Source organism: Roseateles sp. P5_E8 (assembly GCF_054177665.1).
The window spans coordinates 1-57,671 of sequence record NZ_JBGCUM010000031.1 but is presented as its reverse complement, the minus strand read 5'-3'; the positions used below and the strand labels follow the sequence as shown (position 1 = coordinate 57,671).

Here is a 57,671-nt window from a genome sequence, read left to right as displayed (position 1 = left end):
GCTGACAGCGCCCTTGGGGGCACCGCTCCACGTCACCGCGATCCGGTCGCCCTCGGCTGCGACGTCGTACTCGGCGACGGAAGCCGCGTGCGTGATGCCCCCGCCCGTGGCCGATCCCGGCGTGATCTCAACCCAGCTCGCGCCGTTGAACACCCGGCCGTAGATCTGCGCCGAGCCCGACGAGGTGTCTATCCACGTCACCAGGGCGCGGCCTTCGGTCTCGACGATCTGCGCCTGGTTGGCGCGCGCCGTGTTGCTGATGCCGCCCGGCAGCAGCGAGTTGCCCAGCGTGACCCAGGTGTCGCTGGCCTCGTCGTACTGCGCACCCATGATGTCGATGCCGGTGGCGTGGACTTCGCTCCACACCACGGTCGGGCGGCCGTTGATGATGGCCAGTGACGGCAGGCGCGAATGCCCGGCCGTGTCGCTGACGCCGCCGCCCGCGGCCGAACCGCCCAGCATCACCCAGCCGGCGGCCGTCGCCTTGGCCACGTAGATCTCATGGTTGCCGTTGCGGCCGTCGGCCCAGGCGACGTAGCGCTCGCCGGTAAGCGGATCGACGGCCACCGTCGTGTCCAGTGCGTCGCCCACGCCACCGGACAGGCCGAAGTTGGTCGCCGATCCGGCAATCTCGGCCCACCATCCGGCGTAGGCCGGGCCGGCAGGCAGCGTGTTGACCGCCAGCGGATCGTCAGTGCTGACCGCGACCACCGGGTTCGGCGTTGCCGCCGGCAGCACGATGACCGCCGGGTTGTCGCCAGGACCGGCGTTGATGAGGTTGCTGGCGCCGAGGGTGTCGATGATCTCGTCGTCCTCGCCTTCACCGAACAGCACATCGTTGCCGCCCTGGCCGTCGAGCCGGTCGCGGCCGGAGCCGGGCTCGTTGCCGTTGGTGCCGAAGTCGCCGTACAAGTAGTCGACGGCGTTGTCGTCGCCCGCCGTGGTGTCGTCGCCCGACAGCACGTCGTGGTCTGCGCCGCCGAGCAGCACGTCCTTGCCGGCGCCGCCCTGGATGATGTCGTCGCCTGCGCCGCCGTCGACGATGTCGTCACCCGCGCCGCCCAGCAGCACGTCGTTGCCGCCATGGCCGAACACGTAGTCGCGGCCCTCGCCGCCGTCGATGCCGTCGCGGCCCTCGTCGGAGCCGTTGAGCACGTCGTCGCCGGCGCCGCCGAAGATGATGTTGATGCCGCCGGTGCCGGCGTCGATGCGGTCGTCGTCCTCGTCGCCGAACAGGATGTCGTTGTCCCGCCCGCCGTCGATGTCGTCGAAGCCGGTACCGCCGTGGATCAGGTCGTTGCCGAAACCGCCGCGCAGGTCRTCGTCGCCGCCGCCGCCGTCGATGTTGTCGCCGTGCGCACCGCCTTCGATGATGTCGTCGCCGTCGCGGCCGAAGATCATGTCGGCGCCACCCAGGCCGAAGACGCGGTCGTTGCCCGGGCCGGCGTCGATGAAGTCGCCGAAGTAGGTGGTGTCGTTGAGGTCGGGGTCGTCGCTGCCGGCGTCCGAGCCGAAGATCAGGTCGTCGCCGCCGGAGGTGAAGATGAAGCTGTTGAGGATGCTGTTCTCGACGCGCACTTCATCGTCGTCGCGCAGAGTCTGGATGGTGGTGCGGTCGGCAAAGATCGCGCCGCGCAGCACGATGCGCGAGCCGCGGCCCGGGTCGGCATCGCCGAAGTCGCCATTGATCGTGACGGTGCTCGGCGTGAACATCAGGCTTTCCAGCCGGGTGTCGACGTCGTCACCGACATTCAGCGTGATGCCGGCCTCGTTGCTGAAGATGAGGCCGCCCTCCATCAGGTAGAGGTCCTCGTCGGTGGCGATGGTGTCCGGCACCGTCAGCCGGATGATCCCGCCCGGGCTCAGCACCTGCTGCACGTTCATGGAACTGTCGGTCTCGAGCAGGTAGATGCTGCTGGACGCATTGGCGAACAGCCGTCCGGGCCGGGCGGTCGACGAATCGATGTCGAAGTCGTTGGCGCTGTCGCCGATGCGGCCGCTGTTGGCGAAGAAGAACAGGTTCACGCCGATGGAGTCGGCTGCCGCATCGTCGAAGGCATCGAGGATGCTGCCGCGCACGGTCGTCAGCGACACGTCGCCCGACTCCGATCGGATGCGGTCGACGTTCATGTCCAGCTCGGTCTCGATCAGCACGATGTCGGAAGCGGCATCGCCGCGCACCACGCCGCTGCTCGGGTGCGAGGAGTCGATCTCCAGCGCGTTCTCGAAGGTGCCGACGCGGCCCTGCGGCGCCGAGAAGGTGAGGTTGACGCCGAGCACGTCGGCCTCGGGGTCGTCGGGCGCGTCGATGATGTCGGCCAGGCGCCCCGTCAGGTTCACGTTGCGCTGGGTCGATTCGATGCGACCGATGCGCATGTCGCCCAGCTCTTCGGTCAGCGTGATGTGGCCGTTGGTCAGGACGTCGATGTTGCCCGCTGCGAAGGGGCCGCCCTCGCGGATGTCGGTGTAGCCCAGCAGGTTGATGAAGCGCGTCGTGTCCTGCGGCAGGCCGACGATGTCGATGTTGCGGCCACTGCTGATGCGCCGCTGCGCATCCTGCGGCTGGCCGACGACGTAGCGCACGTCGACGGCGTTGAAGCCGGCGCCCCAGACCCCGCGCGGGAAGACCGTGGCCACGGTGCCAGGCGACTGGCGGAAGTGGTCGGTGACGATGGTGGTGCGGGGCGGCGCTCCGGGCGGGCCGGGTGGGTTCGCAGGTGTGTTCACCACCGCGGACTCGAACACCTCGATCTCGTAGGGGCCAGGCACGACGGTGGGTTGCAGCAGGCCGTTCAGCAGTTCGAGGTCGACATTGGACGCACGCGCGTTGCCGGACAGGATGCGCTCGACGTCGACGTTGAAGCCGGTCACGGCCTCAGAACCCGTCAGTGCGCGGCGCAGCAGGCCGCGCAGCTCCATGAAGTTCGCCCCGCCCGCGTCCGACGTGCGATAGCGGTCGGCCGCTGCGGTCGGGCCGTCGTTGCTCTCGACGATCTCGACGCGCAGGCGCTGCGAGTCGCCGCGGCCGACGCTGCCCCTGACGGCGTCGATGCGGAAGCTGTCGGTGCGGATCAGCCCAGGAGGCGTCGGGAACTCGCCGCCGCCCGGCAGGCTGGACAGGATGTCGCCGCGCTGGTTGAAGACGTCGGTCATCCCGATCGGGTTGTTCACCACGCCGTCGAACGTGATGTCGGGCTGTGCCCCGTCCTCCTTGTCGAAGGTGTTGGAGATGGTGATCAGCGTTGGCTTGAAGTCGTGGTTGACGTCGAACTCGAAGTTGTCGACGTGATCGACTTCGATGATCACTTCGTCCTCGGCCGTGGTGAGGAAGGTGTTCACGACCTCGATGTCGCTGATGACCATGTCGTATTCGGACTGGTTCAGGATGTCCACCTTCACGTAGGTTTCCCTGAAGGTGAACAGCGGCCCGTTGGGCAGCACGGTGGTGATGTCGGCGTTGCCCTCGTTGTCGGCCCGGAACAGCGCCTGCCCGCGGTCGTTGTCGTTGATGATGTCGGCGACGACGAACGAGCCGTTGTTGTCGGGGTCGACGAAGGAGCCGATGGCGCTGCCCACGCCCAGCACGCTGGCGTTGATGGCCTTCTGGATGCGGCCGTCGGGGCCGACAATCAGCGTCGGGTTGGGGCCGGGCAGCAGGACGACGTTGGCGTCCCAGTCCATGTCGCGCGTGCCTTCCTCGGCATCGATCTCGACAAACAGCGCCAGCCGGTCGAAGCCACCGGGCTGCTGTAGTGGCGTCACGTCGATGGCTGGCACGCCCGGGCCGGGGAAGAGGCGCGGGCCGGCGGTGACGACCGCGTTCGCGTCGGCATCGATCAGCGTGTCGACTTCGAACACGGCATCCTTGTAGCGGTCCTCGCCGCCGAACAGGCCGGTGGCGTCGGCGGTGCCGGTCTCATCGATGTCAACGTCGTTCGTGATGGCGCGCAGGTCCACGCCCTCGAAGCCGGTGACCTGCGCACCGCTGCGGATCGCGGTGGTCGTGTCCGGCAGCACGCTGCCGTTGGAGGTGGCTTCGGCGTCCGCATACAGGCCGCCAGCGTCGGCATCGGCCTTGTAGGTGTAGTTCAGGTGCAGCCACTGCGAGCGCAGGGACACGCTGCGCGCCGTGACGCGGGCGTTCGAGCCTGCCACCACCTGCGTCTCGTCATCCAAAGTGCCGCGCGACTCGGCATCGACGTCGGCTGCGAAGCCGCCGGCATCGGCGTTTGTCGTCACCTTGGCATCGAGCGTGGACTCCGCCGACACGCGCAGGTGCCCCTGCGCTTCGACGACGACGTTGTCGCCGACGATGTTGCCACTGCCGTCGTCCACACCGATGTAGGCGCGGTTGCTGTGGTTGGTGTCGTTGTTGGCGTCCGCATCGCCGATGGCGACGAAGCCGCCGCCGCCATTGCTGGCATAGGCCGAGGAGTTGACGACGGAGCTGGAGCGCACGTCGACATTGCCCCCCGCCTGGAGCAGCGCCGGGGCGATGAAGGCCTGCACGTTCTGCGTCAGCACCAGGTTGCCGTCGGGGTTGCCCACCGCGACGAAGCCGCCGCCGCCGCCCTTGGCGACCGCCGAGCTCTGGCCATCGCCCGCCGGGGGCGACAGCTCGCGCAGCGACACGCCAGCTTCGCCACGCAGCAGGTGGTTGCCGCCGGGCGCGCTGGTCAGGTCGAGGCGGAGCTGGTGGACGCCGGTTTGCGCGGTCAGGTCCAGGCCCGGCGTCGACAGCCGGTGCGTGCCCACACGGCCGCTGCCGTTCAGCTCGATGGCCGCGCCGCCGGGCGTGGCCGCCAGCTGGAAGGTGCTGCCGGCGATGTTGCGCACGTAGTAGGTGACGCCGTTGCTCAGGCCGCCGATGGTCTGGCGCTCGAGCACATGCTGATCCTGGTTGGCCGGCGAGTTCTTGTCGGGCGACAGTGCGATGGGCGTGGTGTCGACGTCGTCGTCGCCATCGTCCGGGTCGGCCGCGTCCCGCGTGGCCGCGAGTTGGATGTGGTTGGCATCGATGACGATGACGAAGTAGTTCGTGCCCGAGGTCAGGCCACCGATCGCGGTGCCGCCGGGCTCGACCCGGTAGGTCACCCGGTTGCCGACGCTGAAGCCGTGGTTCTGGAAGAAGATCTGGTCGTTGTCGGTCGGCGTGCCCGAGCTGACATCCACCGATTCGCTGGTGAACTGGCGCGCTGGCGGGGCCAGGTAGGTGACGGCCTGGTTCTCGACATAGCCATGGCCGACCGAGGTGATGGTGTCGTCGGCTTCGCTGACGAGGACCGGCGAGAACGTCCGGTCGAAGAAGGCGCCGTTGCCCAGGGCCTCGTCACGGTTGGCGTAGAGCCTGATCGTGAACTCGTCGATGCTGCGCACGAAGAAGGTGTTCGAGCCGTTCAGGCCGGTGCTGACGGACGTTCCGGCCGGCGTGTACTTGACCGCGTCGCCCGAGATGAAGCCGTGCGGCACCGCAAAGCGGATGGTGTCGCGCGCGGCGTCCACGCCGACGTTGGGGTCCAGCGGGTCGGCGGTGCTGCCTGTCGAGGCGTCGAACACCGTTCCGAGCTGCAAAGTGTCCTCGCCGGTGACGATGACGCTGTACTCGCGCCCGGTCTGCAACGTGCTGCCGTCGGCAGTGCCGATGGCTGAATTGCCGTTCGGGTCGTAGGTGACGCGGTCGCCGTTGGACAGCCCGTGCTGCGTGAAGCTGATGCTGTCGGCGTCGATGGTCGCCTGGTCGGGGTTGAAGAAATCGTTCAGGGCTTGCGCGGGCTGTGCGCGCGCAAAGGCCTCCACGGTCACCGACCCGTCCACGTCGAGCGTGGCACCGGTGTCGATGAAGGCGTTGACCGTCGGCTGCACGATCGCGTCGGCGTTGGACGCGCCGACGTCCACCACGCCGCCGCCATAGGCCTTGGCGGTGGAGTCGCCCTCCGCGCGCAGCGACTCGGCGTGCAGCGTCACGCTGCCGCCGATGTTCTGCATGGACACGTTGTTGTCGATGACGGCCTCGACCGAGGGCGTCACGGTGACGGTAGCCTGAGCGCCGCGCACACTGATCGCGCCGCCGGTGCCGGCGGTGGTGTCGGCCTTGGCGGTGTTGATCGCGATGGCATTCAGTTCGAAGTTGCCGGCCTGAAGCACCTGTGCGTTCTCGTGCAGATAGGCCGTCGTGTCGCTGGTCAGCGTGGCACTGGAATCGAGCGTGGCGGCACCGATCACACCGCCCCCGCCGCCGCTGGACTTGGCGGTCGCCCGGTTGTTGGCCACCGCGTGGGCGGCCACGTTGCCGGTGGAGGTGATGCGCGCCGAGGAGCCAAAGGCCACGCGGGTGTCGCCCGTCGTGCTGGCTGTGGAGTCGGCGCCGGAGCTGCCAACGATGCCGATCGACACCACGGTGGTGTCGGCTGTGCTGACACGGCTGGCGTTGGCGTCCAGCTCCAGCGAGCTGACCGAGACGACACCATCGACGAAGGCGCGCACGAGGTCGGTTGCGGAGGCGCTCGGGTTGGTGCTGCCGAYGGCCGCGATGCCGAAGCCTGCGGTGTCGACATCGGCGTCGGCCGTGGAGCCAAGCACGGCGGAGAGAGACACGTCGTCCGCATTGACGGTGGCGCCGCCCGCCACGAAGACGTCCACGTTGTGCTCGGTCGACGCCGTCGGGTTGGCCGTCGTGCTGCTGATGAGGCCGACGCCGACGCTGGTCATGCCGGCATCGGCCGTGTTGCCTTGCGAGCGCGCAAGCATGGACACGTCGTCGGCGTTGAGGATCGCACCGCCGCCGATGTAGGCCTTCGTCGACCCCTGCACCCGTGCCTGGGCGGTGATCTCCTGGATGTCGAGCAGCCCGATGGAGATGCTCAGGTTCTCGGCCGACGCATGGCCTGTCGCTTCGGCCAGCAAGGCCAGCGGCCCGCCGCTCACGCCGATGTTGGCGCCGTCGGCCACATAGGCCGCCGTCTGGTGCGCCACGGTGACCGGGATGTCGCTGCCGCCGAAGTTGCCCAGCCCGACGTTGAGCGCGAACACCTCGCTCGTCGCCCGGTTGTTGGGCGCCCGCGCGGTGACGTTCACGGACCCTGCCTTGATGGCGAAGGCGCCGCCCAGGTGGGCCAGCGTCTGGCCGGCGGCCAGCACATCCGGCTCGACCGTATCGCCATTGCCGAGCGAGATCGAGATCGTCAGCGAATCCAGGCTGGCGACGTTGCCGCTGTCGACCTGGCCGGCGCTCACGTTCAGCGCACCGGCCACGTTGATGCTGCCGGCCAAGCCGCTGGAGCCGACACCGGCGCGCGGGCCGAGGTAGGCATCGACGACGTGCTCGGTGTGCACGACCGGCGCAATCGTCGAGAAGTCGACCAGGCCGATGGTGACGATGTCGGCCGACACGCTGGCGTTGTTGGCTGCGGCCGCGTTCAGGCTCAGGCTGCCGGCGGTCACGTGGGCGCCCTCGACGGCGAAGGCCCGGGTCGCGCCCTGAGTCACAACGGTGGGGCTGAAGGTGCCGACGCTGACCAGAGATGCGCCCAGCTCGAAGCGGCTGAGGCGCGCATCGTTGCGCGAGGTGGCGCCCAGGGTGATGCCGCCACCGCTGAGCACGAAGCCCGCGCCGGCACCGACGATGGCTTCGGTCTCGTGCGTGGTGCGGACGTCGGTGTTGACCTCGGTCACCAGCACCAGGCCCAGCTTGATGGGCACGGTGTCGGAACCGGCGGTGTTGGTGGCGTTGGCCTGGCCGTTGATGCCGGTGGCGTTGATGGTGTAGTTGCCACCCACCGAGACGCGGGTCGTGCCGCCGGTGTTGATGACCGGCTTCACCAGGTCGACGCTGACCAGCGCGAGAGCGATGTTGACCTCGCCGACAGAAGCCTCGTTGACCGAGGTGGCGTTCAGCGTGATGCCGCCGGTCAGCGTGATCGTGCCGGCCAGGCTGGCCTGTGCGGCGGCGCCGGGTGCAGCGCCTATCCACGCGCCGACCTGGTGGCTGGTGATCGCCGTCGGCTCGGCCTTTTGCAGCGAGAACACCGACGCCGCGAACTGGAAGCGGTCGACGCTGGCCTCGTTGTCGGCCGACGCATCGGCGGTGATGGCGGTCGCGCGGATGTCGGCGTCCTCCATCACATAGGCCAYCGTCACGCCGCCGGCGTTCGCCGTGGACTTGACGAAGTTGAGTTCCACCGCGCCCAGGTCCAGCGGCGTGATCTGGTCGATGGTGGCTTCGTTGTCGGAGCTGGCCTTGAGGTTGATCGCGCCGCTGACCGTCAGGTTGGCGCCCTGCCCCACGAAGGCTTCGGTGACGTGGGTCGTGGATGCGGACTTCTCCGACTGGTCGATGTCGAGGAGGTTCAGCTCGAACGCCAATGCCTCGGACTCGGCAGTGTTGATCGACGTTGCGGTGGCATCGGCGTGGGCGGCATTGATGACAAAGGCACCGCCCAGATGGGCGCGCGTCTGCCCGCCCGCGTCCGCGACCGGATTGACCTTCTCCACGGTGACGAGGCTCGCGTCGACGATCACCTGGCCCACGCTGGCGGTGTTCACCGACGTGGCCGTCAGGTTCATGCCGCCGCTGGCGATGGCGAGCGTGGTGGCCGGCTGGCCGGCGAGCGGGGCATTCTTCGCCGGGCCGACGTAGGCCGCGACGAGATGCCCCGTCGTCGCGTTGACGTCGGCGAGCTGCACGTTGACGCCGGACACGCCGGCGTAATCCAGCCCCGCCGTCGCGTCGCTGGTGGCCGACGCGCTGCTGGTCAACGAGCCGACGTCGATGGACGCGCCTTCGTCGATGTGCATCTGCGTCGAGCCCTGCACCTTGGCCAGGCTGGCCGTGTCGGCCACGTTGACGAAGGTCACCGTCAGCGACAGGTTGTTCGCGCTGGCGTCGTTGTCGGACGTGGCCGTGACGGCGAGCGCACCCGTCAGATCGATGTCGGCGCCCTTGGCGAGGAAGGCTTCGGTGGCGCCGTCGATCAGCGCGTCGGCCACCGTGTCGAAGGGCGGCGTGACCGGGATCGGCAGGTCGGCGGGCAGCGCGCTGACGATGCCCGAGAGCGCCACGCCGTTCAGGCTCAGGATGCTCAGGTTGAGGATGTCGGTGGTGGCGTCGGCTTCCTTGTTCGACGTGGCCGAGACGGTCGCGTTGCGGCCGCTGACCTTGCCCGCGACCTTGGCGCGCGTGTTGGACGTGATGACGGCCGACGTGGCCTGCGCGCCGATCATGAAGGCGCCGGCCGCGATGTCGACGATGTGCGGGTCGGCGACGTCATCGGAGGTCGCGGTCACGTTGACGCTGCCGCCACCGGTGACGGTGATATCGGCGCCCTCGCCGATGATCGCCTCGGTGTCGCCGGCCGTCCGTTCGGCCTCGAAGCCGACCTCGCCGGTGAAGGCAGCGATGCCGAAGAAGTTCACGTCGGCTTCACCCGCGCGGGTCGCCTTGGCCGCCACGTCGAGCTGGCCGGTGGTGATGACGCCGGTCGCCTCCGCGCTGGCGCCGTGTCCGGCGACCGTCTCGGCAATCATCACGCCGGCCGCCGCGAAGCCCGCGCCGGCAAGGCCGCCGGCATCGGCGTCGACGCCGGCATCGGCATTCGCCTGGATCGAAACGCTTGCGGCTTCGACGGTGGCCTTGTTCAGGATCGCGGCGCGTGCGCGGCCGCCCGTCTCGGACACGGCCACCGCGCCGCTGGCTGCGGCAAACGCGCCGACCGAGAAGCCGACGGCGCCGGCGCTGACCTCGGGGCTCAGCGTCGCGGTGAGCGTCACCGCACCGACGGCGGTGACCGAAGCCGGCGTCTCGCCCTCGGGCACGGTGCCGTCGATGACGGCTTCAACGGTGTTGATGACCTTGCTGGACGCGAACGACAGGCCTGCGCCGACAAAGCCGCTGGCCGCCAGCCCGCCGGCATCGGCGACGACGAGCGAGTCGTCGAGCGCGGTCAGCTGCACGGCGCCGGCCGAATCCACTTCGGCGCCGGTGTCGATGAAAGCCCGCGTCGTGTTGGCCAGGTCGTTGATCGACGCGGTGCCGACACCGCCGACCAGGCCGGCCAGCGAGAAGCCGAGGGCGCTGGCGTCGACATCGAAACTGGACGTGGCCGTGATGCCGACATTGCCTTCGGACGTCGTGACGTCCGCCCCGCCGATGCCGGCGCTGACCTCGGTGGCCATCTCGTTGCGCGCGAACGACCCGCCTGCGCCGGCGCCGACCGACACGGCCAGGCCGCCCGAATCGGCATCGAGCACGGAGTCGTCGCGTGCGGACAACCGTATGGCCGGCGCGTCGATGGTGCCGCCGGTGCGAATGGACGCATCGGTGGTGGTGGTCACCGTGTTGATCGTGACCGATGCAAAGCCGCCGACGATGCCGCCGGCGCCGAAGGCGATGGCAAGCGCGTCAACGTCGTTGGCCGACGTGGCATCGATGCTGATGTCGCCGTTGGCCTCGATGTCGGCATCGTCGGTGTAGGCCTCGACGGTGTTGTCCAGCGTGTTGAGCGCGGCCGACGCGCCCACGCCGGCGCCGAGGCTGACCGCCAGACCACCCGAGTTCGCCTGGACGGTGCTGTTGTCGTCCGCATCGAGCGAGACAGTGCCGGCCGATTCGATCACCGCGCCGCCGCGGATGGAGGCGCTGGTCGTGTTGGTCAGCATGTTGACGCTGACGCTGCCGACGCCGGCCACGAGGCCGGCCGCCGACAGGCCCAGCGCCAGCGCATCGACGTCGTAGCTCGACGTTGCGCCGACAACGACATTGCCGTCATCGGTCGTCACGGTGGCGCCCGCGATGAAGGCCTCCACCGTGTTGTTCATGATGTTGGCGGCGACCGACGCGCCGGCGGCGCCGACGGTGCTGGCCGCCAGGGCGCCGGTGTCGGTATCGAGCTCGGAGGTGTCGCTCGCGCTGACCCGCACGGCGTTGGCGTTGATGGTGCCGCTGCCGCCGATGCCGGCGCGGGTCGTGTTGTTGATGACGTTGCCTTCGGCCGAGCCGGCAATGGCGATCAGGCCGCCCGCCGCGAGCCCGAGGGCGTCGGGGTCATAGACGACGTCCGTCGTGGCGATGACATCCAGGCTGCCTGAATCGACCTCGACCGAGCCGTCGACCTGCGCGCGCGCTTCGCTGCTGGTGTAGTTGAAGGCCGCGCCCACCGCGGCGGCGAAGACGGCGCTGATGGAGCCGCCGACGGCCGTGTTGTCGAAGTCGTGCAGCGTCTTGGCGCGCACGTTCACGCCATCGGGTGCCGTGACCAGGGCGCCTTCGCCGATGGAGGCCTCGACGAGGTCGCCTTGCAGTGTGATCGTGCCGGCCACCGAGGCTCCGGCCGCTGCCAGGCCACCGAACGCGACCTCGCCAGCCAATGCATCGGAGCGCGCCCGCCCGGCATCGACGAAGCTCAGGCCGTCACGCCGCAGGTTGGCGAGCAGGTCCAACCGGCCATCGACGGTCACCGTCGCGTCGTTGCCGATGCGCACCGCGGTGTGGTTGCGCAGCGCGTTGACCGCCACCGAACCGGCGACATTGCCGCCCAGGCCGGCCGCCGCGCTGGCCGCGTTGGCGTCCAGGTCGAACGGCAGGTCGCCGACGCCGGAGGCGGTCAGCGACAGCGTGTCCGCGGTCACGGTCGCGCCCGCGCCGACTTCGGCGATGTGGCTGCCTTCCGAATAGTTGCCGGCCGCCGCAACGCCCACGCCCAGCGCGCTGCCGATCTGCAACGCGTCGGCATCGGCATCGGCGTCGAAGTCCATCGAGGCGGTGACGACGATGTCGTCGGCGACGAGCGTCGCACCCGCGCCGATACGGGCTTCCGAGACCGGCCGGCCCGCGCCCACGGCGATGGCCGCGGCCGCGCCGACGCTGATGTCGGGCACGTTGTCCTCGGCAGGCGCGTCCACCAGCACGCGTTCGAAGCGGTGCGCGGTGCCGGTGGCGACGGAGGCGTCCAGGTCGACGACCTTGCCGCCGTCGATCAGCACCACGCGGCCGGTGCCGGGCAGCTCGAGCACGTGGTAGACGGTGTCGTCAACCAGCCCGCCGATGCTGGCCCCGCCACCGTTGCGGTAGACCACGGCCTCGCCGCTGTGCACCCGCGCGGCCGAGAGGTCGATGGTGTTCTGGTCGCTGTCGACGACCGCCGCTGGGTCGACGACATAGGCCAGGCGCAGCGTGTGCGCGACGTCGCTGTCGCCTGCCGGCGCGATGTCGATGGCGTTGGCGCCGGACTCTGCATCGGCACGGTTGTTGTGCAAGGACAGCCCGATGGGCAGGTCTTCCTCAACGACGATGTGCACGAAGAAGGTCCCGCCGGCCGCCAGCCCGGCGATGGTCTCGTCGTCGCCGTTGTTCTCGTACACGACCGAGTCGCCGTTCGCGAAGCCCATCGTCGGGATGTTCAGCCGGTTGTTCCCGTCGTCGACACTGGCCACGGGGTCGACCGCGCCGATGCGCGAGTGATAGGCGTCCACCACCTTCACGACCTGGTGCGCCGCGCCGGTGGCAACGGCGCCGTCGAGGTCGATGACGTTCGTGCCGGCCAGCGCATCAGCGCGGGTCTCGAACAGCTGGACGCGCATCGCATTCGGGTCGCTGGCATCGACGTTGACGAAATAGAGCCGGCCGTCGACCAGGCCGCCGACGCTGGTGCCGCCGCCGTTGAAGTACTTCACCGCATCGCCGTCGCTCAGGCCGGCAAGGTTGCCGACATTGATTGTCTCGGCCGTGCTGTCCACGGCCGCAGCGGCGAAGGTGCGCGCGACGACCAGCGTGTGGTGGTCCTCCGCGTCCAGCACCGGCGCGATGTTGATCGCGTTCGTGGCGGCCAGCGCATCGGCGCGCGTGGCGTGCAGGCGCAGTTGCGAGCGGTCGGGCGTGGCGAAGCTGATGAAGTAAGTGGTGCCGTCAGTCAGGCCGCCGAGGCTGGTGTCGTCCTGGTTGTTGCGGTAGACGACGGCGTCGCCGGCATCGAACTCGTGCGGCACCGCAATCTTGATCGTGTTGGCCGCGTCATCGACCTCGGTCTCGGCGTTGAAGTGGGCCTGCAACGGCGGATGCGGGTCGACGAAGGGGAACAGGATGTCATCGACGCCGGCAATCGTCGCCAGGCGCTTGAGCTGGCGCTGCGTCTCTTCGTCGACCGTGAAGCTGCTGACCAGCGCACCGAGCTGGCTGGCCTCGGCGTCCGTGTTGGCGTCGGCGACGGTGTTGGCCAGCACGGTGACGTCGCCCGCCACCGTCATGTTGGGGCCACCTTCGGCGCGCGCGCCGCCCAGCGGGCCGCCCGCGGCCACCGCCACGCCCAGGCCGACGTCGGCGCCGCCCGAGGCGGCATCCGCGGTCGTGTTCGCCGTGGCCGTGTGCGAGGCGGTGACGAGCAGGTCGCCGCCAATCGTGCTCATCGTCTCGCCGGGGCGCACGCGGGCGATGGTGTCGTTCTGCGTGCCGGTCAGCGCGATGGCGGCCGGCAGGCTGCCGTCGCTGTCCGCGCCGGCCACGGCCAGCGTGTCCGCGGTGTAGGTGCCGGTGGCCGTGACGATGACGTCGTCGGCACCGGCGATGAAGGCAGCACCGATCTCGGCGATGGTCGAATGCACGACCGCGTTGACGGCAACCGACGGGCCGATGCCGAGCGTGCCGCCGCCGGTCGCCGCCCGGGCCGTCGCGTTGTAGTCGCCGACATAGGTGGCCGTGACGGTGACGTCGGTGCTTTCGGTCAGTGTCAGGTTGGCACCGTCCAGGATGCGGGCGATGAGTTGGCCGCCGCCGGTGGCGTCGCCTTCGAGGATGTCGCGCGGGTCGCCGGACAGGTTGAGCGCGAAGGCGCCGGCCACGCCCACGTCCTCGGCGCCCGCGCCGGAGATGGYCAGCGCGTTCAGGCGGTGGATGCCGTCGCCGCTGCGCGCGGTCTCAAGCGTGATGGCCGGCGCGGTGATGTCGCCGCCGATGGCGCCTTCGATGCGCTGCGCGTCGACATTGATCGCCACGGCCACGCCGATGCCGGCGGCCGCGTCCACGCTGGCCGCGGTGGCCAGCGCATCGGAATCCATGTCGCCGGTAGCGGCCACCACGGGTGCGTTCGACGTTTCGAGCCGGCTGCCGTCGGCCAAGGCGGCCTCCGAGTAGCCGAAGTCGAGGTTCATCGCCACGGCTGCGGCCGCGCCGATGGGACCGTCCGCCGTTTCGGCGCTGGCGCGCTGGAGGATGCGGATGACGTCTTCCGGGATCTCACCCTGGCCGGCGAGTGCAAGCAGGCCTTCGAACTGCGCTTCCAGCTCCTCGGTGAGGACATCACCCGCCGGGTCGTTGGCGGCACCGCTCTGGCCGGAGACGGCATCGGCGTCGAGCAGGCTCTGGTTGTCGGCCTGGATGGTGACCGTGCCGGAAAGCACGTCGATGTCCATCGCACTGGACGCCTCGGCGCCACCGAGCACATAGCCCAGCGCGAGCGCCGCGCCCACGCTGGCGGTGCCGCCGACGCCGCTGTCGGTGTTCGCGGCATGCGTGCTGAGCGAGTCGTGGTCGGCGCGCACGCGCAGGTTGCCGTTGATCGCCGACGGGCTGCTGGTGTTGGCGATGCGCGCGACCGTGTTCAGGTCGCTGTAGTTGAGCGCCGCGGCCGCGGGCAGGCTGATGGCGCTGGAAGCGCCCGCGGTCGCGGTGGCCGTCGCCGTGTAGTCGCCGGTGGCGATGACGTCGATGTCGCTGCGGAACTCGACGCCGCCACCGGTGCCGGTGACAACGGCATTGCGGATCTCGGCCAGCGACTGCTGCGTCATGGCGTTGGCCGACACCGACGGCCCGACGCCGACAACGGCGGTGGACTGCGGCGTCGCACTGGTCGTGGCGCTGTAGTTGCCGATGAAGTCGGAGCGCACGAGGAGGTCGCGACCGTTCAGCAGCGTCAGGTTGGCACCGTCCAGCACGACGGCGGCCTGCTGGCCACCGGTGGGCACCGGAATGACCGGCAGCGGCGGCAGCGTGGGCAGCGTGATCGGCGGCAGCCCGGGAATGGCGGGCGCGGCCGGTAGCGCCGGGATCGGGATGACGATGGGGTTCAGCGGCAGCAGCGGCGAGCTCAGGTTGACGGCGAACGCGCCGGCCACGCCCAGGTTGGCCTCGCTGCCGCCGCCCGAGATGGCCTCGGCCGTGAAGTCGGAGACGCCGTTGCCGCCCAGCCGCGCACGCACCTCGATGCCCGGTGCGGTGACGCTGCCGCCGACGAAGGCCTGGTTGCCCTGGCTGCTGATGTTGGCCGCCGCGGCGATGCCGAGCGACACCGCCGAGTCCACGGCCTCGGCGGTCGCGAAGGCGTCGGCATCGGCATCCAGCGTGGAGATCACGCTCACCGGCAGGTCGGCCGTGATCTGCGCGCTGGCGGTGATGCCTGCCAGCGCCGAGTTGTAGTCGAGGTTGGCCGCCGCCGCCGCCGCAGCGCCCACCGAGCCGTCGCCGGTGCCGAGCCGGCCGGCGCCGATCAGCTCGGCGACCGCGCCAGGCACACGTGGCTGCAAGGTGTGGAGGTTGTCGAAGTCGGCCGTTGGCGCCAGGTCGACCGCGTTGACGTTGTTCAAGGCATCGTCGCGGCTGTTGTGCAGGCTGATCGTGTCGGCATCGATGACGCGCACGAAGTAGTCGTCGGTGTCGACGAGGGCGCCGACCTGCTCGTCGTCGCCGCCCTTGCTGTAGATCACCGAGTCGCCGGTTGCCAGGCCGTGCCCGGTGACGGTGAGCGTGTCGGCGACACCATCAACGGCCGTCACCGGGTCGAAGGTCAGCGCCGAGCGCAGCGCCCGGAAGGCCTGGTCGAGCAGCAGGTCGAGCTTGAACTCGAGGAACAGGTCGTCGCTGTCGACGCCCTGCGAGCTGGACGTCGCATCGGCGTCCATGAAGGTGTCGGTGAGCGCCGTCACGTTGACGGCGCCGGCCACGTCCATGCGGTTGCCCGCGAACGCACGCGCCCCGCCCTGCATCACGCCGAGYGCGATGGCCGCACCGGCGCTGATGTCGGCCGCGGTGACGCTGGCATCGGCCGCATGCGTGGCACGCGCAAAGTGGTCGGCCGACACCGTCAGGCCGCCGGTGATGGTGGACGAGTTGGTGCTGTTGGTGAGCTGCGCCGTCGTCGTGAAGTCGCTCAGCAGCAGCGCGACCGCCGCACCCACGCCCGCATCGGCGCCGACACCGGCGTTGGCCAGAGCGGTGGTGCGGTAGTCGCCGGTGGCGAGCACGGAGACGTCGTCGGCGCCGACGATGGTCACGTCCTGGATCTCGGCCAGCGTGCGGTAGACGCCGGCGTTGAATTCGATGGATGCGCCCACGCCCAGCGTGTTGCCGGCATCGACGAACGGTGCGGCGTCGGCGGTGCTGACGAGCACCATGTCGGCCTGGACGACGAGGTCGGTGTCGTTGCCCAGCGTCAGCGTGGCGCCGCTGCCGAGGAAGGCATTGCTGCGGCCGAGCGCGAGGGTGGCGCTGAACGCGCCCGCGACGCCGGCGATCTGGATGCCGGTGCCGGAGACGGCGCTGGCTTCCAGCGTCTGCGTGCCGTCGCCCGAGGCGGCGGTGCTCACCGTGATGCCATTGGCCTGCGCGTTGCCAGAGATCGAGGCGACGCGGTCCGACTGCTGCGCGTTGATGGCGATGCCGCCGGCCACGCCCAGCAGGTTGAGTACGGCACTGGCGCTGGCAAGCGCGTTCGAGTCGACGTCGCTGGTCGCCGTGACGCTGAGCGCGCCGCCGGTCGAGGTGGCCGAGCCGGTGGCGGTGATCTCGGCGGTCGACGCCGCGTTGGCCAGGTTGGCGCCCACGGCGGCGGCCTTGCCCTGCGTCTGGTTGTTGGCGAGCGCGAGCAGGTTGCCGGTGTCGACGTCCGGGTCGGTGACGGGCGGCCGCGGCGATGCGCCGAAGACCAGATTGGCGCGGTTGGACAGGAAGGTGATCTCGTCGCCCACCAGGCCGGCCGCGGACGTGGTGGCCGCGTCGGCGCCCTGCGCACCGGCAACGCCTTCGGCCTGGTTCTGCACGGTGGCGTCGGCACTGATGGTGATCGCGCCGGCGGCGGTGATGGTGCCGGCAATGCTGGCCACCGCGGCGTCGTTGGCCAGGTTGACGGCGACTGGCAGCGCCAGCGATTCGGTCGGCGCGGCCGCCTGCGCCGCAGCGGCATTGCTGCTGGCGCGCACGATGCTCGTACCGCGATGGTTGGCCTGAGCCGTGAACGTGCCGCCCAGGCTCAACACGGCGCCGGCACCGACCAACGCACTGGTGGCATTGCCGGTGACCGAGGCCGCAATCGTCTGCGCGGATGCGCCTTCCCCGGCGACGGCACCGGCGAGCGCCGTCACCAGCGCGGTCTGGTCGCCATTGGCCGTCAGGGCCAGGTCGCCTGCGCCGGTGACTGCGGCACCCGCCTCGACGGAGGCGCGCGTGGTGTAGGCCGACACGTTGGCCGCGACCGAGCGGCCGACGCCCTGTTCCTCGGCGATGGAGGCGGCGCCCAGCGGCTCGGCGCTGAGATCGGTGACCGAGGTGTTGGCAGCGGTGATGGTCACGTCCGTGCCGGACAGCCCCACCACCGCGTTGGCGCCGATGTAGGCGTGGCTCAGGTTGCCCTGGATGGGCCCCAGGCTGGGCAGGTTGGAGTTGAGCGCCAGTGAACCGGCGTTGACCAGCGCGGGGTTGGCGTTGTCCAGCCCCGCCGCGCCGGAGCGGGACAGTGCGTTGAAGGTGCTGCCCCCGCCCGTGGTGATCGTCAGCGTGGGCGCCGTGATATCGGGGCTGCCGTCGACGAAGGCTTCGTCGACGATCTGCGTCAGGTTGGTGGCGACCGCAAAGCCGTTGTTGTCGGCGTTCACCGAGGGCGTGGCGTTCGCCGTCGTTTGCAGATTGAAGGCCGAGGACGCGAACAGCGCCACGGCGCCGGTCGACACGATGTCGCCGCTCGTGTCGAGGAAGGCGCGCGTGGTGCTGGTCAGCGTGGTCGCCGCGATGGCGGCGGCCTCGGTCTGCGGGCCGGCCGCCGTAGCAATGCCAAGCGCCGCCAGCGTGTCGGGGCTGACGGCTGCGCCGGCGGGCGTCGAGTTGGCCGTCGTCGTGAGGGTGCCGGCGGCCGTCGCCTGCACGGACAGGCTGCCCGAAGTGGTGACGGCGGCCGCGTCTTCGATGAAGGCCTCGGTGGTGACGAAGATGACCGGCGCGGCCACCGTCGTGCCGATGGTGTTGACGGCGGTGATGCCGTCTGCCACGCTGGTGACGACCGTGTTCGTGGCCGCCGTGATGCTGACCGTGCCACCGGCGTTGACCTGCGCGCTGTCCGACAGGTTGCTGCGCGCCGTGGTGTTGATCACCGGATTGGCCGTGGCGACCTCGCCGACGACGGGGACGACGGTGGGCGTGGCGGTCACGGTGGCGCCGACGTTGGACGTCGCGTTCGCGCTGAAGATGCCGCTGGCGGTGATGGCCGCAGCGCCCGTGACCGCGACCGTGGCGGACACGTTCGCCAGCAACGCGGCATTCGGCAGCGTGGGTAGGTTGACGACCGAGGACACCAGGCTCGCGCTGGCGTTCAGCGCGATGTTGCCGCCGGTGAGCGACGCACCGTCGATGCGGATGAAAGCGGCGACGTTGGCAATCGGCAGCGTGTCAGGCGTCGGCACACTGCCAACGGCGGCGACGGCGTTGAAGGCGATGTTCCCTGCGGCGACCGCGACGCCCGGGCTGACGATGATGCCTTCGGCATTGATGGCCAGCGGGTTGCCGCCCAGCGCGAGATTGCCGCTGATCGTCACCTCGTCCAGGCCGGCCTCGCCGTTGACGATGAGGGCGGCGTTCAGGTTCAGTGCCTGGATCTCCAGGCGGTCGGTGTCGGAGATGACGGGGATGCCGAAGTCGCCGCCCAGGTTGATGGTTAGCGAGTTGGTCGGCTTGGCGAAGGTGATGCTCTCGAACGTGGGAATCGCGTCCGTGCTGGCGAGGGTGAGCAGGCCGCCGAGCTCGGTGAGCCGGGCGTTGTCGGTGTTGTTGCTCGTGCGGATCACGCGGTCGGTGGCCGACGCGTTGTCGAAGATGGGCTCGAGCCCGACGTAGCGGAGCACGTCGTCGTCGCGCGCGATGGTTCCCGAGTCGGGGCCGAAGGCGGCGTAGACGATGGAGCGGTAGGCGCCGCCGTCCAGCACCACGGTGTCGAAGCCGCCGACACCGCCGTCGAGCAGGCCGCTCAGGCTGCCGCCAGCGCTCACGGTGAAGGTGTCCTGGTTGCCGGAGGCGCCGAGCAGGCTCTCCACGTCGTTGAAGCTGACCACGCCGACCGATCCGGCGTTGTGCCCGGTCAGGGCCCAGTCGGCATCTCCCGCAGCGCCCTTGAGCGTGTCGTTGCCTATGCCGCCATCGAACGTGACGTTGAGGGCGTGGCCGGCCAAGGCGCCATCCAAGTCGACGAGCAAGGCGTCGTCGAACTGGCCGCCCTGGATGGTGATGTCGAGGTCGGCATCCAGCGCCTGCTGGCCCAGGATCGCGCCGGAGCGGTTGTCCAGCAGTTGCAGCTGCTGCAAGCCGTCGGCCTGAGCGAGACGCAACGTGGCGTCCAGCGCCTCACCAGGCGCGCTGCCCCAGGAGATCCGCACGGGCGACGCGGCGGCGGGGGCGACGACGGCATATTCGGCGGTCGCCTCACCCGTGCCAGGCAGGTCTGCCGACAGCAGCAGCCGGGGCTCCAGCGGCTCCAGTTCGGACCAACGGCGTGGTGGCGCTGCCGCCCGCGCGGGCGGTATGTCGCGCTCGAAAGCGCCCCGCACCGCATCGGCAACTGCCGTGCGCGTGGCGGCCAGGAAGGTGAAGGCACGACGCGTTGCGCCCGTGGTCGGCTTCTTCATGATCACGCTCCCCGAGTGCCGTTGGAACGGCATGGCGGTACTGGACTTGGCTCGGCCTGAGACCGAATGACGTGCCCGCACCGCCCAGAAAGGTGCCCCGCACGCTGAGGCGCAATGCCGCGCCCGCGTGTGGTCGGATCAAGAACGCAACGCTCGCTGGATCAGGTCACGCGACCATGCCCGGACAACATTCAAGCGCCCGCATGCCGCGCGAAAGTCTGGTTAGTAGCCTTGATCGTTCGAATGAAGTATTGGCGCGGCCGATCAGCCCATGCTCCGGGTTTACCCTTCAACCCCCAAGATCAAACTTGGTGCGTGCGCGCCATTCCTGTTCAGTGAAGAGCGTAGTTATGAGGTGCATCCAGCCTCATATGCGCCAATGCCCGCCGGCGACCGGCCGACTTTCAAACGCGTGTCGGGTTCCGGTCGGTCCCTGCGTTTCATGAAACGAGGGCCCGCCACGGACTGTCAGCGACCGCGCTGGAATTTCCACAGGCTGCCTTGGCCCTCGCCGCCCTTCACGCGCGTGAGCGCCACCCCGTCCACCTCGATCCGGACGGCTCATCAAGAGGCCTGACATGAGCAGTGACCGCACCGCCGACCGACCGCCGTCCGATGCGCATGGACTGCATTCGGGTACGGGTGACCCGCCCGAGCTCACCAAGCCCTGTCGCCTGTGGACTTGCGATGGGCTGAGTACCGTGAACTGGGTGACCGAGCATGGGCATTTCGGGGACCGCCTCGTCGCCGCCATGCAGCTGCGCGGCAACTTCAAGGCGACGGCACTCGCCTGCGCCCTGCACGTCAACGAGGCCGCCATCAGCCGCTGGAAGCGTGGCGGTCCGATCACGCTGACGCATGCCACCCTGCTGTGCGACACGCTCGACATCTCCATGGACTGGCTGATCCGCGGCCTCGGCCAGCAGGTGCTTCAGGCCCGGCCCGGCACCGCCCACGCGCTGCCCAGCATCAGCGAGCGCACGGCCGACGAAATGCGCGCCTTGCTGCGCTTCATCGAGCATCAATCGGGCGGCCGAGTTGCGCTGGACGCAAGCGATGAACCGCCCCACGCAAGAGCCGCATGAAGACGCGGCGGATGGGTTCTTCCATGCTTGTCGAAGCACCGGATCAATGGTGCCACCCCGACCGAAACCCCCAAGGAGAACCCACGATGTCCGCACTTTCCGAAGCCATGCAAACGCTGACCGCGCAGTACTACAACGCCGTCGTCACGCAGCTGAGCCTGAACGACCAGCAGTTCCAGCTCGCCCAGGGCAACATCGCCGTCGGCGCGACCTCACAAGAAATCTGGGCCTTGATGGACGCGATTCCGCCCATGTCCATCGTCAACAACTGGACGCCCGGCGGCGTCAACACCTTTTCGTCCGAGTACGGGGCGTTGCTCTCGCGCATCCAGGACACGGCAACCGGCGCCTTCCAGGCCGCACTGGGCGACTACTACACCGCGTGGCAAACCTACCTGGCCAAGAACCCGCCCACCGCCGGCCAAAGCATCATCGCCGTCTACACCGCGTGGGCTTACTCGTGCGGCATGCCGCCCGACCAGGCGAACAAGACCGTGGGGCTGTTCCAGGCCGCACTCAACGGCCCGGTCACGCAGGCCAACATCGCCTGGTATGCGGCCGGCGGCCAGACCGCGATCAAGGCCTACAACCAGACCATCGAGACGATCGACAACACCATCTCCGGCGCGCCCTCGGGCGGCGTCAACCTGAACTCGCAGACCGAGTCGTCCGACGTCAGCCACACCTGGGCGCAGGGCGGGGTCGAAGGCTTCTTCGAGGACTTCTTCGGCGGCACCGACGCCAGCTATGACGCCGTCAGCAGCCTGGTCATCGCCAGCGAACTCGACATCCAGATCAACTTCGCCCATGTGACCACGGTGCCGAACACGCCGCTCGCCAACGGCACCATCACGGCAGGGCCGACCACTTACCAGCCCTGGTACGTGCCTGCGGCGCTGATGCTGGCCTACTCCAACAACAACAACGACACCTGGCAGAACGGCACGCCGGACTGGACGACCTTCTTCGGCCCGACGGCCACGCTCCCGCGCGTCGCCAGCGCCCTGCTCATCGTCGACGGCATCTCCATCATCGTCACGTCCGGCAAGTCCGTCGATGCGAGCAGCCATACCGAGGTCAAGGCCGCGTTCGAGGCGGGCTTCTTCCCATTCTTCGGCGTGGAAGGCTCCGGCGGCTGGGACACCAACACCACGTTCTCGGACGAAGGGATCATGACGGTCACGTCGAACTGCCCTCAGGGCAACCCGCAGGTGCTGGGCATCATCCAAAGTCCGATCTCGAGCTATGTGTCGGACGCCGCACTGCGCGCAGCGATGCGCGAGGCGCGCCCCGCGGCGCCAGCGCACCAACCAGGAAGCGCGAGCGCGCAGGTGCGCAGGAAGGAAGGTTCGCTGGCGGTCGGCGTGGTGCAGGTGAACTGGACAGGCGCCGCCGTCGCCGGGCTGAATGCGGCCATCCCCAACGCAGGGCTGCGCCAGCTCACCGCCAACTTTGTGGACACCTGGGTGCAGAACAACGCGCCGGGCTGGGTGATGGGCGCGCAGTACCAGTGGCATTCCGTCGGCCACACCGCAACTGCCGAACTCGTCAGAGTGGCGGGCGGTGACCGCATCGCGCGGGTCATTGCCTTCGTCTAGTTAGGCCGCTCACGTGGCTCAGGCGGCTGGTGCGAGCTTCAAGCCAGCCGCCCTGAAAGCGAAAGAGCCCTACCCCTCCAGCTTGGCTGCCAGTGCCGCGGGCACGCGCAACACCGTTCCATGGCGCGCGTCTGGCGGAAACTGCACCCGCGAGGTCACGTCGTCCCAGGTCACGAAGTCGCGCGTGGTGCGGGCTCCGAAGCGGTGCTGCTCGTAGATGTCGTAATAGACGATGTAGCGGTCGCCCAGCCGGATGGCGGTGGGGCCTTCGGTCATGTGTTCGGTGAAGGCCGGGCTGGCCGGGCCGAACGGCCCGAGTGGCGACGCGGCGGTGGCCGTGCGCAGGTTTCGCTCCAGCCTCGCGCCGTGGGTCTCGTCCTTGAAGATCACGCGCAGGGCGCCGCCGTCGAGCCGCAGCAACGTGAAATCGATCGAATTGAAGCCGGGGTCGAACCACAGCCGCGTCGGCGTGAAGCTGCGGAAGTCCCGTGTCGTGGTGCAGTAGGGCCGGTGGTCGAGGCCGTCGAAAGCCTTTTGATCCGTCGCGCCAAACTGGCCCGCGACGCTGCTGGACCAGAAGATGACGAAGTGGCGTTCAACCGGGTCATAGACGCATTCCGGCGCCCAGGTGTTGCGCGTCCCGGGAAAGGCGCGCATCACCGGAATCGCCTGCTGCGGCGACCAGTTCAGCAGGTCACGCGAGCTGGCATGGCCGATCACGTCGCCAAACCAGTCGGTGGTCCACACCATGTGATAGACACCGTCCGGTCCCTGCGTTATCGACGGATCTCGCATCAGCCGGTTCTCACCGACCGTGGGGGTCAGGAAACCCGCGCCGGAGCGCAGCCTCTTGAAGCTGTAGCCGTCATGGCTGATCGCCAGCCGCAGGCCCTCGCGGCCTTCGTCCTGGCCGGTGAAGTAGCACAGCAGCAGCACCTCCCTGCCGCGCGGGGCGGCGCCGATGGCCGCTGCCGAGAGCGCGCCCCCCGCGCCGATCAGGAAGTCGCGTCGATCCAGGTTCAGTCGCATGGCGTTCGTCTCAGTGCTTGGGTTGCTCGACCGTGCGCGCATCGAGATGCACGGTCACGGTTTCCAGCGTCTGCGCGGCGGATGAGGCGAGCATGACCTTGTAGTCGCCGCCAGCGATCCGCCAGGTGCGGGTCGCGGTGTCGAAGGTGGCCAGCAGCCGGGGGTCGATCGTGACCTCGGCCTTCGCGCTCGCGCCCGGTGCCAGCGTCACCTTGGTGAAGGCGCCCAGCCGACGCGGCGCCTCCCAGCCCGCGCCCGACACGTAGACCTGCGCGACGGTCTTGCCGGCCCGCGTGCCCCGGTTGGTGACGCTGAAGCGCGCCACCACGCCTTGGCCGGCCGGGGCAGCCGAGAGGCCCTCCAGGCCGAACCGGCTGTACGACAGCCCATGGCCGAAGGCGAACAGTGGTTTGGCGCCAGTCTTGTCGAACCACTTGTAGCCGACCGCCGCGCCTTCGATGTCGTAGTTGCTGAGCGGATGGGCATCGAGGTCCAGTGCCGGGTCGCCTTCTACCACCGGGCGCGGCAGCTGACTGACCGAGGCAGGAAACGTGACGGGCAGATGGCCCGACGGGTTGACCTCGCCGGTCAGCACCCGGGCGATCGCGTCCGCACCGGACGTACCCGGGTACCAGGCCTGCAATGTCGCCCCGACCTTCGACAACCACGGCATCAGCACCGGGCCGCCGGTCTGCAGCACCACCACGGTGGCCGGGTTGGCCCGCGCGATCTCGTCGATCAGCGTGTCCTGCTGATCCGGCAGCGACAGGTCGGGCACGTCGATGGACTCACCGGTCCACTGCTCGGCGAACACGATCACCACGTCGGCCCGGCGTGCGGCGGCCGCTGCGGCCTTGACGTCCTTGCCATCGAGGTAGGTGACGCGAGCGGTCGTTCGCGCCTGCAAGGCCTTCAGCGGCGAGGAGGGGTGGTAAACCTTTGGGCCAGGGAAACCCTTGCCGTATTCATCGGCCACCACCAGCCCATCGGGCGGCGCGTCACGGCCGTAGACCTGGCTGGAGCCGCCACCGGACAGCACGCCGACATCGGCATGAGCGCCCACGAGCAGGATCGTGCGCGCCGCCTTGGCCAGCGGCAGCAGCTGGTGATCATTCTTGAGCAGCACGATCGCTTCCTCGGCGTCGGCGCGGGCCACGGCTGCGTGGGCGACGGCGTCGATGGCGTCGGCACGATCACCGGCCACGGGATGATCGAACAGGCCGTTGGCGAACATCGCCCACAGGATGCGCCTGACCATGTCGTCGACGCGCGCGGGGCTGACATGGCCGTTGTTGACGGCCTCGCGCAGCGCACCGGCGAAATAGGGCGAGCGGTCGAACGCCCAGCCGGACTCCTGATCCAGGCCAGCCTGGGCAGCCTGGGTAGTCGAGTGCCCCGCACCCCAGTCGGTCATCACATAGCCCTTGAAGCCCCAGTCGCGCTTGAGGACTTGATTGAGCAGCCAGTCGCTCTCGCAGGCGTAGGCGCCATTGACGCGGTTGTAGGCGCACATCACCGCCCCGGGCCGGCCGATCTCATTGGCGAACTCGAAGGCCAGCAGATCGGACTGGCGGGCGGCCTGCTCGCCGATGCGGTGATCCATGATGAAGCGGTTGGTCTCCTGGCCGTTGAAGGCGAAGTGCTTCATCGTCGAGATGACGTGCTGGGACTGCACGCCCTTGATCTGGCGGCCGGTGATGACACCGGAGAGCAGTGGGTCCTCGCCGCCGTATTCGAAGTTGCGGCCATTGCGCGGCTCGCGCACGAGATTCATGCCGCCCGCCAGCTGAACATTGAAGCCGGACAGGAAGGCCTCGCGCCCGATCATCGCGCCGCCCTGCTCGGCCAGATCCGGGTTCCAGGTCGCCGCTGTGGCGATGCCCGACGGCAAGGAGGTGCGCAGACGAGGCGTGGGCGTGCGTGGACTGGCAACGCCCATGCCGGCGTCCGTCTGCCACTGCGGCGGAATGCCCAGCCGCTCGACGCCGGGCACGAACCCCGCCGAGTCGGGCAGTGAACCCTTGGCAGATTCCCAGTTCTTGATGGGCGACCTCTGCCACTCGGCCTTGCTCGGGAAATAGCCGAACACCAGCTGCAGCTTTTCCGTGAGCGTCATCTCCTTGAGCAGCAGCGCAGCGCGCTCGGCCGGGTCTGACCCAGCCGCCATCCACGGCCGCGCCGCTGGCGCTGCGGTCGGCGCCCGGGCTTCCTGCGGGGCGTTGTTGGTCGTCTGCGCCCAGCACGGTGCGGCGACGAAAGTGGCAGCCAGCATCGCGCGCGCCATCAGCGCGGCTTGCCATCTGTGAGAGCAGGCTTGTGTTGTCAATCGAGTTCCCTCGTCAGGAGGTTTCAATGGCTGGCGCGGCACCGGCAACCATCGACCCGCACGCGGACGCGGACGATGGCCAGAGGTGGACGGGTCTTGTCTCACAGCGCCCTCAACCCTGCCGACGCGCGGTTCCGTGCCGACACGAAACCAGGCGTTCGCGGACGCACAAAGGCGCCGCACAAAGTATCGCGCGTGTTGGCGTGGCTTGAAGCTGGGCTGCGAGCGGCGGCCCACCGACGCGCCTCGGCTCAAGCGACTGGTTCACCAGCGCCTCAGCCGCTCAGCTCATTCCCCGCGACCCGAGAACGACAGCATCTGCGCCAGGCGCCTGTCCTGCCGCACCTGGGCTTCACGCGACTCGCGGCTCATGCGTTCGAGGTGGCCCTGGGCCAGCCAGCGCAACAGCCGTACTGCGGGCGCGGGCAGTCGGTCATGCGCGCGCCACCACGCCCGCAGGGCTGCGGTGCCACGCGGCGAGTGACTGGTGAAGACCTCGTCGTCGAGCGCCACGATGGCTTCTGCGCTGCCGGGATCGCCCTGGCGCGCGCTGCGGCCGACGAGTTGGCGGTCGATGCGGCGTGATTCGTTGTACTCGGTGAGGATGACGTGCAGCCCGCCGCGGCTGGCGACGCCGTCGCCCAGCAGGATGTCGGTGCCGCGGCCGGCCATGTTGGTGGCCACGGTGATGCGGCCGGGCTGGCCGGCCTGCGCGATGAGTTCGGCCTCGCCGTGGTCCTGCTTGGCGTTCAGCACGACATGCACGAGGCCGCGGCTCGCAAGCACCGCGCTGATCTCCTCCGAGGCGCGCACGGTGCGGGTGCCGATCAGCACGGGCCGGCCTTGCTGCACCGCCATTTGCTCGACGGCGCCGGCCACCGCCTGCCACTTGGCGGCGGCGTCGGGCAGGCAACGCAGGCCCAGGTCCCGGCGTTGCGAGGGTCGGTGCAGGGGCACGCGGGCCACGGGCAGGCGGTAGGTTCGGCCGATCTCGGCCGCGACTTCCGTTGCGGTGCCGGTCATGCCGGCCAGGTGCAGATAGCGCCTGAAGAGGCGCTGGTAGGTGATGCGCGCCAGGGTCTCGCGCTGCCCGGTGACGGGCACGCCTTCCTTGCACTCGATCATCTGGTGCAGGCCCTGCTCCCAGGCCCGGTCGGGCATGACGCGGCCGGTGGAGGCGTCGACGATCTGGACCTTGTCGTCGATGACGACGTAGTGCTCGTCGCGGGCATACAGCCACAGCGCCGCCAGCGCGCGCTGGACGTTCTCGCGCAAGGTACGCGGGCTCGGCGAGCCGCCAGCGTCGTCAGCCAGGGACTCGAGCATGTCCTCGCCCACCGCGGTCAGGCGCACGCGGCGGCGTGCCATGTCGACGTCGAAATGCTCGGCGGCCCGCAGGCCCCGGGCGAGTTCGAGCGCGGCCTGCAACCCCGATGCGGCGCCGTCGTCGACAGCTGCCGTGCGGGACAGGATCAGCGGCGTTCGCGCCTCGTCGATGAAGACGCTGTCGGCCTCATCGACGATGGCAAAGCACAGCCCGCGCAGCACGACCTGGGCCTCGGCCTGACGCTCGCCGCGCAGGCTCTCGACCGCCAGGTGCATGGGGCTGGCCCGATCCAGCAGTGCAGCGCGGTCGCGCAGGTAGTCGAAGGCGAGTTCCTTGTTGCTGGCGTAGCAGACGGCGCTGGCATACGCGAGGCGGCGCTCGCCGCGGCTCATGCCGTGTACGACAGCGCTGCAGCTCAAGCCCAGGAAGGCGTAAAGCGGCCCCATGGCTTCGGCGTCGCGGCTGGCCAGGTAGTCATTGACGGTGATGACGTGCACCGGCAGGCGGGCCAACGCGGCCGCGCAGACCGGCAAGGTGGCGGCAAAGGTCTTGCCTTCACCGGTGGCCATCTCGGCCAGGTGGCCACCCAGCAGCCACCAGCCGGCCATGAGCTGCGAGTCGTAGTGGCGCAAGCCCAGCACGCGGCCGGCGGCCTCGCGCACGATGGCGAAACACTGCGCGACCGGCTCGCGCCTAAAGCCTTGCCGGCGCAGGGCCGGGCCCAGCGAACGGAAACGGGCTTGCAGCGCGGCGTCGTCGAGCGCCGCGAGTTCGGGGGCCAGCCGCTGCGCCTGCTCGCACAGCCGCCGTGCCACCGCTTCGGCGCGACCGCTGCGCGACAGCAAGGGCGCCAGCGCGCCATGCCATAACTGCAAGGCCGCGCGGTCATGCCAGGCCGACTCCTCATCGTCCCGTTCGGCGTAAGGGCGGCCATGGGCCAGCTCCTCGGCGGGCAGTTGCAGTGCCAGCATGGTCACACGGTGAAGTGGGTCAGGAAGAGGCGGCGCAGCGCGGCATACCACTGCACGGCCAGCGGCTGCGGCCGGTGGTCAAAGCGCACATGAACACGCTGGCCGTAGGCCGGCGCATGAGCCAGCGGCTCGGCCAGCTCGACGTCGATGATGAAGATGCGCTGCAGCGGCTTGCGCCCATGCGGGTCGCGCGGGTCGCCGGCCAGCAGGCCCCCGCCGGCCGCCAGCAGCGCGCCACTGGGCACTTCGTCCGCCGCCGCAGGCACGACGCGCGCAATGCGCCCGCTGCGCACGTCGCCCATCGCGTCGGCCAGCCGCAGCGCGACGCCTTCAGTCTGCGCCACCACGCTGTCCGCATCGGCCTGCTCCACGGCCACGCGCACCACCGGCTGCACGCTGCCCAGCACATAGCCCAGCACTTCGCCCTTGCGATGGAAGCGGCCAATCATGTCTGCGGCCTGCGGCACGCGGAACACGCCGCCCACGCCCGCCCGGGCCAGCAGGGTGTCGGCACGCGATTGCACCGTCGACAGCGCCTCCTGATCCATCGCCAGCTGGCGCGCCGCGATGCCCGCGCGGGCACGGTCGGCAACGAAGTCCTTGAGGTAGTGAGCCTCCTGCTCCCGCACGCGCGCCTGCGCCAGTTGCAGCTGCGCCTCCAGCGCGCCGTCGCGGCTGAGCACGAGCGCCTGCCCGGCCTGCACGGTGGTGTCGGGCGGCGTTTCCAGCCGCGTGATGAAGCCGCTGCTGCCGGCCCGCACGATGGCCTGTTCGGGCAGCCACAGCACGCCTTCGGCCTGGGAACGCAGGCGCACCGGCACGAACACTGCCGCCAGCACCAGCACGGTCAGCACGCCAGCGCCGGCACCCAGCACGACACCGCGCCGCTCTCGCAGGGCCGGCCGCGTGCCCAGCTGCTGCAGCGCCTTGACGACCGGCATCGCGACCATCATCGCCACCGTCCACAAGGCCAGCAACGCACCGACGAAGAAGAACCGGCTGCCGATGAACAGCGCGATGGAGACGGCGACGAACAGCCGGTACAGCGTCGACGCCAGCCCGTAGAAGCCGAACCACAGGCGTTCCGACGTCGTCGTCGCGGACGATTCGGCGTCGCGCGAGCGCAGCAGATAGCGTTCGGCCAGGTAGCCCCAGTAGCGCGTCGCCTGGCGCGCCAGGTTGGGCATCTGCAGCAGGTCGGCGAGGATGTAATAGGCGTCGTAGCGCAGCAGCGGGTTGCCGTTGAAGATCAACGTCGACACACCAGCCACCAGCATGACGTTGAAGCACACCGAGCGCGCGAGGCCGGGCTCGACCGCCAGCCAGGCGTAGAACGCCAGCGCCGCGATGAAAAGTTCGACCAGCATGCCCGCGGCACCCACGCGCGCCCGCACCCAGCGCGAGCGGAACACCGTGGCCGCCGAGGCGTCCACGTAGGGCACCGGCATCAGCACCAGCAGCATCAGGCCCATGTCATGCACCTCGCCGCCGCCGGCGCGGGTGGCGGTGGCGTGGCCCAGCTCGTGCATCGCCTTGAGCAGCGGGAACACCAATGCCAGCAGCAAGAGGTTGTTGGCCTGCAGCACGCGGTCCGACAGGTTGTGGCCAAGCTCGGGCAGGTGCGACGGCAGCATCACCAGCGCGGGCAGCACGACGGCCAGCCAGGCCAGGCCGCCCCAGCGCCCCCACAACAGCCGCCACAGCGCGGCATGGCGGTCCAGGAAGGCACCCGGGTCGACCAGCGGTATGCGCAGGGCCAGCGGGTTGGCCCATGAGCGCCGGCTCTTCGAGCGCTCCTGCTTGCGCCCGCGCTCGAACAGCTCGAGCGCGTCGGGCGACACATCGGTCTGCAGCAAGTCGGCGTTGTGCAGCTGGCCCAGCAGCTGCAACACGTCGTCCTGCGTCGGCGCGTCGTCCCCCAGTTCGCGCCGGGCGAGTCGCCAAACCTCGTCGACGCTGCGGTGCCCATCCATCGCCGCGATGAGCAGGCGCGCCGACGGGCTGAAGCGGTGCACGCGGCCCGAGGCCGGGTCCTGCAGCAGATACCAGACCTCGCCGCGGTAGCGATGCCGGTGCAGCTTCGCCCGCGCCAGCAGCCGCGGCCGCAGTTCGGCGATGCGGTACCAGAGGCTGCTGTGCATCGGCTGCTCGGCGGTCATCGCAACGGCCTCATGCGCAAATCCCGCACTCGCGGCGCAGTTTGCGGGCCGAGCGCCGGGCCGCTCCCAAGCCGGCCCGTCTGGCGATGTGCTTGCGGCTCAATGCCGCAAGCATCGCCGTCCCCCAGGGGGACCGACCAGGCTCGACTGCGTTCAGCCAGGCGAGATTGGGCGAGGGGCTCGCGTTCACGGCATCCAGTTCCACAACGCCAGGCGCAGCCAGTCGACGAAGCTGTGCGTCCAAACCCACAGCAGGCTAGCCTCGCCAACGCTCACCTTGCCGACGCCTTCCATGCCGGGGCGCAGCCGTGCCAGGTCACCGGCCTGCAGCCCGGCCTCGACGCGGAAGACGTTGCGGCCGTCCTCCTGCGTGGAAACCGGCGTGATGGACCGCACGGTGAAGGGCAGCACCCGCCCCGGCAGGCTGGACAGCACCAGCTCACCCCGCTGGCCCAGGCTCAGCCGGCCGATGTCGCGGTCGTCGACACGCAGCACGACGCGGTAGTTCTCCAGCGGCGCCACTTCGAACAGCAGCTTGCCCTGCTCCACCGGCGTGCCGATCAGCTGGCTGAGGTCACCGGAGACGACGATGCCGTCGAACGGCGCCGTCAGCTCGGCACGGGCCAGCTTGTCCTCGGCAAGGGCCAGTTGGGCTTTGGCCTGGTCGATCTGCGCCACATGGATGGACATCGTGCTGCGGTCGGCACCGGCCATGGCGACCTGGTAGCGCCGCTGCAACTGCTCACTCTCGGACAGCCAGCGCGCCCGCTCCAGTTTCAGCTCGCGGTCTTCCAGCCGGGCCAGTGGCTGGCCCTTCTTCACCGTGTCGCCCGCACGCACCAGACCTGCGGCGACAAAGCCGTCGAACGGCGCCGCGGCGGCAATCTGCGTCGCGCCTTCAATGGTGGTGCGACCGGCCACGCGGTGGTCGACGCGCACCAGCGCCACCAGCAGCAGCAGCACGGCCGCGACGCCACCAACCAGCTTGAGCCCCGGATGGCGCGGGCCGAACAGGGCCACCCGCGCGCCGTGCAGGGCATCCGTGACACGCTGCCAGGCCCCACGGCTGTTGACGCGCTGCAAGGTCCAGGCCGGGCCCAGCACGACGCCGACGGCACGGGCGATCCGCTGCTCGTCGGCGTCGAACGGCGGTCCGTCGTTGCGCTCCAGCGTCAACACGCCGACGGTCTGGCCGGCGTCGACCACCGGCACCGACAACATCGCATCCACCTTCAGCTCGCGCGCGGTCTCGGCGTGGGCCAGGGCGCGGAGTTCACCCTGGTCGGCTGCGGGGAAGAGCACGGCCACGCCCAGGTCGAGCGTCTCCTCCATCGCCCCGCGCAGGTGGCGCACGAGGTCGGAGCGCGGGTCGAACGTGGCCGTGTGCGAGATGACGAGCGGCTCGACCTCGCCCGCGTGCTCGAAGCCGATGCTGACCCGGTCGCATTGCAGCCGCGCCGCCAGCTCGTTGGCCACCGCCAGCGCCGACGGCTGCAGGCGCCTGTGCTGAAGTGCCGCGGCCAGCAAGCCGTTGAGCAGCGCCATGCGCGCGGCCTCGGCCTGGTCACGGTGCTGCATGCGGGCGCGGAAATGATCGACAAGCCAGGCGATGGCCCAATGCACCTCGCGCAGCGCGGCCTGCAGTTCACCGGCGCCGCCGCCGCCGATCTCCACGACGACAGCGCCGCACAACATGTCGCCCAGCTCGATCGGGTAGGCCACGTGCGCGCCCTGCTCGGCCGATCCACTGTTGCCAGTGAGTCCTTCGACGATGCCGCGCCGTTCGACCAGCGCGCGCTCCGCCGTCGGGCCGAGGTACTTCAGGTCACGCCCAGGGTCCGGCCACGCGGCGGCGACGGCAAAGCTGCTGCCTCCGTCATCCGCCAGCAGCAGCAACGCCGCGCGCGCGCGCTGCACCCGCCCGGCCAGCAACGCCAGCCAGGCGTCATAGAACTCGCTGCCGTCGGCTGGCGCGGTGAATCGGCTCCATGCCGCCGCCTCGCTGCGCGACCGCTGTTCGTCGGCAATCGAATGGACTGACGCGCCGGCGCTCACCGCGCGCCTCCTCTCGGGTTCAGGCGGACGAGCCTGCGGCCGGCTCGTCGCGGGGTGCGCAGGCTTTGCAGCGTCTTGTCGACCATGGCTTCAGAACCGGCTGGGTCATGACATGCTTTGCAACGGTCAGTTCGTCGTGGCGCGGCGCCTGCGGACGTGAGCAAAGCTCGAAGGTCCCTGCATCTGGACCGTCAGGCATTCTGGGTCTGGGTCCAGATTGCGCCAGCCCCTAACTGCAGCAACGCGCAGCCTGCCCTGGCTACCGGTCGGAGGCCCTTAGTGCAAATGCCCGTGCCGCGCCCTGAGTGGCTCGCTGCTCTCACGAACACCGCAGCCCTATGCGTCGATCGGCACAAAGCAAAAGGGGTTAGCTGTGAAGCTAACCCCTTGCTGTACCTACCGTATTTGGTAGGCGCGATTGGATTCGAACCAACGACCCCCACCATGTCAAGGCAAAGAAACGGGACATTATGGGACGCTGCAAGACATTGATTTCATAGGAGAAATTGCCTTTCTATGTCCCGCACGATCTCCTAAAATTCACCCCAGTTTTTCGTACTTTTTTCGTACTTTTTTCTGGGCTGGGATTGCATGATGGTCACGCGGATCGACACCGTTGGCGCGCGCGAGAAATTGAAGCCGCGCCGCGAGCCGTATTGGCATCGTGTGCGCAAAGGATGCTTCGTCGGGTTCCGCAAGATGGCAGCCAAGGGGGGCGGATGGATTGCGCGCTCCCGAGAGGAAGGGTCTGCCGACGTCAAGCAGCAATTCCAACCGCTTGGCGATTTCAGCGACTTGGCCGAGCACCTCCGCTTCGACGCCGCGACAAAGGCAGCCCTTGCCTGGTTCGACCACATGGAACGCGGTGGACAGGCGGGCCCGAAGACGGTCAGAGTAGCTTGCGGCAGGTATGTCGACCACGTGAGGGCCTTGAAAGGGGAGAAGGTCGCGAAGGATGCCGAACAGCGCTTCAACAACTACGTGTTGAATGACAAGAAGCTAGCAGACACGCTGCTGCCGAAACTGACACCCTTGCAAATGGGCGCTTGGCGCGACTCGTTGATCGCGCGACCTACAAAGAGCGGTGGCAACCGCGGCAGGCGTCGGAGCGACAGCACGCTGAATCGCGACATGACGCCCTTCAGGGCCGCGTTGAACCTGTCCTTCGAAGAAGGACTGGTCACCACCGACTTCGCCTGGCGCACCAAGCTGAAACCGATTGAGGGGGCCGACAAGAGCCGTGACCTCTATCTCGATCGCGCCCAACGGCAAGCGTTCCTGACGAGGGCCCCGGTTGATCTCGGCGCGTTCATCCGAGGCATGTGCCAGGTTCCCCTTCGGCCAGGCGCAGTTGCCGCGCTAGACGCGGGCGGTTGGGACCGAAGGCTGAAGGTGTTGAAGCTGGGCAAGGACAAAAGTGGCAAGGACCGACGCATCAAGATGCCCGACGTCGCCGCTGACCATTTTGACGCCGCCACGAAGGACAAGCTTCCAACAGCGCCCATGTTCGCCCGCGCCGACGGCAAGCGTTGGGACAAGGACGCCTGGAAGTGGCCCGTCAAGGAAACGGTGAAGGCAGCTGGGTTGCCTGCTGGTACCACCGCCTACACGTTTCGCCACAGTGTGATCACCGACCTGGTAGTCGAAGGGCTAGACCTGCTCACTGTGGCCCAAATTTCTGGCACGAGCGTCCGCATGATCGAGAAGCACTACGGCCACCTTCGTGGCGATGTAGCTTCGGCCGCCCTCGCCCGAGTCGCCATCTAAAGCGAGATGCATGGGGTGCAAGGGTAGGCACCCGAGTTGGTGGCCCGCCTGCTGGACTCCTGTCGCCTTGTGGTGTACTGTATAAATAAACAGTCTTTCAACGCAAGTTTGAACCGCGCCATCCCGCTGCTGCCACATCCCAATGTCTGCCAACCCGGCGCAGGAGGACTTGCTGTCCTCGCTGCAGAGTCCTTCTGTTGCCTGCGAAAAGCACGACGCCGCCATCGAGCCCGTCGCACTGCCTGGGCCTGCGCAGAACACGGCCGGGCCTATCTGTGAGCTGCCCGACGCGCTGATCGATTCGGTCTGGCGGGCGGACCAACTGGGCCACGCGAGGACGACGGCCGTCAGCACCGGCTTTGCGGCGCTGGACGCACAGATCCCTGAAGGGGGCTGGCCCTGCGGCTGCCTGATCGAGATCCTCCAGCCCCAACCGTCGGTTCAGGAGTGGCGCCTTATCGGGCCGTCGCTGCGCCCGCTGCTCAAAGGCGGCCGGGCCGTCGTCGTCGTGGGTCCGCCCAAGCCCCTGCACCTGCCTGGCCTGCGGCACCTTGGGATCGAAGAGCAGCAACTCAAATGGGTGCAAGCGAACGCGCCGTCGCAACGGCTTTGGGCGACTGAACAGTTGCTCAGGGCCAATGCCGCTGCTGCCGTGGTGGCATGGATGCCGCAAGCCAGGCCGGAACAGCTGAGGCGTCTGCAAGTGCTGGCACAGGCCTGCGAAGGGCTGGTCTTCATTTGCAGGCCACTGGTCGCTCGCCATGACCCCTCCCCTGCCCCCCTTCGCGTCGTGTCCAGGCCATTGGTGGACTGGCAGATCGAGGTGCAGATCGTGAAGCGCAGGGGGCCGGCACATGAGGTGCCAATGCAGTTGAGCTCGGTGCCAGGTGGCATCGAACATGTCCTGACCCCGCGCACGCGCCGGCCCAGCGCACTGAAACCATCCAAGGAGAACCACGTTGTTGTGGGTCGTTCTGCTTACCTCGATCCCAGCGATCTCGCACGAGAAGTCCTCGAGCGCGTCGCCAGCCTCTGACGGCGTGCGCGGCCTGGTGCTGTGGTCACTGCAGTTCACGCCCCGCGTGGCTGTCATGGAGGGCTGCGCCGTTGCGATGGAAGTGGAATCCAGCCTGCGGCTGTTCAAGGGGCTGGAAGCCCTGAAGGAGCGCGTCAGTGCGGAAGCGCCAGACCTGGGCGTCGTCGGCATCGGGTGGGCGCCCACAGCGATGGCGGCGCTCGTGATGGCGCGTTGCGGCGTGCTCGACCTTGGGCGCCGCCTGCTGCAACCGGTAATCGACGAGCTGCCGCTGGCTGCCTTGACCGCAGCCGTTGCCCATGAGGAAACGCTGTCCTGTGCGGGCATCACCTTGCTCGGTGAACTGCGCCGGCTGCCGCGCGCCCAGGTCAGCCGCCGGTTTGGGACCGCATTGCTCGCCGCCTTGGACCAGGCCTACGGACAGCGTGCCGAGGTTTTCCGGTACGAGACCATCCCCGAAGATTTCTCGGCTCGGATCGAACTGCCCGCCCGCGAGGACCATGCGCCGGCGCTGCTGATGTACGCGCGGCCCTTGCTCATGCAGATGTGCGGCTGGCTGGCCTCCCGGCATGCCGGTGCGGTGGGTTTTAGGTTCCGCTGGATTCACGATTCGATGCGCGCCAAGGACGCGGGGGACGGCGGTGAAGTGACGATCCGCTCGGCCGAGGTGTTGCGGGACCTGGAACACTTCGTGAGGCTGCTGGCCGAGCACCTGGCCAAGCAAGAGCTGCTGGCTCCGGTCGGCGAACTACAGATCGATGCGATCGGCGTCCAAGCCCTCACCGAGCAGAGCGCATCGTTGCTGCCTGAGAGCATGGGTTCGGGCGAATCGCTGTATCTCGTCCTTGAGCGTATCGCCGCACGCCTCGGACCGAAGAGCGTGCTCCAGCCGGTGCTGGTCGATGACCACCGCATGGAGTGGATGACCCATTGGACCCCGCTGGCCAAGCAGAAAAGGCACACGCCTGCGTCGGTACCAGAGCAGCCCGAGCCCACCTTTGTTCTTGAGGCCCCGCTTGAGCTGGCGGTCATCAACCACCGCCCGCACTACGAGGGCCCTTTGACCCTGCTGATCGGCCCAGACCGCGTTGAAGGGGGATGGTGGGATCGGCTGCCCGGCACCTCGGCCACGCGCAATGTGGTTCGGGACTATTGGATCGCCCAGTCTGACAACGCCGGCGTGCTGTCCGTCTTCAACACCCAGGATGCCGACGGCCGCATCGCGTGGTTCCTCCATGGCCACTTCGCCTGAGCGCGGCCATGACGACGCTGCCAGGCTACGCGGAGTTGAGGGTCCTCAGCAATTTCTCCTTTCTCAAGGCGGCCAGCTGGCCGGAAGAGCTGGTGCAGCGCGCCAAGGCGCTGGGTTACACCGCCATCGCGATCACCGACGAGTGCTCAATGGCCGGCATCGTCCGCGCCCATGTCGCGGCCAAGGAGCATGAGATCCAGCTGCTGGTCGGCAGCCAGTTCCAGGTGGACTGCGCGTTCCCTCACACCCTCATCGTCTACGCCTGCAATCTCAATGGCTACGGCAACCTCTGCCAGCTGATCTCCAAGCTGCGCCGCAGCTCGGAGAAGGGCACGTACTCGGCCACGCCCGAAGACTTCGGGCCTAACGATCTCAACGATTGCGTCGTGGTCGCCTGCCCGGAACGCCGTGCCAAGCCCAATGCGCTGATCGCGCTGGCGCGCTGGCTGCTGAGCCGTTTCATGGGGCGGGTCTGGCTGGGGCTGGACCTGCTCAAGCTCAGTGATGACGAGGTGCGCCTGGCTCGCTTGCGCGAGGTCAGTACCGAGACGGAAATCCCGCTGGTGGCGGTCGGCGACGTGACGATGCATGTGCGCAGCCGCAAGCCCCTGATGGACGTCATGACGGCAACCCGGCTGGGCAAACCGCTGACGGAATGCGGCCGGGCGCTGGATCGCAACGCCGAGCGTCACCTACGCACACGGGGGCGGCTCGCCCGAACCTTTCCCGCCGATCTGATGGCGCAGACGCTGCGGGTGGCCGAGCGGTGCGAGTTCTCGCTGGACGAGATCCGTTATCACTACCCGTCGGAGGTGGTGCCCGACGGCGAGACGCCGGGCAGCTATCTGCGGCGCATCACCTACGAAGGGGCGGGCCGGCGCTGGCCTGGCGGCATCCCGGCCTCTGTCACGGAGCAGATCGAGCGCGAGCTGGACCTGATCGCCGCGATGCACTACGAGCACTACTTCCTCACCGTGGCAGACATCGTGCAGTTCGCGCGCAGCCGGCACATCCTCTGCCAGGGGCGGGGGTCGGCCGCGAACTCGGTGGTCTGCTACTGCACGGGGGTGACCGAGGTTGATCCGGCCCGCATGAGCGTGCTGTTCGAGCGCTTCATGTCCAAGGAGCGCAACGAGCCGCCGGACATCGACATCGATTTCGAACATGAGCGGCGTGAGGAGGTCATCCAGTACCTGTACGGCAAGTACACGCGCAACCGCGCCGCTCTCGCCGCGGTGGTGATCTCCTACCGGGTCAAGAGCGCCATCAAGGATGTGGGCAAGGCGCTGGGTTTCGAGCTGGACGAACTGGAGCGCCTGGCCGCTTCGCATCAGTGGTGGGACGGCAACGTCATCGACGCTGACCGGCTTCGGGAAGCTGGCCTCGATATCGAAAATCTGGCGGTGCGGCAGCTGCTCGAGCTCACGCGGGATCTCATCGGCATGCCGCGACACCTCTCCCAGCATCCTGGTGGCTTCGTGCTGACGCACGGCCCGCTGACGCGCATCGTGCCCATCGAGAACGCCAGCATGCCGGACCGCACCGTCATCCAGTGGGACAAGGACGATCTGGACGCCGCCGGCCTGCTGAAGGTCGATGTGCTGGGTCTCGGCATGCTGACGGCCATCCGCAAGGCGCTGGACTTCGTGAGCCAGACCCGTGGCTTTGATTTCCAGATGCAGGACATCCCTGCCGAGGACCCGGCCACCTACGACATGATCTGCAAGGCCGACACCGTCGGCGTGTTCCAGATCGAGTCGCGCGCTCAGCGGTCGATGCTGCCGCGCCTGCAGCCTCGCTGCTTCTATGACCTGGTCGTGGAAGTTGCCATCGTCAGGCCAGGGCCCATCCAGGGGCAGATGGTGCATCCCTACCTGCGGCGGCGGCAGGGGTATGAGGCGGTGACCTACCCCAGCAAGGAGCTTGAGGCCGTGCTCGGCCGCACGCTCGGCGTGCCGTTGTTCCAGGAGCAGGTCATGCAGGTGGCGATGGTGGCGGCCGGGTATTCAGGCGGCGAAGCCGACCGGCTGCGACGCGACATGGCGGCCTGGAAACGCAAAGGCGGCTTGCAGCAGCATTACGACAAGATCGTTGACGGTATGACGGCCCGTGGCTATCAACGTGAGTTCGCCGAGGCGATCTTCAACCAGATCAAGGGCTTCAGTGAATACGGCTTCCCTGAGAGCCACGCGGCCAGCTTCGCGTTGTTGGTCTATGCGTCTTGCTGGCTGAAGCATCACCATCCCATGGAGTTCCTGGCGGCGATGGTGAACGCGCAGCCGTTGGGCTTCTATTCGCCGAGCCAACTGGTGCAGGACGCCAAGCGTCACGGCGTCACGGTCTTGGCGCCGGATGTGATGTTGAGCGACTGGGACTGCAAGCTCGAAGAGACCGGCTCTGGAACTGCTGTGCGCCTGGGACTGCGGCTCGTGAGGAGCTTGCAGGAAGCCTCGGCGCTGGCGATCTCGAAGGCCCGGGAAGAAGGACCGTTCGAGAGTGCCGAGGATCTGTCGCTGCGCGCGGGGCTCAACCACCAGCAGATGACGGCGCTCGCCGCCGGTGACGCGTTGATGGGCCTCAGCGGGCACCGGCGACAACAGGCCTGGGATGCGGCCGCGCTGCGTGCTGCACCACCGCTCCTGGAAGGCGCCCCGGTCAACGAGGACTACCTGGAATTGCCCGAGGCTCCTGAGGGAGAGGCCATCGTCAAGGACTACGAGTCGCTGGGCCTGACGCTCAGGCGCCATCCGTTGGCGCTGCTGCGGCCGCAGTTGCAGGCGCTTCAGTTGATGACAGCGGCGGAGCTTGAGGCTGCGCCCGACCGGCGCGCCGTGAAGGCGTGCGGGATCGTGACGACGCGGCAGCAGCCAGAGACCGCGAAAGGAACGATCTTCATTTCACTGGAGGACGAGACCGGCGAAGTGCAGGTGATCGTCCACAAAGCAATCTGGGAACGGCAGCGCCAGGAGACGCTGAGCTCACGACTGCTGGCGGTGAAGGGCACCTGGCAGCGGGTGGATGGCGTGAGCAACCTGATCGCCGGCCATCTGGAAGACTTGACGCCACTGTTGGGGGGTTTGAGGACGAAGAGAAGAGAGTTTCGCTAGAGCCACGCGAAGGTTGAAATTAAAGGCGAGGCGCTCGCGCGGCGGCGTTGCCATTTCCATGCCCGAGGCCGTACCAGAGCTCCAGCGCTTCACGGCGGCGGTCCATCAAGAACTTCGCGTACTGTTGCTCGCCCATCTCCCGCTTTAGGCGCGCGCACTCATCAGCGCAACGGGGTGACTCGATCGCGTCCCACACCGGCACACAACCCATGTCGATGTCTGGGTGGATCGTCAGAACCAGCCCAGAAGAATGTATCGCCTGGGCAGACGCGGCCTCATCGGCTTCGATACCGTCGTTCACGGCCGACGTCAATGCGGCAGCTAAGTGCCCGAAGCGGAAATTCGCCGAGCGCAAGAACAGGTTGAGTGGAGTCGTTCGCAGCAAGCTGCCGGAGCAACCGCTCCTGCCAAGGCCCGCCATTGAACGCGGCAGCATCACAATGACCGCGCACCTCACGCCACCTGCGCGCCTGCTTGAACGATCGCTGCAGCGTGGCGCCAACGCTCAGTCGACTCAGAACGCTTCAGACAGCCGCTGTTATGGCGTTAATGCAAGCTTTCCGACGCTTTCCCTCCGTTCCAACTTAGCGAGCGCTTCGCGAGCGTTCTCAAGGGGGTAGACGGTGGGCTCATTCGCGCGCAGTACGCCTGCAGCGATAAGTGCAAACACCTCGCGCATCACGTCGCCGAACAACTGCGGTGCCGCATGGATCAGCACGCCAATATTGAAGCCCATGACCTGGACGGGATGCTTGTAGACCAGATCCCAGTTGCTCAGGGCTGCCTGGCCGCCAGCAAGGCCAAAAACAACAACCCTGCCAGTGATCCGCTTGGACGCTGCCAAACTTTCTTCGAGGTCACGACCGCCGGTCGATTCGAGCACAAGGTCAGCCCCGCGGTTGTCCGTCAGGCGCAGCACTTCTGAAGCGATGGCGGTGCCGCGTGAGTCCAATACATGGTCAGCTCCTAACGCTCGGACGACATCGTGCTTTTGTGCCGACGCGGTCGCAATAACGGTCGCGCCGTAGTGTTTGGCGATCCGTACAGCCGCTTGTCCTGTCGCACCCGCTGCCGCATGGACAAGCACGGTTTGACCGCGGCTCACCTGACCCAGCAGTCGCAGAACTGCCACCGTCGTCGGCCAGTTGACGACCATCCCCAACGCCTGCTCGTCCCGCCAGCCGGCGGGCACCGGCACGACCCCTGCAGCGGGCAGCACCATGTATTCCGCGAACGCCCCGCCTCCCACTCCGACTACATGCGATCCGACCAGCGGGCCGGACACCCCGTCGCCGTGCGCGACGACTTCGCCTGCGGCTTCGAACCCTGCGACGTACGGCGGTTGTGGGCCGCCGCCGAACATTCCTCGGGACTGCGAGAGGTCGGCGTAGTTGACCCCTGCCGCGATCACGCGGATAAGGACTTGGCCAGGCCCAGGAACGGGGACGGCAGCATCGCGGACCAGCCGCAGATCGTCAGGACCATTCAACGATGTCTGACGCATCGCGCGCATGACGCTGGGAACACTCATGAAAAAACCTCGACTTGGTAAATTGTTTGTCAAACGACAAATAAATAGTGGCATGCTGACCTGCACGCTGTCAAGCTATAGTTTGTCGATCGATTAGTAATGGAGGCTGCATGGCCACTCGGGGGAGGCCCCGTGTGTTTGACCGGGATGAAGCGCTGCGCAATGCAATGCATCTGTTCTGGGAGCGCGGGTACGAAGGCACGTCCATGAAGGACCTGACCGATGCGATGGGAATCGCATCGGCGAGCATCTACTTTTGCTTCGGCAGCAAAGAGGCGCTGTTTCGCGAGGCCGTCGCGCTCAACAGTCAGACTCAAGGGCTCGCGCCCCGCCTGGCGTTGCAGAACGAAGCGACGGCGCACGACGCCATCCGGGCCATGCTCGAAGCCGTTGCTGATGCCATCACCGCTCCCGGTGCACCCAGCGGGTGCATGCTTGTTCTCTCCGCCCCGACCGGTGCGGTAGAGAACCATTCGGTTCGCCAGTTCCTTGCGGAGATTCGCCACGCTCAGTTTCAGCAGATCAAGGATCGGCTTGCCCGTGGGATCTCGGAAGGCGACCTAGCGCTCCAGGACACTCGCCTTGACGCTGCTGCGCGCTACTACACGACCGTGATGCATGGGCTCTCCATCCAAGCCCGCGACGGAGCCAGCCGTCAGGACCTTGCGGCCGTTATTGAGTGCGCCATGGAGGTCTGGAACTCTCTTGCCGCCGCCGGTGACGGCGCGCACGCAGCGCAAAGGCAAGTCACGCGCTGCAAGGTGGCCTGAGCGAACGTTGTGCAACCATTGAGTGACATTGACGGCCCGACGGGCTCGGACCGCTATCGCTGCACAGCATCCGCCCGCTGGTCGACAGCAGGGTGAGGCTGAAGAAGCTCTCCATGGCCGAGTTATCCCAGACCTCGCCGGCCCACAAAGCTGACCCTCGTGATGTCAGCTTCGGGCACCTTACTGCCTCACGATTGACTAGTCCGAGCGGCAGCAGCCAGCCTTGAACCGACCTCCCGTTGGCGGTTGGCAGCCATGCAGCGATTGCTGCCGGGGCGGGTTGGTCGTCTCGGAGGTCAGCTCTCGGCATGGACCTGCCAGTCCCACGGGCCTGACCCCGCAACGCTCAGATTCCGTTGGGAGGCCACTCGAATTTGATGGCCTCTGACGGCTGCGTCATGTTTGCGCCCAGGCCGTAAGTCAAAACGCCCAATGTCCGGTGCTGTTTTTTTACCGTCAAGATGGATGTTGTCGAGCAACAGCCAGGAATTCTCAGGTGGATTGGGTTCTGATCGTCTTCGTGTTAATCAAGGGTCTGGTTTTTGTCACGGGTATGTATTTCGCCATCAAGTGGCACTACGACCGAGAGACGAAGTGGGCGGACCGGCGCGCGCTACTGGGCATGGGCGCCAAGTTCGTCGCCGTGTTCGTGCTGTTGCTCCTCGTTTTGCTGATCTTGACCTTCGGGCTGGCCAAGACGCTCGGCATGGACTTGAGCCTCCCATGAAGGCCGAGAAACGCGCGCGATTGCGTGCGCATCCCGGCCGGGCCTCCTGCGCGACATGACGGATACAGAGATCTGCCGCGTCGGCCTCAACTACTCTGATAAATCCGGCTTGCCGAGGGTGGTGGCAATTTCGTCACTGAGGTCCGGCTTATCAGCAAGCAAAGCCAACATGCTGTGCGCGCTGCCTTTGAGAGCAAAGACCTGCTTTGGCTCGTTCGACTTGTCCGCGCTCACCCGGGACCAGCGCGCCAAGCGGTCACTTTCGTGGAAGACGAAGAGCTTCTTGGTTCTCGCGAGCGGAATCCCCTGGTCGTCGGGAGACGCGAGAAGGATCAGGGTGTCGAAATCACCGTCGGGCTGCGCGCTCGCGAATCGAGCCGCCAGTTCGCCACCGCGGCTGAAGCCCATCAAAGAGATCTTCTTGGCGCCGGCCTCCCTGGCATATCTGATGGTCGCCGCGAGCGGCGCCAGTCCAGGGCCGGGACCTTCAGGCCCAGCCGCCCAATCGATTGAAATCATCTTGTAGCCACGCCTGACAAGGCCCGGTGCGATCGATCTGAATAGATCCTTCCGCTGCCCGGAGCCGTGCAGCGCGATCACTGTGTGCTCACCGGTTCCTCGACCGAAGATCAATGCAGATACGGTCGTGTCGCCATTCTTGATGGCCGCCTCAACAGGTTGGGCGAGGGCATTCGCTGCGGCCGCGAGCAGGAAGGAAATCAGCAGCCACCTTGCTGCTTCATCGAACCGTCCACAAACATTTTGCAGTGTCTTCGAGGCCATCGTCGTCTTCCCTTCAAATGCCCGGGACGCGGTGATGATGCGAGTATGGTTTTATGTTGGCTGTGCAGAGCCGCCGTTTAACGGCGGCTTGCATCGTGGAGCTGTCGGCAGGCCGAAAAGTCGCCACGGGCCTCCCTTGAGCCGACACCTGCTAGGGGGTAGCGCTTCAGCATCGCCGTGCCTTCGGTGCCTTCATCCAACGTGCTGCGCGCGGGCTGCATGCAGAATCTCACGTAGTCGAAAAGCGACTCCGGGTTGCCCAGCTGAGACCCACGGTACAGGAACGAGCAGTTCGCGTTGGCTCGGTCAGACCGGTAGGGCCGAGCGCCTGGTCGGATCAGATATGCCAGTCGGTGGCGACAGGCTGGCGTGCATGGACGCTACGTCGCGGCCACGCTGCTCAGCGCACTCGGCTGATCCGGTAAATCGTGTTGTCGGTAATTGAAACGACATACAGATTGCCGTCCGGTCCTTGCTCGATGCTTGGCGTCGTTCCGAAGCCCTCTCCGATCTTTAGCGTCTCGCTCTCGCTGCCGTCGAACTTCTGCGCGCGGAAAAGGTTGTCCGCTACACGGTCGGCGAGCCTGGCGTCTGCGCTCACGTCGACGTTCAAGCGATCGGCGGTGAGGCGGATGCGATACAGGCTGCCAYCGTTGCCACCCACTTGCGCTTGGCTACGAGCCGAGCCGATCCACAGCGTGCCGTCGTAGGAAGTTCCAAGCCCGCTGCCTTTGACGAACGTTGCGCCAGATGGCCCGATTTCGTAGCGCCAGCTGAACTCCGGGTCTTTGTAGACGGCGCCTGGCAGCATGTACAAACGCGACAGAGCCCCGGTTGCGTTGTAGGCGGCACGCGTCGGCGGGTAGCGCAGCTGCTGCAGGCTGCTGCCAAACTGCGTAGTCTCTATCTGCTTCCAATCAGGTACTCGTGCGGCCGGTCCAGCGAACTGCACCCAGCCACCATTCATCCCCGGAATTACGCGGTTCAGTTCGGCATAGGCATCGTCTGCGTTCTCTGACTCCCACAGCGAACCCKCCRCTGGATCAAAGGCCATGCCAAAACCGTTGCGGTGTCCGTACGAAAAGACCTTCTGAAGGTTGCCGCCCACCTCCCCACCTATTGCAGCGCCGGTGGCAAAGAATGGGTTGTCAGCAGGCGTCGAGCCGTCGTCGTTGAGCCGCAATATGACGCCTGACAGGTGCGCGTTGTCGGGCGCTGGGCCGCCAAACGTGTCATCGGCCAGCGGGGCCGTGAGGAACGGGCCGTTCGGCAGGTTTTGCATCCAGCCGCGCCTGCCCTGATCGCCCATGAACAGGTACAGCTTGCCGTCGGGCCCAAAGCGCATCACGCCGCCGTTGTGATTGCCGTTCTCGCTAGGGTTGGCGGTGCCAGGATGCCCCGGCACATCGACGTTGTCTGTCTGGCGGGCACGCAGGCGCACGACGTTGATGTCCTGGGTAAAGCTGATGCCATTCCAGATGAAGCGGTCGACCCGATTGCCCAGCAAGGGCACCTGGCTGACGGCCGTGGTGTCTACTCCACTCGAACTCTCGGTCCATCGAACATAGGCGTATGGGGTGCCCGGAAAGTTCGGGTGCAACACCATGCTGAGCAGGCCTCGCTCGGAGCTCGAGTTCACTGCCAGATCGAGGACGGGGGACGCCTGCAAAACGCCGCCGATCACGCGCTTGACCTGACCGGACGCCTTCTCCAGCACCAGATAGTCGTTGACTGATCCAAGGAACACGATGCCGATTGGCTGTGAAATGCCGCTGCTCAGCGCTACCGTGACCTGCAGCGTCGGGTCAAGCATTGCGGCCGGGATCGCATCCGCTTGCGCCGTCAGCGGTACGGTGCAGACTGCGGCCGCGCAAACGTACGTGGACAGGGACGGCCAAATATGCGTCGCGCCGGAACGGTAGGGTGAGTGGTGCTTCATCGGACAGGTCTCCTGTGACGTGAGCGCCAATACTCGACAGAGGCGGCGCGCTTGTGAAGGACAGTCGTGCTGCACGAGCGTGCAGCGCCACGCCAGCCTAAATTCCTGAAGCGTGAGTCAGCGGCGGCGCAGCCGCGTGCCGCCCAAGGTCACCAACGCAAGAGCGGCCAACAATGCCGACGAAGGTTCCGGGAGCGCGGTTGGCGCGGCGGTTATACGGACGTCATCGACACCGAACTGAAACGGTCCGACGTTGTCCGTTTCCGCAAAGCGCAGGCGCAGCAGTTGTCCGTTCTGCTCGGCCAAAAGAGCGCTGATGTCCGACATGATGGCGAAGTAGCCCTGCATCAGAGGGCCGTTGAGCTCGGAGGCGTAGAGACTGAGCAGAATGTCTGCAGCAGCGACGCTGAATGGATCCGCCCCTGCGCGCAAGACATCGACTCGCGCCTGCTGGTTAAGGGCAGGTGTCGAGAAGTCAAGCGTGGCTGGCACAACGAAACGATCGGCGCGATTGCCGATGAACACCTGAAAGCTGAGCGCAGCACTGGAAGCCGAAGCCATGAAGTCCTGATACAGCACATGCGCGCCTGGCCCGAATGAGTCAGTCATCGCAGCGTAGGAGCCTTCTGGCGGTGCAGGCACGAGCTCGCCATTAAGGGGGCTGGCCGTGCCCGTCTGGATTTGAAACGTGCCATCGCCGCCAAGTTGATCCACGCGCGTCCATCCAGCGAACCCGTTTTCGAATCCTCCGTTGACGATGGTCGGCGCTGCACGGGCTGTGCACATCGCTCCAAGCGTCGCGAACACAGCAGCGACAAAGAGGGTGGCTGAACGTCCTTCGGTCATCATGCTTGCTTTCCTATGAAGTTCATATGGCTCACGGCCGCTGCCGCGCCACGTGGCGGAAATTGCTTCGCGCTGGCGCGTTCGTGCCCCAGCGCCTCGAACAGCCGAGTCATGCCAGCACGCCGAGCCGCCTCGATCAGGGTTTGTTCGATCACGTCCCTCTGTGCGTGGCTGCCGCCCAAGCGGTGCGCCACGTGACGCACCGGCCTCAGCAACTGGACGACCTGCTCGTAGCGGCCATCGCCGAATGCCTTGATCGCACGCGTTGCGTTCTGGCCTACCTCGAACGAGAAACCGGCGTTGTCGTCATCGCGTTCCGTGGCGCCGTTCTGGGCTTCGAGCAGCAAGTGAGCGTTCATCGTGCGTCCGGTGGCGGCGAACGCCATCATTGCGTGCATGTCGTTGAAAGCGTAGTTCGCTGCAGTTGACAGCGGCTCCCAGCGGTCCGCCAGCGCCCGCCAACGGTCGCTAACATCGATGCCGCGCAGGTGCAGGCGCCACAGCAGCGACGAGGCGTCGACCATGTCAAGCACCACGCTGGACGCAGCGCCGCAGATGGGACCGTCGATAAGCGCCAGCACTTCGTCAATCTGGTCCAGATCGAGGTGGTACAGCGCCAGATGCCACCAGTTGTGCACGGCAATGAAACTGTTCTCGCCCCAGGCCGAGACGTTGCCACGCATCCATTCGATGCCTTCCGTTCGCCGACCCTGCATTTCCAGCACGTGGGCCACGGCATGCTGGCCCCAGCCGTCGAGCGGTTGGATCTCGACGCAGCGACGGCCCAGCGCTTCCGCACGATCGAAGCGCCCGGTCTCCTCAAGCCCGAAGGCCATCATGCCGAGCACAGCATGGAACCCCGTCGTGCCGCTGCCCCAGTGCGGCAGCGCGCGGGCGATGCGGTCGTGCAGCATCCGCGAGTCACCGCGAAAGAAGTCCATCTGGTGGCCCGCCTGGAGTGCCAGCGCGTCCAGCGGGTGGTCGATGCTGAGGTCTTCCAGCGTGCGCCCGGCGTCTGCCCAGCGCCCGCGCACCAGGTGGCCCACCGCGACCAGGTGGCCCCGCTCGCGCTCGGACATCGGCAGAGCCAGCGCGCGCCGATGCGACTCGCGCGCCACGCCCATGCCTGCGGGCTCCGTCCCGAGGAGATGCAGGTAGGCATGCAGCAGGTGGCCCATCGCCATCTCGGGGCTGGCTTGGAGCGCCGCAGTGACACCGGCGACCGGGTCGCCGATGAAGCAGCGCAGCTGATGAAGGGCTGTTTCGAAATGGTCCAGCGCAGCGGGCGTGCTGCCGCTGACCACCAGTCCCGCGGAGTCTTGAAGATTCATGACCTTCCAGAAAGTGCCGATGTCAAGGCACCCATGCTCACCGCGGAAGCCGCTTCAGGTCCTTGCCGTCGCCCTGAATTTCGCCTGAATCGCGAGGGGTGACTAGGGGGTGCCGCAGGGGTAGTCGTCCCCTGCGCTCTGTCACACTCGTCGGTCGTCATGGACGACTCCGAACTTCAATTCGGCCGCTTCAGGCTCGACCTCGCCCGCTGCGTGCTACTGCACGACGGCGCCCCCGTCCGTCTCGGTCCGCGCGCGACCGACTTGTTGCTGGTGCTGGTTCAGCGCCGTGGTGCAGTGGTCAGCAAGGCGGAACTGTTCGACCTCGTGTGGCCGGGGCTGGTCGTCGAGGAAAACAACCTGCAGCAGCACATCTCGACGCTTCGCAAGCTGTTCGGGCCGCAGGCCATCGCCACAGTGCCGGGTCGTGGCTACCTGTTCACGCTGTCGCCTGACGGCGATCCCTCGACGGGTCATGATCGCGGCCGCGACGATGCACAGGCGCGTACGATGCGAGTGCCTGCGGGCGCGCCACTCATCGGCCGGAATGCCGAGCTGTCCGAACTGCGCGAACGGGTGCTCGTGCATGCTGTCGTGACGGTCGTCGGCCCGGGCGGCATCGGCAAGACCCGGCTGGCGTTGGCGGTGGCACAGACCTGCAACGCTGACTTCGCCGACGGCGTCTACGTGGCCGACCTGTCGGTGCTGACCGACGGCGGGCAGGCGATGGCGGCGGTGGCGCAGGCGCTGGGGATCGTTTTGCCGCTCGAGCCCGCCGCGGTAGGCCGCCATGCACAGACGATTGCAGCAGCGTTGCGGGGACGCGAGCTGCTCCTGGTGCTGGACAACTGTGAGCATGTGCTCGACTCGGTAGCAGCACTCGTCGATGTTCTTCGCCAACGCGCCCTGCATGCGCGGGTCCTGGCCACGTCCCAGGAACCCTTGCATGTTGCGGACGAACAAGTCTTTCGCCTGGCTCCGCTCGATGTGCCATCGGCCATAGACCCCGCTGACGACGACGCCCGCTCAGAGGCGGCAACTCAAAGTGGGGCAGTGCAGCTGTTTGTGGCGCGCGCCCAGGCTGTAGACAGGTTTTTTTTCCTGACGCCAGATGTGCTCCCAGCCGTTGTTGACATCTGCCGGCGCGTCGACGGGCTGCCTCTGGCCATTGAACTGGCGGCAGCGCGCCTGCCTTTGCTTGGCGTGTACGGCCTCCAGCAGCGCCTGGACGAACGCCTGGGCGCTCTGGGCGCTCAACGTGGTCGCGGCCCGCCGCGCCAGCAGACGATTCGTGCGGCCCTCACGTGGAGCCACGCGCTGTTGAGCCGGGACGAGCAGATCGTCTGGCGCCGCCTGGGTGTGTTTTCAGGCGGCTTTTCGCTGGACCTGGCCCATCGCGTACTGGTCGACGCCGACCTCACGCCCGAGTCGGTGCTGGACTACCTCGGCGCACTGATCGACAAGTCGCTCGTGATGACCGAAACGGGGCACGACCCGCGCCATCCCCGTTACAGGTTGCTCGAACCGGCGCGGGTGTTCGCGCTGGCGCAGCTAGAACAGGCCGACGAGCTCGACGCTCTGCGTCTTCGCCATGCGAAGGCCCTGGGCGAGCTTTTGCACTCGTATGACGATCTGGTGGTCCACGAAAGGCGTTTCGATGTCGTGGTGGCCCGGATGGCCGCCGAGTTGGACAACCTGCGCGCGGCCATGCGGTGGCTGGCCGACCTCATCGCCCATCCGTCCGCTACTGCCACGGTGGAGCCGCACGTCGTCCGGCTTCTGGCGATCACGTTGGCTGCCTATGGGGATTGGCTGTGGAGCGAAGTGGATTCGTTCGGCGAAGGCTTGCGATTTTGCAGACTGGCGCGCGGATGCCTGGGTGACGATGTGCCCGTCGCGCTCGCCGCGCGCCTGCGCCTGGCACATCAGCTGCTGGCCAGAACGCGCTTGCGCCCGGCGGCCGAGTGGGCCATCGATGCGCCGCTGGCGCTGAAGGGGTTCCGCGAGGTCGGCGACCGGGTGGGCCTGTACCGCGCTCTGTGCGCGCTCGGTGGTGCGCCGCGCGCGGTGGTCGGCGACGACGAGTCGATTGCGCTGCTGCATGAAGCCGAGCAGTTGGAGGCGCCGGATTGGTCGCCCGTATTGCGACGCCGGCGACAGGCCGCCTTGGAGTGGTGTCACGACCAGGCGGGACGCGATGAGGCTTGCCGTGAAGCGGGCCTGCGCAGCGTGGCGCTGGCGCACCAGGCAGGCGGTGTGGGGGAGATCGCTGCGCTGGGCAATCTGGCCGATACCGAGTTTGCCCTGGGTCTTGTAGACGATGCCATCAAGTCTTGCCGGCGGGCCATTGTTGTGGCGACCGAGTTGCGTCGCCCAGAAGAAGCCTTCAACGCGTTTCAGCACATGGTGCCGGCCTTGCTCGAGCGAGGCAACCTGGCAGAGGCAGAAGCCGCAATCCGCCAGGGGCGCGATCTGCTGGTGCGCTGCCTGGGTTCGGCCAACGGCATGCTGATGCCGCTAGCCTTGCTGGCATTGAAACGAGGTGACGGCCGTCTGGCGCTGCAGTTGGTAGGTTGCGCAGATCGCGCCAGGAACGACGAAGGGCTCGACTTGCACTCACCTGAACGTCGAATTCGTGAGGCGCTTCTGGCTGGCATGCGGTCCATTCTGTCCGAGGCTCAGATCTCAACGTTTGTGGCGTCAGGCGCCCTTTGGGACGCGGATCGAGGCTTTGCGGTCGGTGGATTGGGCTGAAAGCACAAGCAAGAGATGTTGGCCAGCCTCTCGAACGTCAACCGTCAGGAGCCGCGGATGTCGGTGCCGCTTCTGGCCGGAACCTCTCACCGGGCCCTATTCCGAGATGCGGCCGCTGCGGGCAGATAGCCGCCTACCTTGGGAAGGGGCGGCCGCCGTAGGCTCCCTCAGATTTCCGAGCAGACGGAAATTTGAGAACCCGGCCGGCGGCCGCTTCTTACCGAGAGCGGGTCGGCCGCCTACAACGGCTGCTTCCGGGTACCAAGGCCGGTCGAAGCCCCTGGCCACCGTCCCTGGTTCGATGCAGCGCCGCAAATGGCAGCGTTGTGCCCATAGCGGAAACTCATCGAACCTCGGAAGGCTGACTGCGGTCGCTGATGCGGTCCAATATCAACATACCTTTCCTGGCCGCTTACCCCGGTCCTACCGAGCGACCGCTACTGCATTCCACGACCGTCTGGGACCAACTCAAAGTTGAAGCAGCCGGTGTGCCGCAAACCTGTTGTTCCACGTTGCAGCGGCCGCAGAAGGCACCCACGCTGACAGAAATGACTTCGAGGGATAGCCCGGTGGCCTGATCGTCGACGCGATGCAGCGGCCTGCTCGAGGTAGTGCTCGACGGCCCGTTCCTTCTGAGCCTGGGAAAACTTCGGCCGCCGTGCGTAGCCGGCGGGAAGGTCGTGTCGCTGCTCGTACTCGCGGTACCAGGTCTTGAGCGCGTTCTTCGTCGGATAGCCCAGTTGCCGGATGGTCGAGCCAATGTGCTTGCCCAGCTTGATGTACAGCTGCACGGCTCGAAGCCGGTCTTCGTATGAATACATCAACTACCTCCAGGTAGTCCAAGAAATCGCCTGCATCCCCGCCTGGTCAGTTTTCGGTTCGACGCCAACACGCTGCCAGGTCCCCTTGACCTACATGCCCGAGGTGCGTCTTGAGCGGCCCGACGGCGCCGCAAACGGTCCAAAAGACAGACGCGCGGCCGCTGATCAGCATCGAATCCAAGTCGCATCGCCGCGTGCCGTGCGCCGGCCGGTCCCTGAGCACGCAACTTGGCCATCAATCAGCGCGTCCCTAGATTTTTGTCTCGCCGCCGCAGACCAGCTGCCGCACCTACCAGGCCAATCAACCAGACCGGCGACGATGTTCCGCCGCCGCCGGACGCTGCCGGAGCAGGCCCTGGGGCCGGACTGGGGGTAGGGGCTGGGGCGGGCGTTGGGCTCGGCGTCGGCGCCGGTGAGGGTGCCGGCACCGGGATCGCCGTGCTGCCCTGCAGCGTGCCGCAGCGGCTCAGCGCCGTGCTCTGCAGGCCCAGCGAGCTGCGTGTCGGCGCGGTGTAGCCCGCAGGCGTCAGCGCGTACTTCACAGCCTCGGCCGCGTCCAGCAGACCGAAGCCGCCGGTCGCGCCGTTCAGGGTGCAGCGGTTTTTGTTCAGCGAGGTGCAATAGCCCAGTGCGTACGCCGTCACATGCGGCCGCGCACTGGCCTTCAGGCCGGCCTCGACCTGGGCCAAGGTCAGCGCCGGGTTGGCAGCCCACATCAGCGCGGCTGCGCCGGCCACCTGGGGCGCAGCAAAGCTGGTGCCGCTGACGGCGCCATAGCCGGCGGCCGACGGCCCTGTGGTACCGGTGTTTGTCGTCGAGACGATGCCGGTGTCGGCCAGATCGGTGTCGCAGGTGCCGCCGTTGTTGGCGTCACCGCCCGGCACGGCGAGCTGCACCTCGGTGCCGAAGTTCGAGTAGATCGCCTTGAAGCCCTGGCGGTTGGAGGCCGCCACGGCAAAGACACCCGCGCAGTTGCCTGGGCGGCCCACGCCGCCGCGCTGGTTGCCCGCCGCCGCAACGACCAGCACGCCGAGGTTGCGCAGCTCGGTGATGGCGTCGGCATACAGCCTGGCCGCGGCGGCGATGTTGAGGTCCGCATCGCTGACGCTGCAGGACGCGCCCGTCACGCCGGCAAAGCCGATGACGAGGACCTTGGCCGGCGTCGGGTTGGCCGGCGCGCCGGCCACCGACAGGCCAGCCGCCCAGCGCATGCCGTCCACCATGTCGGCGACCGAAGCGCCGCACTTGCCCGACACCCGCACCGGCAGGATGCGCGCGTTCCAGTTGATGCCCGCCACGCCGGCGGCGTTGTTCGTCACGGCACCCAATTGGCCGGCCACCAAGCTACCGTGCCAGCTGCTTTTCGGGTTGACGATGCAGCCGTCCCACAAAGCCGTGTTGCCGTTGAGTTCAGCCTGGGTCAGCGCATCGCCCGGGTCGTTGGCGCCGGCGCTGCGACCTGTGCCGCCGTTGTTGGCGTACTCGGGTTTGCTGACGAAGTTGTAGCCCGTCAGCAGGTTGGCGTTGAGGTCGGCATGCGAGGTGATGCCCGAGTCCAGCACGGCGACGACAGGCGCGGCCGAGCCCTTGGTCGTGTCCCAGGCCTTGCTGAAGTTGGCGGCACCGGCGTTGGTCGTGTCGCTCTGGTCGTCCAGCCACCACTGGGCATTCGCGGGGTCGGTGGCACGGAACAGCGTGTCGGTGGGCACGGCTGCGCGCTGCTCGCGCAGGTCCTTCATCGCGTGTGCCAGGCGGCGGTCGGCACGCAGTGTGGCCAGCCAGGCGGCGTGGCCCTTGGTGTCGGTCKGCGCCTGCAGGCGCCACCAGCCCGAGCCCAGAGGCCTGTCGGCTGTTAGCGGCAGGCCGGCATCGGCCAGCACGCGGCCGAGCTCGGTTTGCTGCGCGGCGCTGTCGCGGCTTGCGTCGGCGAGCTTGACGATCAGCGTCGTCGTTGCAGCGGAGGAGGCCATCGCTGGCTCCAGCCGCGTGGCCAGGCCCACGGCCGTGACGGCGACGCCGGCCACCGTCGCGGCGGCCACGAACTGGTTGAAACGAAAGGCCCGCGAGGCGGGGCGGGGCGGGGGGGTGAGTGCAGGCAGGGTCTTCATCGCGCCGCAACCATAGGGAGCTGCGGTGAAGGGGCCATGACATGAGCCCAAAGGACTACGGACACCGTCATTCATTCGTCATTCATGACGCGGTCACTGCGGCTTCCTAAGCTGCGCCGCCCTGACCCGTTCGGACCATGACCTCCTCACCTCGCCTTCATCACCACCGCGGCTTCACGCTGCTGGAACTGCTCGTCGTCATGGTCATCATCGGCCTGCTGGCGGGCTATGTCGGGCCGAAGTTCTTTGGCCAGATCGGCAAGAGCGAGGTCAAGGCGACCAAGGCGCAGATCGATGCGCTGCAGAAATCGCTGGATCAGTACCGCCTGGACGTGGGCCGCTACCCGAGCACCGAGCAGGGCCTGGCCGTGCTGGTGGCCAAGCCGGCCGACGAGCCCAAGTGGGCCGGGCCGTATCTGGCCAAGGCGCTGCCGAAAGACCCCTGGGGCAACGACTACCAATACCGCTCGCCGGGCGAGCACGGCGAGTACGACCTGCTGAGCTTCGGCAAGGATGGCCGCCCGGGTGGCGAGGGTGAAGACGCGGACCTCACGTCCTGGTAACCGCTGCCATGGCCGAGTTCGACGTCCGCTACCTCGATGCCCGGCGCCAGCCGGTGCAGGCGCGCGTGCAGGCGGCGGACGCGAGCGGCGTGGCGGCCGTGCTGGGCCTGTCGCCGGCTTCGCTGCTGGCGGTGCAACCGGTCGCGGGCCAGGTCTTGCCGAAGGCCCGCAGCGGCCGCTTTCCGCGCCGGCAGTTTGCGCAGCAGCTCGCCGTGCTGCTGCGCGCCGGCATCCCGCTGCTGGAGGCGCTGCAGACGCTGCAGTCGCAGGACAACCCGCCGGCCGTCAGCGCCGCGCTGGCCGGCGTCGTCGAGCGCATCCAGCGGGGCGAATCCTTCTCTGCCGCGCTGGCGTCACAGCCGCAGGCATTTGATGGGCTCTTCGTTGCGGTGGTCGAAGCCAGCGAGCGCAGCGGCCAGGTCGAGCAGGCCTTGTTCGAGCAGGCCAGCTATCTGGCCTGGGTGGAGCAGCTGCGCGGCAAGCTGGTGGCCGCGGCCATCTACCCGGCCATGCTGATCACCGCGGGCACGGCGGTCGTGCTGTTCCTGCTGGTGTTCGTCGTGCCTCGCTTCGCGGGCCTGCTGGATGGCGTGGGCGGCAACCTGCCGCTGGCGTCACGCCTCCTGATTGCTGTCGGCGCCTTCAGCGGTGCGCACCCGATGGCGCTGCTGCTGATCGCGGCTGGCCTCATCGCCCTGCCCGTGCTGGCCTGGCAGCGTGGCCTGCGCGAGGCGGTGCAGGCGCGGCTGTGGAAGCTGCCGCTGGTCGGACCGAAGCTGCATCTGCTGGCGCTGGCGCAGCTGTACCGCTGCCTGGCCATGCTGCTGCTGGCGGGCGTGCCGGTGGTGCCTGCTTTGGTCAACGCGCGCGGCGTGGCCGCTGCGCATCTGCGGGCGGCGCTGGACCGGGCGACAGAGTCCGTGAAAGTGGGCGGGCGCTTGTCGGGCTCGTTGCAACGCGAGGGCCTGACCACACCGGTGTCGCTGCGAATGCTGCGCGTGGGTGAGCACAGCGGGGAGTTGGGCGCGATGCTCGCGCAGGCAGCGGGGTTCTACGACGAGGAGCTGAGCCGCCTGTCCGACCTTGTCACCCGCCTCGTCAACCCGGCGCTGATGCTGATCATGGGTCTGGTCATCGGCACGGTCGTCGTGCTGATGTACCTGCCGATCTTTCAACTGGTGGACCAGGTGCAATGAACGCCCACGTCGACATCTCGCCCGACGTGCTGGAACGCCTGCCCGCGTCCGACGCGCCGTGGACGCTGACGTTCGAGCCCTGGCCCCACGCCGATGCCCAGCGCTGGCGCGCCGTAATGGCCACATCCGCAAGAGGCCGCCTGGCGCTGCTGGCCGACCGCCCGCTGGAGCCACTGCTGCGCCTGCGCATCGAGTCGCGGCTCAAGAAGCCGGTGCTGTGGTGGCCGTGCGAAGCGGCCGAGGTGGATGCGCTGCTGGAGGCAGGCGAGGCCGACTACCGGGCGCTCGGCTCCATGGCCGAGAGCTTTGGCGACGGCGTGCATGCCGAGGCCGCGCAGGAGCTGTCGGCGCTGAACCTCGCCGAGCAGGCCAGCCCCGTCGTGCGCCTGCTCGACGCGACGCTGTACGACGCGCTGCAGGACGGCGCCAGCGACATCCACTTCGAGTGCCAGCTGCGCGGCATGCGGATACGCAGCCGGATCGACGGCGTCATGCTGGACGTGAAGCAGATCGACGGCGTGCAGGCCGCCGAGCAGTTGGTGTCGCGCCTGAAGGTCATGGCCGAGCTGGACATCGGCGAGCGCCGGCTGCCGCAGGACGGCCGCTTCAAGCTGCGCATGCAGGGCCGCGAGGTGGACTTTCGCCTGTCCATCATGCCCAGCGTGTTCGGCGAGGACGCCGTCATCCGCGTGCTGGACCGCGCCCAGGTCGAGGCGCAAGGTGCGCTGACGCTGGATGCGCTGGGTTTCGAGCCCGAGGCGCGTGCACAGATCCGCGCGCTGGCCCGCCAGCCCCACGGCATGCTGCTCGTGACCGGCCCGACCGGCTCGGGCAAGACGACGACGCTCTACGCAGCGATCAGCGAGGTCAACACGGGGCGCGACAAGATCATCACGATCGAGGACCCGGTGGAGTACCAGCTGCCCGGCGTCGTGCAGATCCCCGTCAACGAGAAGAAAGGGCTGACGTTCGCGCGCGGCCTGCGCTCGGTGCTGCGCCACGACCCGGACCGCGTCATGGTGGGCGAGATCCGCGACGCCGAGACGGCGCAGATCGCCGTGCAGGCGGCCCTCACCGGCCACCTCGTCTTCAGCACCGTGCACGCCAACAACGCCTTTGACGTGGTGGGGCGCTTCATGCACATGGGGCTGGACCTCTACAACGTCGTCTCCGCGTTGAACGGTGTGCTCGCGCAGCGGTTGATGCGCATCAACTGCACGCACTGCCGGCAACCGCTGACAACCACGCCCGAACAACTGCGCGACCACGGCCTGCCCGAGAACGCCCAGCTGCTGCACGGCAAGGGTTGCACGCACTGCCGCGGCACCGGCTACAAGGGCCGCCGCGCGGTGAGCGAGTTGCTGTGGCTGGACGACGAGCTGCGCGACCTGATCGCCAGCCGCGCGCCACTGGGCCGTATCAAGGAGATGGCGCGTGGTCGCGGCATGCGCTCGCTGCGCGACGCGGCCGTGGCGCTGGTGCTGCGCGGCGACTCGACGCTGGAGGAGCTCGAACGTGTCACGCTCGCGGACTGACCGGCTGCTGCTCACGGCCGACGGGACGGCGGTCGACGCGCAAGGCAAGACCTGGCCCGCCTTCTCCGACTGGTGCGCGGCACATGCCGGCGCGCGCGTGGCGCTGCTGGCCGGGCCTGACCGCATGCACAGCCTGCTCGTGCCCGAGGACCTGCCCGTGGCCGACGAGACCGCCCTGCTCGGCTATGCGCGGTTGCAGTTCACGCATTACTTCGGCCCGGCGGCGCAGCAGTGGTTGCTGACGGCCTGGCCGCGCGGCGCCTGCGCCTGGGCCGACGGCGACCTGGCCGCGCTGCACACGACGGCCGCCACGCACCGCGTGCGCATCGTCTCGCTGCGGCCGAGCTGGGCTGCGGCCCCCGCCAAGGACGGCGACTGGGCTGTCATCGACGGCGGTCTGCTGACCTGGCTGCGCCGGCGCGACGGCCGCCTCGTCGAGCTGCAGGAGCGCCATGTCGACGACGAACTGCTGCGCGAGCTGCACGGCGCACACGTCGTGCATGCGAAGGACCTGCTCGCTGCGCCCGGTGGCGAGGCCGAGCCCGACTTCATCGCCCAACCCTCGCGCGCCAGGTCGCTGATATGGGTCTGGGCGGCCACGGCTGCCGCGGCCTGCGTGCTCGTCGCCCTCCAGGCGAGGAGTCAGCACGAGGAAGCCCAGCGCCTGGCCGAGCAAGCCGCCGTGCTCGACCGCATCGCCCGCCCCGCCGCTGTCACCAAGGCCAGGCCGCCCAACCCCGCCGCCCGCGGCCGCGCCTGGGCCGCAGCCCGGCAGCTCGACACCGACTGGTCCGCGCTGTGGAGCGACGTCGAACGCGCCCTGCCACCCGGCCTGCAGCTCGCGGCCATGGATCTGGATCGCCAGGCCCTGCGCCTGGAAGGCGACGCAGGCGACGCCGACGCGGTCACCCGCCTCGTCGACCGCCTGGCCATGCATGCCGCGCCGGGCGAGGAGGTGGTGCTGACGCGCCTGCAGCGCCCCGAGCCGCCGGCCGACGCGGGCCGGCTGCGCTTCGAGGTGGTGCGCCGCATGGGAGCCGCACGATGAGGCGCTGGATCATCCAAGCCCGCCGCCTCGGCTGGCCCGCCGCGGTGGCGGCCCTGCTGACGCTGGCGGCCGTCGTCGGTGCCGCTTGGCTGCCTCGCGAACAGGCGCGGCTGGACGCGCAGCGTCAGGCCGTCACCGCCC

Annotated in this window: 26 protein-coding genes and 1 pseudogene (1 of these 27 running past the window's edge); 13 read left to right on the top strand and 14 right to left on the bottom strand. The window is 68.0% G+C overall.

Annotation, left to right across the window (positions count from 1 at the left end; genetic code table 11):
* Positions 1-19,866, bottom strand: partial view of a right-handed parallel beta-helix repeat-containing protein gene (locus tag ACXRVZ_RS17765; protein ID WP_458232646.1) — the 5' portion only. It extends 5,595 nt beyond the left edge of the window; only the first 19,866 of its 25,461 coding nucleotides appear in the window; its start codon is at positions 19,864-19,866; its stop codon lies off the left edge, out of view.
* Positions 19,867-20,444: 578 nt separating this feature from the next.
* Here ACXRVZ_RS17765 and ACXRVZ_RS17760 point away from each other — a divergent pair.
* Positions 20,445-20,951: a helix-turn-helix domain-containing protein gene (locus tag ACXRVZ_RS17760; RefSeq protein ID WP_457423932.1), complete on the top strand. Its 507-nt coding sequence runs from the start codon at positions 20,445-20,447 to the stop codon at positions 20,949-20,951.
* An 86-nt stretch (positions 20,952-21,037) separates the two neighbouring features.
* Positions 21,038-22,549: a hypothetical protein gene (locus ACXRVZ_RS17755; protein ID WP_457423934.1), complete on the top strand. Its 1,512-nt coding sequence runs from the start codon at positions 21,038-21,040 to the stop codon at positions 22,547-22,549.
* Positions 22,550-22,618: 69 nt separating this feature from the next.
* On the opposite strand, the gene ACXRVZ_RS17750 is transcribed toward ACXRVZ_RS17755, so the two are convergent.
* From ACXRVZ_RS17750 to ACXRVZ_RS17730, 5 genes are all read right to left on the bottom strand, one after another.
* Complete coding sequence (locus ACXRVZ_RS17750; protein ID WP_457423936.1) at positions 22,619-23,578, bottom strand: glycoside hydrolase family 43 protein; 960 nt, start codon at positions 23,576-23,578, stop codon at positions 22,619-22,621.
* 10 nt (positions 23,579-23,588) lie between these two features.
* Positions 23,589-25,850: a glycoside hydrolase family 3 C-terminal domain-containing protein gene (locus tag ACXRVZ_RS17745; protein ID WP_457423938.1), complete on the bottom strand. Its 2,262-nt coding sequence runs from the start codon at positions 25,848-25,850 to the stop codon at positions 23,589-23,591.
* A gap of 342 nt (positions 25,851-26,192) precedes the next feature.
* Positions 26,193-28,202, bottom strand: coding sequence for a preprotein translocase subunit SecA (locus ACXRVZ_RS17740; protein ID WP_457423940.1), 2,010 nt, complete (start codon positions 28,200-28,202; stop codon positions 26,193-26,195).
* A gap of 2 nt (positions 28,203-28,204) precedes the next feature.
* Entirely contained in the window at positions 28,205-30,361 is a 2,157-nt protein-coding gene (locus ACXRVZ_RS17735) for a PqqD family peptide modification chaperone (protein ID WP_457423942.1), read from the bottom strand.
* Positions 30,362-30,547: 186 nt separating this feature from the next.
* A complete protein-coding gene (locus ACXRVZ_RS17730) occupies positions 30,548-32,416 on the bottom strand; it encodes an HlyD family efflux transporter periplasmic adaptor subunit (RefSeq protein WP_457423944.1) in 1,869 nt (622 codons plus the stop codon).
* Positions 32,417-33,010: 594 nt separating this feature from the next.
* On the opposite strand from ACXRVZ_RS17730, the gene ACXRVZ_RS17725 reads away from it, so the two are divergent.
* The 4 genes from ACXRVZ_RS17725 (at position 33,011) to ACXRVZ_RS17710 (ending at position 39,578) form a co-directional block, all read left to right on the top strand.
* Positions 33,011-34,183 carry a tyrosine-type recombinase/integrase gene (locus ACXRVZ_RS17725; RefSeq protein ID WP_457423946.1) on the top strand — a complete coding sequence of 391 codons (1,173 nt, stop codon included), beginning with the start codon at positions 33,011-33,013 and terminating at the stop codon, positions 34,181-34,183.
* A 142-nt stretch (positions 34,184-34,325) separates the two neighbouring features.
* A complete protein-coding gene (gene imuA / locus ACXRVZ_RS17720) occupies positions 34,326-35,219 on the top strand; it encodes a translesion DNA synthesis-associated protein ImuA (protein WP_457423948.1) in 894 nt (297 codons plus the stop codon).
* The gene (locus ACXRVZ_RS17715) at positions 35,143-36,471 is read left to right on the top strand and encodes a Y-family DNA polymerase (protein ID WP_457423950.1); all 1,329 of its coding nucleotides are present in this window, start codon (positions 35,143-35,145) and stop codon (positions 36,469-36,471) included. The genes imuA and ACXRVZ_RS17715 overlap by 77 nt, the downstream gene beginning before the upstream one ends.
* A gap of 8 nt (positions 36,472-36,479) precedes the next feature.
* Complete coding sequence (locus ACXRVZ_RS17710) at positions 36,480-39,578, top strand: error-prone DNA polymerase (RefSeq protein WP_457423952.1); 3,099 nt, start codon at positions 36,480-36,482, stop codon at positions 39,576-39,578.
* 19 nt (positions 39,579-39,597) lie between these two features.
* Here ACXRVZ_RS17710 and ACXRVZ_RS17705 read toward each other — a convergent pair whose 3' ends face one another.
* Both ACXRVZ_RS17705 and ACXRVZ_RS17700 read right to left on the bottom strand, forming a co-directional pair.
* Positions 39,598-39,879: a hypothetical protein gene (locus ACXRVZ_RS17705; protein ID WP_457423954.1), complete on the bottom strand. Its 282-nt coding sequence runs from the start codon at positions 39,877-39,879 to the stop codon at positions 39,598-39,600.
* A 237-nt stretch (positions 39,880-40,116) separates the two neighbouring features.
* Positions 40,117-41,109, bottom strand: a complete 993-nt coding sequence (locus ACXRVZ_RS17700; protein WP_457423956.1) for a zinc-binding dehydrogenase — start codon at positions 41,107-41,109, stop codon at positions 40,117-40,119.
* 134 nt (positions 41,110-41,243) lie between these two features.
* Between ACXRVZ_RS17700 and ACXRVZ_RS17695 the strand changes: the two genes are divergently transcribed.
* Entirely contained in the window at positions 41,244-41,879 is a 636-nt protein-coding gene (locus tag ACXRVZ_RS17695; RefSeq protein WP_458232645.1) for a TetR/AcrR family transcriptional regulator, read from the top strand.
* Between the two features lie 496 nt (positions 41,880-42,375).
* A complete protein-coding gene (locus ACXRVZ_RS17690; RefSeq protein ID WP_457423986.1) occupies positions 42,376-42,606 on the top strand; it encodes a hypothetical protein in 231 nt (76 codons plus the stop codon).
* A 90-nt stretch (positions 42,607-42,696) separates the two neighbouring features.
* On the opposite strand, the gene ACXRVZ_RS17685 is transcribed toward ACXRVZ_RS17690, so the two are convergent.
* The 4 genes from ACXRVZ_RS17685 to ACXRVZ_RS17670 all read right to left on the bottom strand — a co-directional run bounded on the left by ACXRVZ_RS17685 (position 42,697) and on the right by ACXRVZ_RS17670 (position 47,505).
* On the bottom strand, positions 42,697-43,389 hold the full coding sequence (locus tag ACXRVZ_RS17685) for an alpha/beta hydrolase (RefSeq protein ID WP_457423960.1): 693 nt from the start codon (positions 43,387-43,389) through the stop codon (positions 42,697-42,699).
* Positions 43,390-43,789: 400 nt separating this feature from the next.
* Entirely contained in the window at positions 43,790-45,328 is a 1,539-nt protein-coding gene (locus ACXRVZ_RS17680) for a PQQ-dependent sugar dehydrogenase (RefSeq protein ID WP_458232644.1), read from the bottom strand.
* Positions 45,329-45,445: 117 nt separating this feature from the next.
* On the bottom strand, positions 45,446-46,177 hold the full coding sequence (locus ACXRVZ_RS17675; RefSeq protein ID WP_457423964.1) for a hypothetical protein: 732 nt from the start codon (positions 46,175-46,177) through the stop codon (positions 45,446-45,448).
* Positions 46,174-47,505, bottom strand: coding sequence for a tetratricopeptide repeat protein (locus ACXRVZ_RS17670; protein WP_457423966.1), 1,332 nt, complete (start codon positions 47,503-47,505; stop codon positions 46,174-46,176). Before ACXRVZ_RS17670 ends, ACXRVZ_RS17675 begins: the two co-directional genes overlap by 4 nt.
* Before the next feature lie 159 nt (positions 47,506-47,664).
* On the opposite strand from ACXRVZ_RS17670, the gene ACXRVZ_RS17665 reads away from it, so the two are divergent.
* Positions 47,665-50,259 (top strand): ATP-binding protein, encoded by a 2,595-nt coding sequence (locus ACXRVZ_RS17665; protein ID WP_457423968.1) that lies wholly within the window; start codon positions 47,665-47,667, stop codon positions 50,257-50,259.
* A gap of 531 nt (positions 50,260-50,790) precedes the next feature.
* On the opposite strand, the pseudogene ACXRVZ_RS17660 reads toward ACXRVZ_RS17665, so the two are convergent.
* Together ACXRVZ_RS17660 and ACXRVZ_RS17655 are read right to left on the bottom strand one after the other, a co-directional pair.
* A pseudogene (locus ACXRVZ_RS17660) lies at positions 50,791-51,080 on the bottom strand (IS3 family transposase); the annotation flags it as partial.
* A gap of 239 nt (positions 51,081-51,319) precedes the next feature.
* Entirely contained in the window at positions 51,320-53,188 is a 1,869-nt protein-coding gene (locus tag ACXRVZ_RS17655; protein WP_458232643.1) for a S8 family serine peptidase, read from the bottom strand.
* Between the two features lie 137 nt (positions 53,189-53,325).
* Here ACXRVZ_RS17655 and gspG point away from each other — a divergent pair, with 137 nt between their 5' ends.
* Genes gspG through ACXRVZ_RS17635 form a run of 4 tightly spaced genes read left to right on the top strand, consistent with a single transcriptional unit; the run spans position 53,326 to position 57,530 of the window.
* Positions 53,326-53,751, top strand: a complete 426-nt coding sequence (gspG, locus tag ACXRVZ_RS17650; protein WP_457423972.1) for a type II secretion system major pseudopilin GspG — start codon at positions 53,326-53,328, stop codon at positions 53,749-53,751.
* 8 nt (positions 53,752-53,759) lie between these two features.
* Positions 53,760-54,947, top strand: coding sequence for a type II secretion system F family protein (locus ACXRVZ_RS17645; protein ID WP_457423974.1), 1,188 nt, complete (start codon positions 53,760-53,762; stop codon positions 54,945-54,947).
* Positions 54,944-56,482: a GspE/PulE family protein gene (locus tag ACXRVZ_RS17640; protein ID WP_457423976.1), complete on the top strand. Its 1,539-nt coding sequence runs from the start codon at positions 54,944-54,946 to the stop codon at positions 56,480-56,482. Before ACXRVZ_RS17645 ends, ACXRVZ_RS17640 begins: the two co-directional genes overlap by 4 nt.
* Positions 56,463-57,530: a hypothetical protein gene (locus tag ACXRVZ_RS17635; protein WP_457423978.1), complete on the top strand. Its 1,068-nt coding sequence runs from the start codon at positions 56,463-56,465 to the stop codon at positions 57,528-57,530. The genes ACXRVZ_RS17640 and ACXRVZ_RS17635 overlap by 20 nt, the downstream gene beginning before the upstream one ends.
* The last annotated feature ends 141 nt before the right edge of the window (positions 57,531-57,671 follow it).

What these genes read in the sequence shown, in the direction of transcription:
- ACXRVZ_RS17755 (WP_457423934.1), top strand. Translation starts at nt 21,038, where the DNA reads ATGTCCGCACTTTCCGAAGCCATGCAAACGCTGACCGCGCAGTACTAC.
- gspG (WP_457423972.1), top strand. Translation starts at nt 53,326, where the DNA reads ATGACCTCCTCACCTCGCCTTCATCACCACCGCGGCTTCACGCTGCTG.
- ACXRVZ_RS17740 (WP_457423940.1), bottom strand. Translation starts at nt 28,202, where the DNA reads ATGCTGGCACTGCAACTGCCCGCCGAGGAGCTGGCCCATGGCCGCCCT.
- ACXRVZ_RS17760 (WP_457423932.1), top strand. Translation starts at nt 20,445, where the DNA reads ATGAGCAGTGACCGCACCGCCGACCGACCGCCGTCCGATGCGCATGGA.
- ACXRVZ_RS17725 (WP_457423946.1), top strand. Translation starts at nt 33,011, where the DNA reads ATGGTCACGCGGATCGACACCGTTGGCGCGCGCGAGAAATTGAAGCCG.
- ACXRVZ_RS17670 (WP_457423966.1), bottom strand. Translation starts at nt 47,505, where the DNA reads ATGAATCTTCAAGACTCCGCGGGACTGGTGGTCAGCGGCAGCACGCCC.
- ACXRVZ_RS17665 (WP_457423968.1), top strand. Translation starts at nt 47,665, where the DNA reads ATGGACGACTCCGAACTTCAATTCGGCCGCTTCAGGCTCGACCTCGCC.
- imuA (WP_457423948.1), top strand. Translation starts at nt 34,326, where the DNA reads ATGTCTGCCAACCCGGCGCAGGAGGACTTGCTGTCCTCGCTGCAGAGT.
- ACXRVZ_RS17685 (WP_457423960.1), bottom strand. Translation starts at nt 43,389, where the DNA reads ATGGCCTCGAAGACACTGCAAAATGTTTGTGGACGGTTCGATGAAGCA.
- ACXRVZ_RS17675 (WP_457423964.1), bottom strand. Translation starts at nt 46,177, where the DNA reads ATGATGACCGAAGGACGTTCAGCCACCCTCTTTGTCGCTGCTGTGTTC.
- ACXRVZ_RS17640 (WP_457423976.1), top strand. Translation starts at nt 54,944, where the DNA reads ATGAACGCCCACGTCGACATCTCGCCCGACGTGCTGGAACGCCTGCCC.
- ACXRVZ_RS17700 (WP_457423956.1), bottom strand. Translation starts at nt 41,109, where the DNA reads ATGAGTGTTCCCAGCGTCATGCGCGCGATGCGTCAGACATCGTTGAAT.
- ACXRVZ_RS17645 (WP_457423974.1), top strand. Translation starts at nt 53,760, where the DNA reads ATGGCCGAGTTCGACGTCCGCTACCTCGATGCCCGGCGCCAGCCGGTG.
- ACXRVZ_RS17735 (WP_457423942.1), bottom strand. Translation starts at nt 30,361, where the DNA reads ATGACCGCCGAGCAGCCGATGCACAGCAGCCTCTGGTACCGCATCGCC.
- ACXRVZ_RS17750 (WP_457423936.1), bottom strand. Translation starts at nt 23,578, where the DNA reads ATGCGACTGAACCTGGATCGACGCGACTTCCTGATCGGCGCGGGGGGC.
- ACXRVZ_RS17745 (WP_457423938.1), bottom strand. Translation starts at nt 25,850, where the DNA reads ATGCTGGCTGCCACTTTCGTCGCCGCACCGTGCTGGGCGCAGACGACC.
- ACXRVZ_RS17710 (WP_457423952.1), top strand. Translation starts at nt 36,480, where the DNA reads ATGACGACGCTGCCAGGCTACGCGGAGTTGAGGGTCCTCAGCAATTTC.